Source organism: Vibrio sp. (genome assembly GCF_038138445.1).
In the GTDB taxonomy this organism is placed as follows: domain Bacteria; phylum Pseudomonadota; class Gammaproteobacteria; order Enterobacterales; family Vibrionaceae; genus Vibrio.
This window is the reverse complement of sequence record NZ_JAYQDQ010000033.1, coordinates 1-40,661: the sequence shown is the minus strand read 5'-3', so window position 1 is coordinate 40,661 and position 40,661 is coordinate 1. Positions and strand designations below refer to the sequence as shown.

Sequence of the window (40,661 nt, the reverse complement as noted above, 5' to 3'; positions counted from 1 at the left end):
CCGATACCCCAGAAAAAACAATGCCGCTCACCTTAAGTGAACGGCATTACAGTATGGGCTGTGCTTTTTTGATCGCTCTGGTTTGGCTAAATCATAAATGTTGCCAAGCCTAAAAATACCGATAACCCAATGACATCCGTGACGGTTGTTAGAGCCATTCCGCCTGCGAGTGCAGGGTCAATCTTCATTTTTTTCAGAAGGATAGGAATGGTAACCCCTGCGATGCCTGCAACGAGTAGGTTGGTTAACATGGCTGCTGAGATAATTCCTCCCAACATCCAATTGCCTTTCCAAGCGACCACAATGCCACCTATGATCAGCGCCCACATGATCCCGTTTACTAGGCCTATGGCCGCTTCTTTGGCCAGTAGCTCACGCTTGTTCGCATCACCGATATGACCAAGTGCTAGGCCTCTTATCACAAGTGCTACGGTTTGGTTTCCTGCCACGCCTCCCATCGAAGGTACAATGGTCATAAGAACTGCAATCGCTGCCATTTGCTCTAACGTTGCTTCGAACATATTCGATACGGACGCAGCGGCCAGAGCAGCAAGCACATTTGCACCTAGCCAAATACTGCGTTTACGAGCGGATTTGAATACAGGGGCAAAGGTGTCTTCGTCATCATCCATACCCGCCATACTCATCATTGAGTGTTCTGCATCTTCACGAATAACATCTACTACATCATCAATAGTAATTCGGCCAACAAGATGTTGATGTTCGTTAATAACAGGTGCCGAGACCCAATTTCGCCGCTCAAAAAGGCTGGCAATATCAGAGTCACTCATAGTCACTTCTATCGCTTCGTCAGCATCAGCCATAACTTCACTAACTTTGACATCGGGTTGTGTAGTGATTAGGGTTGTGATCGGTAGTTGACCAATAAGCTGACTGTCTTCATCTATCACGTAAAGCGCGTCTGTTGCTTCAGGTAATTCTCCCTTCATGCGCAGATAGCGTAGAACAACATCCACATCGACATCACCACGAATGGTAATGACGTCCGTGTTCATTAGACCACCGGCAGTATCTTCAGGATAGGATAATGCTGTCTCGACTCTTAAGCGGTCGGAGATGTCCATTTGTGAAAGGACTTCGCGTGAGACATCGTCAGGTAAACTTCGCAGAACGTAGGCAACATCGTCGGTGTCCATGCCTTCGGTAGCTTCAGCAAGCACTTCAGGCTCCATCTTTGAGACCAAAGCATCTTTGACGTCTTCACTAAGTTCATCAAGGATCTCACCGTAATCTTCAGGATCGGTGAGTTGCCAGAGTACATCTCGGCTTTTTCGTGGAGAGGCTTCTAACAGATGGGCAATATCTTCCGGCTCCATGTCCTGAAGTTGTCGCCGGACATGAACAAATCGGCCATTTTCTAGAGCTTCTGAAACTTCTTGGAGGGCTTGGTGAGCTTGATCAAATTCAATTTGCTCTGCCATCTCTTCCCCCTGACTCTATAAGCTTACAATACGTCGAATAGTAACTTAATTTTAGTGTTTATTTAATAAGTTAATACAAAGGGAATGATTTTTCTTTTATCTTGAGTGACAAAGTTACTCAGTCTCTTCGAATTTATCTTCAATCAGGTGGCAAACCGCATCAAGTGCGAGTTGGGCATCATCACCGTCAGCAGTAATCGTCACGTGCTCTCCTTGTGAAGACTCAAGCATGAGCAACCCCATAACACTGTCCGCGGTGACTTCTTTACCTTCGTGATTTTGTATTGTTAGGGTGACATTAAACGATTGAGCGAGCTCAACAAGTTTTACCGCCGCACGAGCGTGTAGCCCCAATCGGTTTTGGATGAGGACGGTTCTGCTCTGGTGTGGCATGGGTTATTCCTTGTGATTTTTTTCTAGACTTTTGTGGCGGATCTGAACTTGATGCCCCATCTGGGCAAAGTATTCACCAATTTGCTGGGCAAGATAAACTGAGCGGTGCTGACCACCTGTGCATCCGATGGCAACAGTTAAATAGCTGCGATTGTTTTTCTCAAGTAAAGGTAACCAGTTTTCTATAAAGGTCTCAATTTGCTTTTTTAAATCGAGGACATCTTGATGACTTTCCAGAAAAGCTTTGATAGGTGCGTCGAGCCCTGTCATTGGCCTCAATGCCGGCTCCCAATGGGGGTTGGGTAAAAAGCGCACGTCAAACACATAATCAGCGTCACTAGGCAAACCATATTTATAGCCAAAAGACTGAAATACCATGACAAGATCTTTACGCTCTCGGCCTTCAATTCGCATTCTGACCATTTCACTTAGTTCATGCAGAGACTGATTGCTGCTATCAATTACTAAGTCTGCATGTTCTTTTAGTGGGGATAGGATGCAGCGCTCTTTCTCTATTGCTTGTTCTAGAGAGGTGTTTTCGTGGCTGAGTGTTAATGGATGAATTCGCCGCGTTTCGCTGTAGCGTTTGAGTAGTGAATCCTTTTTCGCATCCAGAAACAGCACACTGACATCGGAAGATTTTTTTAGCTTGGTAAGCACGTCAGTGAGCAAATTAGGTTCTGTGGGTAAGTTACGAATATCAATGCTAACCGCTACATTCTGTTTGCTTGATTTGACTGATTTAACAAACTTGTCCAGTAGATCTATCGGCAAGTTGTCAACACAGTAATAGCCTAAATCCTCAAGAACACGAAGCGCTACTGTTTTTCCCGCTCCTGATTGCCCGCTAACTATGATGAGTCGCATTAGTGGTTAACCACAATATCGTAGAGCTCTTGGTCGGACTTAGCTTTACGCAACTGTTTTAGGACTTGCTTGTTATTTAGCCTTTCAGCCATGTTTGAAAGGGTTTTAAGGTGCTCTTTACATTGCGCATCTGGCACCAGTAGAGCAAATAACAGGTCTACTGGTCGATTATCTATTGAATCAAACTCAATAGGAGATTCACATTGCAGTAAAACTGCAATGGCTTGGTCTGTCGAGTGCATACGAGCATGAGGTATAGCAATACCATTACCTATACCAGTGCTACCGACTTTTTCTCGGCTAAGCATACATTCAAATAGCTCTGTAGGGTTTTGTCCAGTGCGCATCGCGACGATTTCACTGATCATCTCTAGAGCTCGTTTTTTACTAGTACATTGGACCGCACTTTTGGTGCAGTCCAATGAGAGGATTTCACTTAATCGCATGATATTTAGTGTGTATTCAGCTTTTCTTTGTGTTTGTTTAATTGTCTAACCAATTTGTCCACCAAAGAGTCGATAGCAGCATATATGCTTTCTTCATCCGCAGATGCATGAATCTCGCCTTGGTTGACGTGAAGGGTAGCTTCTGCGATCTGGCGAAGTTTTTCAACTTTTAAAACAACATGTAAGTTATTTATATGGTCAAAAAAGCGCTCAAGCTTTTGAAACTTTTCATTTACATAGTCTTGCATTGAATCGGTAAGCTCAATGTGGTGGCCATTTATATTGATTTGCATAGACTTTCCTTCTTGGTTAAATGCCTTAAAGCAGGCGTTTGCGCTGACTCGAAGGGGCGATGCCTAGAGATTCACGGTATTTTGCTATGGTTCGTCTAGCGACCTGAATCCCTTGGTCAGCAAGTAGAGCTGCAATCTTACTGTCACTGAGTGGTTTGGCACTATTTTCGGCAGCAACCAACTTTTTGATCAAAGCTCTGATTGCAGTGGATGAACACTCTCCGCCGTTATCAGTACTTACATGGCTAGAAAAGAAATATTTTAGCTCAAAAATACCTCTCGGAGTGTGCATGAATTTCTGGGTCGTTACCCTTGAAATTGTCGATTCGTGCATATCAACATCCAGAGCGACATCATTGAGTACCATGGGTTTCATTGCTTCCTCCCCATATTCAAAGAAATCACGCTGATGTTCAACGATACATTTCGCAACTTTTAACAAAGTTTCATTTCTACTTTCTAGACTTTTTATCAACCATTTAGCTTCTTGTAGATTAGAGCGAATATACTGGCTATCAGAGCTGTTCCCTTTTCCTAAAGCTGCATAATGTTGATTGACTTTAAGCCTAGGTATAGAGTCAGGGTTTATGGTTACTCGCCATTTACCGTGTTCTTTAAATACCGACACATCAGGAATGACATATTCAGCATGTTCTGCAGCAATACGGCTGCCAGGTCTTGGGTCCAATTGTTGGATTAAGTTTAAGGCTTCTTTGAGATCAGATTCCTTTAGTCTAGCTTCTTTTATAATCAGCTTATAATCGCGATTACCTAGCTGGTCTATGTGCTCGGTTAGTACTAATTGGGCTTCTTTTAGCCAAGGAGTATCTTCTGGAAAAGCAGCAAGCTGTAGCAGCAGACAGTCTTGCAAATTATTTGATGCAACACCCAATGGGTCGAATTGCTGAATACGTTTACGTACGGCTTCTATTTCTTCGAGCTCGATTTCTTCATGGTTAAAGCTCTCAAGTATGTCTTGAGTTGATACGGTTAAATAGCCGTAATCGTCTATGGCATCAATTATCGCCATAGCTATGGTTCTATCCGTATCGCTAAATGGGGTTAAATCCAATTGCCACGTTAGGTAATCATGTAATGACTGGGTGGTTTCACCTTGGTACACAGGAGTGTCGTCGTCTAAAGCTAGACCTGTACTGCCGGTATTAGCGCTATACACATCTTCCCATGTGGTATCAATTTCAAGCTCATTACTTATTTCCGAAGTCTCGATAAGTTCAGAGCTGTCTTTCACTTCTGGCTCAGTGACTTCGGAATTACTTTCTTTTTCCTCACTGGCTACTTTTTCTTCGTTATTTGTATTATCTTCGGCGCCTTCTTCTACTTCTAGCAGTGGGTTGGAGTCTAAGGCTTCTTGAATCTCTTGTTGAAGATCCAAAGTAGAGAGTTGCAGCAAGCGAATAGCTTGTTGCAACTGTGGAGTCATTGCTAACTGTTGTCCTAGCTTGAGTTGTAATGAGGGTTTCATTCAGTATTATTTGCCTTAGATGCTATAGAATCTTATCGTTCTTCATTTTAATCATAGACGGAATTGCTCACCGAGATAAACTTGTTTTACTTGTTCATTGTTAAGCACTTGATCTGGCGTGCCTTCAGCTATCAAGTGGCCTTGGCTGACAATATATGCTTTTTCACACACATCTAATGTCTCACGTACATTATGGTCTGTGATGAGGACACCTAAGCCACGATCGCGTAGGTGTTCAATAATCTTTTTGATGTCGATGACGGAGATAGGATCAACACCAGCAAAGGGTTCATCTAACAAAATAAATTGAGGGTTGGCAGCTAGAGCTCTGGCGATTTCCACGCGCCGACGCTCCCCACCAGAGAGTGCCATACCTGCGCTGTGTCGAATGTGCTGAATATGAAACTCTTCAAGTAAATCTTCTAGTTTGTCTTGCCTTTGCTCGCGTGTAAGTTCATCACGAGTTTCCAAAACTGCCATGATGTTATCTTCAACTGACAGTTTGCGAAAGATAGAGGCTTCTTGTGGTAAGTAGCCAATTCCCATTCGGGAACGGCTGTGCATAGGAAGAATACTAATATCTTTACCGTCAATAGTAATGGACCCTTCGTCTCGAGCGACAAGACCAACTATCATATAAAACGAAGTGGTTTTACCTGCCCCATTTGGGCCGAGCAGGCCAACGATTTGCCCTGAAGTTACTTCTAGACTTACATCGCTGACAACTTGTCGATTACCATAGGTTTTTGCTAAGTGCTCTGCTTTTAATTTTGCCATAGTTATTCTTGGATCGTTTGTGGCTGAAGGATAGTTTTCACCCGCTCACCGGTCTGATTTCCATCTGCGATAAGCTTTTGCTCAGAAATCTTATAGCGAATTTTTTTGCTGCGTATTTCGCTGTCATCCTGAGATAACATTGCTTTTTCTATCATGATTAGCTCATCTTTGACGACTTTGTAGTACAGCTCTTTTGCTTCCCCATAAAGTGTTTTTCCATCATCAGTAAGCTGCGAAAAAGTGGCAAGCTCGCCATACCCTTCAATCTCCTGAATTGAACCATCCTTTGGATTACGGGTAACAATAACCTTATCTGCGTTGATATTGATACTTCCTTGTTTGAGTGTTACCTCTCCAATAAAAGTCGCTTTATTGCTTTGCATATCAAGCTGCTGAGTTGCAGAGTTGATATAGGCTGGCTGATCTAGATCAGTGGACAAGGCCAAAACTGGTCCTGAAATTAGTAAAAAAGAAATTAGGCTAAGGTGTGACAGTTTCATATCTACTTTGTACGTTATTGTATAGGGTCGCATTGTTCTCGGCAAAGTTACCTTTCATTGCTTGGCCTACGGTTTCAAATTGTGGTCCGACTAGAGTAACTTGGTTGTCAGCCCAAAAATCGCGATTGTCTAGTTGAATGCTCAGTATTTCGGTTGACATAGTATCAAAACCTGATTCAGGCAGTAGGTTTTTTGCAAGTACATTTGTTCGCAGAGTCAGGACATGGTCTTTATCCAAGGTGCCCTGTTTAGCTGTGACCTCCCACTCTTGTGTCGTTCCCTCTCTGTAAACTTTTAAGACTGGGTGATCAAAAATGGTATTACCGCTTGTGGCGTAGTGGTCAAGTCTAACAGAGGTAATGATATAGCTGCGAATACCTTGCTCGTTGAATGAGGTGTTGGTTAGGTTTTCACCGCTAAACATGGGGAGTTCAGTGTTTGGTTCAACCTGTATGTCGTACCCATCGCTTCTCTCGATCAAATAGTATGTTGACCAAGAAATAACGAATGCCAGCAAAAGGTAACCAATACGGGATAAGCTCATATACTCAAACCTTGATGGACTTCAAGTTCATTACGAGACTGTAAGATAAGATCACAGACTTCTCTGACAGCTCCGTGCCCACCAAGCGTTTTAGTGACATAGTTTGCTCGCTGTGCCAATAATGGATGGCCATCAGCGACACAGACTTTTAATGCCACTTTCTCCATCACAGGCCAATCGATGAGATCATCGCCGATATAGCCAATATGTTGAGGAGACACTTTCAACTTATCACATATGTCATGGTATGCTTTTAGTTTGTCTTCTTGTCCTTGATATATCAATGAAATACCAAGGGCATTCATGCGATTTTCCACAATATTAGACTTTCTGCCAGTGATAATCGCGACCTCGATCCCCGCATTCATCAGTGATTTCACACCGTAACCATCTCTTGTGTGGAAAGTTTTTAATTCTTCCCCGTTATTACCCATGTAAATGCGCCCATCAGAAAACACACCATCTACATCGCAAATCAATAACTTAATATTTTTGGCAATGTTAAATGTATTTTGTTCCACTGATTTGTATAAAGTTTGAATCATAGCCGACATTACATGACTCCTGCTTTCAATAGATCGTGCATGTTTAGTGCGCCGACAACCTTATCTTTGTCACACAAAATCAGACCATTTATCGACTTATCTTGCATTAAGTTGAGCCCTTCAGCAGCAAGAATGTTGGGATTAGCCGTGGTAGGGTGAGTGGTCATAACATCGCTGATTTTTGCGTTATGTATGTCAATACGTTTGTCGAGTATACGGCGCAGATCACCATCAGTGAAAATACCAACCAATTTTTGCTTTTCGTCTACGACAGCCGTCATCCCAAGACCTTTTTGACTAATGACTAACAATGCGTCTCTAACTAGGGTTTCGGGTTTCACTAGAGGAAGCTTATCTCCTGTGTGCATAATATCAGAAAGTCTCAATAATAACTTTCTTCCTAAAGCACCTCCTGGGTGTGATAAAGCAAAATCTTCAGCTGTAAAACCGCGAGCTTGAAGTAAAGCGACCGCCAAGGCATCTCCCATAGCTAAAGTGGCTGTTGTGCTTGCGGTCGGAGCGAGACCTAGAGGGCATGCCTCCTTTGGGACTGTGATTTGCAAATGACAGTCAGACAACTTCGCCATGCTTGAAGAGGGTTTTCCTGTCATGCTGATTATTTTAATGTTAAGTCGTTTAAGAACTGGGAATAAAGCTAGGATCTCAGAAGATTCACCAGAGTTTGATATTGCAAGGAGAATATCTCCAGCTTTTATCATACCAAGGTCGCCATGAGCGGCTTCTCCGGGATGCACAAAAAACGCAGAGGTGCCTGTGCTAGCGAGTGTGGCGGCGATCTTTTTTCCAATATGACCAGATTTACCCATCCCCATAACCACAACTTTCCCATCGTGATTAGCAAGAATTAGTTCGCAGGTATTTATAAAGTCTTCATTTACATATTGGTCGAGCTGCTCAAGAGCCTCGATCTCTGTTTTCAACACTGCGAGGGCAGCGGAGCGAAAGTCAAACATGTCAAACTCCCAGCAATTAATAATTAAGCTGTCATATTGAGGATTAAGTATCCTTGGTACGCAATAAAGCAGAAGAAAAGGACTGCACCCTCAATACGATTGATACTTCGTGATTTACCTAATGCCATAGCAACCAAGAGTAAAGAGACACCCAGCATGATCCAAAAGTCTCTTCCCATGGCATATTCACTAAGAACCGATGGATTTAAAATCCCTGGAATGCCCATAACCGCAAGAATATTAAAGACATTAGAGCCAATAATATTACCCACGGCCATATCGTCTTCACCTTTCATAACACCCGCCAGTGATGCGGCAAGTTCTGGTAAGCTCGTGCCGACCGCTATTATGGTGAGTCCAATTACAAGGTCACTCATGCCAAAATATTGGGCGATATACACAGCACTTTCGACCAACGTATCTGCAGCGATAGGTAAAATAATGAGTCCCAAGACTACCCACATTGTTGCTTTGAGGTTACTAACACCTTCCGGTATTTCTGATTCTTGCTCTTCAAGTAAAGGATCCTGTTGACCACTTTTTTGTTCTTTTCGACTAATACGTAGCATAGCGATTATAAATGCGGCAAAGAGAATAAACAGCAATATGCCTTCATAAAACCCGAGCCGGCTATCCCACAGTAATACCCCAGCAAGAATCGTCACCCCAATCATTAGAGGTAACTCTCTGCGTAGAATAGCTGAACTAATAGACAAAGGTTTGACCATGGCTGTAATGCCGAGAATTAAAGCAATATTAGCAATGTTTGAGCCTAAAACGTTGCCGACTGCGGTATCTGTTTTACCACCTAATGCAGCGGTTGCTGATACCATCATTTCTGGGGCAGAAGAGCCCATTGCCAAGATGGTCATACCTATAACAAGTGGAGATATTCCCATGTTTCGTGCTATTGCAGCAGCACCAAAAACGAGTTTATCAGCACTCCAAACAAGAAAGGCTAATCCAACAACTAGAAACGCAATCGCTTCAAACATGGTGATCCTTAATTCAGTGGCTAAATGGACAAAATTAACAGTCGATTTTGACGGTTTAACTTAAAAAAGGGAAGTAATTAATTGCTCACCAATTAAATTGATGGTCGATATCAGCTATGGTAATGAAGAGAGGTTTATTTAGTAACATGTTAATCATAATTAATTGAACAGTGCTTTAAATTGTTACTTAATGCGCTTATGATTGCTGATTCAAAGCACTAAGTCAGGGTGTACCATGTCTTCTTCTGATCTTGTAACCATTAAAAACTTAACTTTTTCTCGCGGTAAAAGGCGAATATTTGATGATGTTAGCCTAAACGTTCCTAGCGGAAAAATTACCGCAATTATGGGACCTTCCGGCATAGGTAAAACGACTTTATTGCGCCTAATTGGAGGGCAACTTCATCCTGAACAAGGAGAAGTGTGGTTTGATGGCAAGAACATTCCAGCATTGAGTCGTAAGCGCTTGTATCAAGAGCGAAAAAAAATGAGCATGTTGTTCCAATCCGGGGCATTATTTACCGATCTGACTGTTTTTGACAATGTTGCTTTTCCACTGCGAGAACATACGCATTTGAGTGAAGAACTTGTTCGAACTTTAGTATTATTGAAGCTTGAAGCCGTCGGCTTAAGAGGCGCAGCTCAGCTTATGCCGAGTGAACTGTCTGGTGGGATGGCCCGAAGAGCTGCTTTGGCTCGCGCAATCGCACTTGACCCTGAGCTTATCATGTATGATGAACCCTTTGTTGGCCAAGACCCTATTACAACGGGAGTATTGGTCGAACTGATTCGTAACTTAAGCCAAGCTTTGGGTATTACTTCTATTGTGGTGTCGCATGATGTTCCTGAAGTAATGAGTATTGCCGATTGGGTGTACATTTTGGCCAATGGGAAAATTATTGCTAAGGGGACGCCAGAAGAGTTAAAAGCTAACCCTGATCCACAAGTACAACAATTTCTTCAAGGGGAAGCCGATGGACCAGTCCCATTTCGCTTCCCCGCACAGTCTTTAGCGAAGGAGATCTTCGATGGCATTTGACCCGGCAGACTTTATTGTCGCAACAGGCCGAAGAACACTGAATGTATTCGAGTCTTTTGGCCGCGCAAGTTTGATGGTGTTCGGTGCTCTTATATCACGGCCTCAACCAATTAAAAACTTGCCTTTATTGATTAAGCAGTTGTATAGCGTTGGCGTTCAATCTTTGATCATCATTGTATTATCGGGGCTGTTTATTGGGATGGTATTGAGCCTGCAAGGTTACATCATTCTGGTGGATTTTGGTGCAGAGGGTGCGCTTGGACAAATGGTCGCTTTATCGCTGCTACGAGAACTGGGACCTGTTGTCACTGCATTATTATTTGCAGGTAGGGCAGGCTCGGCCTTGACCGCTGAAATCGGCTTAATGAAGGCGACAGAGCAGTTATCCAGTTTGGAAATGATGGCTGTCGACCCTTTAAAGAGAGTTATTGCCCCGCGTTTTTGGGCCGGAGTGATATCAATGCCTATGCTAGCGATGATTTTTATGGCTGTAGGTATTTGGGGTGGTCAATTAGTTGGTGTCGATTGGAAAGGCATTGATCATGGTAGCTTTTGGGCTGCAATGCAAGCTTCGGTTGAACTCGGGCAGGATATCGGCAATAGCTTAATTAAAAGTTTAGTATTTGCTATCACAGTGACTTGGATAGCATTATTCAATGGGTATGACGCTATTCCAACTTCTGAAGGGATAAGTCGAGCAACGACTCGTACCGTTGTACATTCTTCATTGGCAGTACTTGGTTTAGACTTTGTACTGACAGCATTGATGTTTGGGAATTAAGTATGCAACAAACAAGAAAGATTGAATTATGGGTTGGCACTTTCGTTATTGCTGGAATTTGCGCAGTTTTGGTAATGATTTTTCAAGTAGCTGACGTAAAAGGGTTAGGTTCTAACGATACTTACATGCTAAAAGCAGAGTTCGACAATATAGGAAGTTTGAAAGTCCGCTCACCCGTTAAAGTTGGAGGTGTAGTTATTGGGCGTGTTGCAGATATTGGGCTCAATAAAGAAACCCTTCTCCCTGTTGTGACTATGTCAATTAATGCTGAATATAACCAATTTCCTGATACTTCGAGTGTGAAAATACTAACTTCAGGTTTGATAGGTGAACAATATATAGGGTTAACACCAGGCTTTATCTTTGATGATGAACAGATGTTAGTCGACGGTAATTACATCGAAGATACCAAGTCAGCTCTGGTATTAGAAGATCTTATCGGACAAGTCTTGTATAGCGTTGGCGGTGGTGACTCAGACAAGAAGGAAGAGGAATAATCATGTTTAAGCAGTTATTAATGAGCTTAGCTTTGTTCACTATTACGCTGACAGCTAATGCCACTGATATAGACAAAACACAGCCTTATCAAATGATGAAGCAGGTGTCTGTACAAGCTTTTAATCGACTGAAGTCAGAGCAGGATGCTATTCATAAGAATCCTGACCATCTGAAAGTGATTGTCGAAGAGGAGTTAATGCCTTACGTCAACGAAAAATACGCTGCACTAAAATTATTAGGACCAAACTTAAAAGGCGCAAAACGTGAAGATGTTGGTAAATTTATTGTTGCTTTTAGAACTTACTTGGTGAGTTCTTATGCCCAAGTCTTAACTCAGTACACTGATCAGAAGATTGAGTTTGGTCCAGAGCCTAAAATAGATGCAAGTAAGGCAATTACAGGTGTTAAAGTCGACATTATCGACACCCCAAGGCCTAATATCAAGCTTGAGTTTAAATTGCGAAAAAATAAAAAAACGGGCGAATGGAAGGCGTTTGATATTATCGCAGAGGGAATCAGTTTACTTTCCAGCAAGCAGTCAGAGTGGAGCACACAATTACGTCAAGATGGCATCTTGGCAGTTGCTAAGGATCTTGAGGAGCTAGCTGCTCGACCGATTCGTTTTGAGAGTAAAGACAAATGAACTCAGAACAGTGGCGGAAAATATCTGACGACAAATATCAGATACTAGGAGTGTTAGACAGAGAGTCTGTGCCAGAACTATGGACATACTTGTCTCAATGGAATCCTAGTCACTCAAGTATTAATCTAAGTTTAGAAAACGTAGAGCGAGTGGACTCTGCTGGTATGGTGATGCTAATTCATCTTTTAGAGCATGCAAAAATTAAAAACTGTCATATAATGCTCAGTTTCGTGCCAAAACAACTGCTAACTTTGTTTCAGTTGAGCAATGTTGAAGAATGTATCAATGGGCACATAAAGAATTAAACAGGGGTAAGTGGTGGATAGTGCCAAAGTACAGCAAATTTTAGAGCAAGCACTTAATTTAGAAGAACTTCACGTAAAAGGTGAGGGTAGCCATTATGAAGTTGTGGCGGTAGATGCTTGCTTTGAGGGTATGAGTCGAGTAAAAAAACAGCAGTTGGTATATGCGCCTTTGATGGAATATATTCAACGAAATGACATCCATGCCGTTTCTATTAAGGCTTACTCTCCGGAAGAGTGGGCTCGAGATAAGAAGTTGATGTCTCTGTAAGGGTTAATAATGGATAAGTTTCGAGTAATAGGTTCCAAGCAACCACTGAATGGTGAAGTGACGATTTCAGGGGCAAAAAATGCGGCATTGCCTATATTATTTGCTTCTATTTTGGCCCAAGAGCCAGTAGAGGTAGCCAATGTTCCTCATTTGCGTGATATTGACACCACAATGGAGCTGCTTAAACGCTTAGGTGCGAAAGTTGAGCGTAATGGTTCTGTCCATGTCGATCCAAGTGGTATCCATGAATTTTGTGCACCGTATGATTTAGTCAAAACCATGCGCGCATCGATATGGGCTTTGGGACCTTTGGTTGCTCGTTTTGGCCAGGGACAAGTATCACTGCCTGGTGGTTGCGCTATTGGGGCTAGACCCGTTGATCTTCATATACATGGCTTGGAGCAACTGGGCGCAACCATTGTGCTAGAAGATGGTTATGTAAAGGCAAGTGTTGATGGGCGATTACAAGGTGCTCATATTGTCATGGATAAGGTGAGTGTCGGTGCCACGATAACCATAATGAGTGCTGCGACTTTGGCACAAGGAACGACGGTGTTAGATAATGCCGCTCGTGAGCCTGAAATTGTTGATACTGCAGAGTTTCTTAATCAACTTGGTGCCAAGGTATCGGGCGCAGGTACAGATACTATTACCATTGAAGGTGTTGAATATCTTGGTGGTGGAAAACACGCTGTTGTGGCAGATCGCATTGAAACAGGCACCTTCCTAGTGGCCGCTGCGGTATCACGAGGCAAAGTGGTATGCCGTAATACGAAAGCCCATTTACTTGAAGCTGTGTTAGCAAAGCTAGAAGAGGCCGGAGCTAAAGTTGAAACTGGCGAAGACTGGATTTCAGTTGATATGCGTGAGCGCGAGTTAAAAGCTGTGACTGTCCGAACCGCGCCGCACCCAGGTTTTCCGACCGATATGCAAGCACAATTTACTCTGCTGAACATCATGGCTCAAGGTGGTGGAGTGATCACGGAAACCATTTTCGAAAATCGCTTTATGCACGTGCCTGAACTGATGCGCATGGGCGCAAAAGCTGAAATTGAAGGCAACACTGTTATTTGTGGTGATGTAGAAGAATTAAGCGGTGCTCAAGTAATGGCGACTGATTTACGTGCGTCAGCCAGTTTAGTTATAGCAGGTTGCATTGCTCAAGGTGAAACGATCGTCGATAGAATTTATCATATAGATCGCGGTTACGATAAGATTGAAGATAAGTTATCTGCTCTTGGAGCGAATATAGAGCGCTTTAGCGATTCTCACTGATTCTAACTCGCAAAGCTAAGCCGAAACGGGAGTTTCGGCTTTTTTATGAGAGTAAGATCAGTTAGAGTCATGGACATAGACTACTGACTGTTTTGTTGTTGGAGCACAACTAATGATTGCACTATTACGTGTATTCGCTATCGCGATTTTTGCCATTGTGATGTTTATATTTGGCTGTGGTTATTGCTTATTGAGTCCTCGAAACCCCAAACATGTTTTTACCTTTGGTCGCTTGTTTAGCAAGATGTCTCGTGTCTTTGGTGTCACTCTAGAATTACGCATACCGAGTGATGCATACCAACGTGGACAGCATGTCTATATTGCAAACCATCAGAATAATTGGGATTTGTTTACCGTATCTTCAGCAGTGACGCCTAAAGTGGTTACGGTAGGGAAAAAAAGTTTGGCTTGGATGCCTTTGTTTGGCCAATTGTATTGGTTGACGGGTAATATATTGATCGATAGAGCTAATCGCTCAAAAGCCAAAAGCACTATCGATCAAGTTGTTGATAATATGAAAGCTAGCGAAGTGTCAGTATGGATGTTTCCTGAAGGCACACGCTCTCGTGGACGCGGTTTATTACCATTTAAAACAGGCGCATTTCATGCGGCGGTAGGAGCTAAGGTTGCGGTTGTACCAATTGTGTGTAGTACGACATGTGGCCTTAAACTCAACCGCTGGAATAATGGTCATGTGATTGTTGAGATGCTTCCACCTGTCAGTTCAGAAGATTTCGATAAAGGTAATATTCGAGAGTTTGCTAACATTTGCCATCAGCAGATGAAAGACAAGCTCCAAGCATTAGATGAAGAAGTAAAAGCGCTTAATTTAGAGTCTGGTGTTAGAGCTTGAACGGAGCCAGCTTTGGTGGCAAAAGGGGAAAGCAATGCTTTCCCCTTTTCGTTTATTGTTCTTTGCTCTAGATATTGTCTCTCTCTATTGGACAGCTCATACAACGAGCTCCACCTCGCCCACGGCCTAACTCATTGCCAGGGATGGGTAAAACGGTAATACCTGCTTTGTCATATTTTTCATTGGTGTACACGTTGCGCTCATAGCCAATCACGACACCGGGTTTGACGGTCAACACATTATTGGCATCATTCCATTGCTCGCGCTCTGCTTCATAATTATTGCCACCTGTGGTAATAATTTTGAGGTAGTCAACGCCAAGAGCTTGTTCAATTGCATGGGTATAACTTGGAACTTGCTCCACCGTCATCTCATTACTGCCTTTTGGTGTAAGCTTCCATGTGTCGAGGTCTTTTCGCATGATTTCTGGATAAACAGAGAAAGTATCAATATCCATGTGGGTCATTACGGTATCTAGGTGCATACAAGATCTATGTTTGGGTAAATCAACAGCGATGACTTGCTTTGCCTGACCATGACGGAATAGATTAGCTGCTAGATTCTCAACCCCTTGCGGAGTGCTGCGTTCAGACATTCCAACGAGTACAGCACCTTTTCCGATGACGAGAACATCGCCACCTTCAATATTGGCATTATCATAATGTAAATCTTCATCACCAAAATATTTAATGAAATCTTGGCCTGCAAATACAGGGTGCCAGCGGTAAATTGCTCTTAAATGATTGGTTTCTCGCTGTCTTGCAGGTTTCATCATTGGGTTTAGAGAAACGCCGCCATACACCCAGCATGATGTATCACGAGTGAATAAATGATTGGGTAGAGGCTCGATCACAAAATCCAGAGGACGATGCATTTTGGGCAGCATTGAAGACGACTGGATTGGTAATTCTGAGTAGGCCAGCCCGCCAAGCAGCACAGTGGCTAGGTGCTCGTTATCCATATCGGATAGGTAATGGCGTAAATCTCTCGCAAAGGTGGGGCCATAACGAAAATCTGATATTTGGGTATCTAGTAGCCACTCTTTTGCCTCTTTCACAGACAGTGTCTCGACTAATAGATCATGGAGGAGTAAAACCTCTACACCCTGATCTGTTAATGTTTGTGCAAATTGATCATGTTCTTCTCCCGCCGCTTCTACGGCAAGAACATCGTCAAACAGTAGTTCGTGGCAGTTTGAAGGCGTTAGGTGTGTCAGTGCTCGCTCTGGGCGAGCCAAAAGTACACGCCTCAACTGGCCGACTTCTGAACCTACGTATAACTTACTCATTCTGCATCCTTACAATAATTTCCATTGCCTATTTATGACAAGCTTGTTATCAAGATGCAAGTCTATTTACTGGAGTCAATGACTGGATTTTAAGTAATTGTTGGTTTTATATGCTGATAAATGGTTATTATTTAACTGCTTTAACCTATTGTGATGGCTTAGGTGGTAGGTGTTGTAATGCGTCACTATTCGCTGTGCTCATTTGTAATTATTGACAGGCTAGAAATGTTTTAAGCATACCTATTCACTATGTAACAAATATTAGCTTTAAACCCATATTTATATGCAGTTTTGTTGAAAATGAATCTATGCATAAGTAGAAAATAAAAACGCATTAGGGTTTTTTATTACAGGTAGCGGCTAGTGGTAGATAGTTCTGAATATCGCTTATGATAAAAAAATGTTAATTTTCCCCGTTTGTGAGCTTGATCTGCTCTTACCTTTAGTTAAATGACCTATCAAGTGACTACGCTAGCGTTATTGTGGGTAGCAATTTAATGGTATCCATGCGATATTTCTTGGCGTTAATTTATGATCAATATTGCCACTATCTGGAGCCGACTTATGTCTCACGAAGACGAATATCTATCAGTTGAAGAATTAATTGAGATTCAAAAGGAGGAGACTCGCGATATCATCCAAGCACTGCTGGAAGATGGGAGTGAACCAGATGCATTATATGACATTGAGCATCATCTTTTTGCAGAAAACTTTGAAACTTTAGAAAAAGCGGTTGTAGAGGCTTTTAAAATGGGCTTTGAGGTTTTAGAAGCTGAAGAGACTGAAGATGAAGATGGAAATAAACTACTTTGCTGTGATGCGACAATGGAATCGGCGCTGAACGCAGAGGCAATAGATGCTCAAGTAGAAAAGCTAATTCACCTCGCTGAGAAGTACGACATTATTTATGATGGCTGGGGAACCTACTACGAGGGTGAAGATGCCCTGTATCCTGAACAAGATGAGGAAGATTGAACTCTCAGTTATTATGTCGAAACCAGCCTAGAGGCTGGTTTTTCTTTAGCCTGATTATGAGGTGTTAAGTATCTCTTAAGCCCTAAATCCTGTATGATTTTTGGCAACTTTTTGCTAATCAGTTTTAGTGCTTTATGCAATTATCACTTGCCGGTCTTTGGCAGCTCTCACCACTGACAGATCTCTCTATTCCTCTAGAGGATATCTCTTTGCCAGCCCCCCTGAGTGACAAGCTTCCAGATTCACTTTCTGAAAGTAAAATTGCGCAGCAGGAGTGGCATTTGATGCATGATATCGAGGTTGATGAGGCTATGCTTGCTTATCCAACTGTTGATCTGGTACTCGGTGGTATAGACCGTCATGCAGAGGTTCGACTCAATGGTATTGCTTTATTTGATTGTTATGGTTCACAGCCTGAGTATAAAAAAGATATTCGACCTCACCTCCAACTGGGGCGCAACCGATTTGAGATCCTATTGATTGAAGAAGACGATGATTTATTATTCGAAGAAGATAAACTCGACATCTGTCATCTTGGTGAGGATATGAGCCCAAAGTTTGATTCAAGAGTAGGGGTTTGGAAAGAGCCATACTTGCAGTTTATTCGCTATGTGCGCCTTGAACATGTGGCCACAGAGCAAATTTGGCACCATGGTGGGGGATGTGAGTTTATGGTCGACTTACACTACAAAACCTACTCGCCAGGCTTAATTTCTGCTTTGGTTAAATTCAATGGGATGACTTATCAACTGCCAATTGATATGCGAAACAACCATGTTAGTGCTCTTTTTCAAGTCGACGGCCCGATATACTTTGACGTCTGTCATCCAGATCCAAATGATCTTTATTCCCTTGAGGTGGAATTGGATGGCCAGACGCAAAAGTTTTCAATCGGATTAAGTAAAGATCTTTGCGTGACGCATTTCCCTATCTAATTTGAATTACCCTTGCGTGGCTTGCTTGATGCTTACTGGAGTTTGTCTACGCTGCCAAATTCGTTCGTGGAAATAGTAAGCAAGAGTGTTAATACTCGGTTCGATAGCGGCCATCAGTCCACCGACCAACCAACTGCCGGATAGTAAGTATGCAACACCGAATGCAACACTAAAGTGAACAACTGCAAAGCTGGTGGTCTTTACACCGGTGGCATCATTATGTTTTTTCAAATATGTAACGCTTTGCCAAAGACGCTCGTGGAAGTAAAAGGCAACCGTATTGACCATAGGCTCTATCATCGCAATTAGACTGCCGATTAGAATATCACCAGTAAGAATGTAAGCGACGCTGAACGCAATGGCGAAGTGAATTGAGGCAAAAGTTAATGTCTTTTTCATGAGATGATCCAGTCATAGGCTTCGATAGGATCATTATTGATAATTATTATCATTAGTTAAATTTGATTGAAACTATATATTCAATAGTTTTTAACTATTGACTAGGCGTACATGGTACGCCTTTCGATACAAGTCTTTAATGAATTTAACCTTGAGGTTTAATGACTAAAACATTGATGGGTGAGTTTTCTACCACTTTGCTGGCGACAGAGCCCAGCATCACTTTATCTAATTTTGAGCGTTTGTGACTAGGCATCACGATAAGATCGGCATTGATCTTTTTAGCACAATCTAAAATAGACGTATATGGCTTACCTTCAACGACGTATGTTTGGTATGAAATGCTTTGAGGTATATGTTTTTGAGCAAATGACTCAAGTTGTTTTTCAACATCTTGTTTCATTTTTGCAGCGGCATCTTTGGGAAAATAAGTTGCTACCATAGACATATGTATCCCAGGTAGGACATTAAGTAGGTGGAGCTTTGCCTGGGAATGTTCAGCATGCCAAATTGCTGCTTCAAGCGCTTTATCAGAAAAGCCACCGTCGTTTAAATCGACTGGAACAAGAACATGTTTATACATTGGGTACTCTCTCATGTAAACCGAGCCAGCAGTTAGTTTGCTTGGCTCGGTAATAAGTGTAGCTTCACTTATTGCTATTATGTTAAGTACGATTAACTTGTTTGCTGAATAATTTCATCATTCCGTACTCGCCGTTTTTGGTTTAGCCCTAAACCAATAAGGAGTATCAGAGCTGGGACAAACACCCATTCTTTCATTGGTCGATCAGCTGCAGTGATTACAGAGCTTACTTCCCAATCAAAGTCAATTCCTGCCGTTTCTGCTGGACTGCCAAATTCGACCATATCCACAAATACTTTATCATCGACCTGTTTTAAAACCAGCCCCATAGAGCTGATGCGGTCAGCGGCGGATTTCGCGTTTTCATCAAAAGGTAAGCGCACCGTCTTACTAATGAAATCGCCCTCAATATTTTCGCCAGCAACCATAAGTTCGATATCTTGTCCAACGGGTAAACTCTCAGCAATTTGTTGGATGTCAGAGCCAGGATGGAGCTCTTTGGATGGGTATATCTGATCCCACCAATAACCCGGACGGAAGAAAGTAAAAGTGAGTAAGAGTAATAGTAGAGTTTCCCACCATTTATTTTTGGTAAACCACCACCCTTGCGTTGCGGCTGAGAAGATCAACATGGCGGCAATAGATGATAGTACGGTCAGTAGTAAATGCCACCATGTGTCAATACCAATTAAGAGCAATTGGGTATTGAAAATGAACATGAAAGGCAATATTGCGGTACGGATATCATAAGTGAATCCCTGAATACCTGTCCTAATTGGATCTGACTTGGCGATGGCAGCAGCGGCGAATGCAGCCAGTCCAACCGGTGGGGTATCGTCAGCCAATATACCGAAATAAAACACAAATAGGTGTACTGCAATCAGCGGGATGATTAACCCGCTTTGTGCTCCTAATGTGACAATAACAGGAGCCATAAGCGTTGATACTACGATGTAGTTGGCTGTTGTGGGGAGTCCCATTCCAAGGATTAAGCTAATTACTGCAGTAAACAACAGCATCAAAATTATATTGCCACCTGAAATAAATTCGACAAAGTCTGTCATCACCAAGCCAATTCCGGTTAGCGTGACAGCTCCAACGACGGTCCCCGCAGCGGCAGTAGCAACACTGATGCCAATCATATTACGAGCGCCAGACACCAAACTTTCAAGTAGATCAACAAACCCAGCGGTTGCCTCTTCGACAATATTACCTTGTTTGGATATGAAGGAAATCAGAGGGCGCTGAGTAATGATGATGAAAATCATAAATACGGTTGCCCAAAATGCTGATAGACCGGGAGAGAAGCGCTCTACGGTAAGACACCACACCAAAACTACAATAGGCAATAGATAATGCAGTCCAGACTTGATGGTTGGCGAAGGATCAGGAACTTCGGTAAGTTCGGCATTGACATCGAGCGTTCCCTCATTAGCGTTTCTTGCTGAAACACTAATCAGCGTAATATAAGCGATCACTAAAGCCGATACCACAATAGGGGTTGCAGCAGCGCCAAAGACATCCTTAGTCCAGCCCACACCGTAGTATACGGCTGCACTTATTATACATAGACCTAAGATGGTACCAGTGAAAGAGAGTAAGCTTTGCACAATAGTTGGAGTGTGTCGACGCGGTAATCCTTGCATACCTGCTTTGCATGCTTCTAGGTGAACAATATAGATCAAAGCAATATAGGATATTAAAGCTGGTAGGATAGCTGCCTTGATCACCTCAACGTAGGAAATACCAACATACTCCACCATAAGAAAAGCAGCTGCACCCATAATGGGCGGAGTAAGCTGGCCGTTAGTTGAGGCTGCGACTTCAACTGCGCCTGCTTTTGTGCCAGGAAACCCAACTCTTTTCATGAGAGGGATGGTGAATGTGCCTGTTGTCACCACATTGGCAATAGAAGAGCCAGAGACGATACCTGATAAACCCGATGCAACGACGGCGGCTTTAGCAGGCCCCCCGCGCATGTGTCCAAGCAAGGAGAAAGCAACCTTGATGAAATAAGCGCCTGCCCCCGCGCGCTCTAACATGGCGCCGAATAGTACAAATAGAAAGACGAAGGATGAAGAAACCCCCAGAGCTACACCGAACACACCTTCTGTCGTTAACCAAAGGTGTGACATAGCTTTATTAAGGCTTGCTCCTTTGTGTGCGATGACATCGGGCATATAAGGTCCACCAAAGGTGTACAACAAAAACACGGCTGCTACAACCATTAGTGGCGGGCCCAGAGCTCGGCGAGTTGCTTCAAGCAGTAGAATCATTCCGATCACAGCCACAACAACATCCGTTGTGGTTGGAGCGCCTGAACGGCCGGCCAGTTCAGTATAAAAAATGTAAATATATCCAGCAGAAAAACTGCTAGCTAAAGCTAAAATCCAGTCGGTAAGTGGAATTTTATTACGTGGTGAACTCTTTAGTGCTGGGTATGCCGTAAAAGCTAAAAATATAGCGAACATCAAATGTATGGAGCGCGCTTCAGTATCATTTAGTACGCCAAAGTTGAAAATGAAGGGAAGGGGAGATGCATACCAAAGTTGGAATAATGACCAACACAAAGGGGTAAACCACAGGATGCGCGCCGAAATTCCATCAGGAGAACGGGCTCCAGTGTCGGCTTGAGCCACCATTTCTTGCACATCTTGAGTCGGAGAAGTGGTCTTCGACATGTACTAAATCCTTATTATATATGGCCTGTCTTTTTATGATTATTAGAGTTTTAATCGGTATTGTTTAGTAAACGTGTTAAACAACACCACACATGCTCATTGCCATGCAGTGATAGATATGAATAAAGAGGAGCCTCAAAGTTATGAAGCTCCTCTTTAATGAGGTGAGCTATAAGTACGAATGAACTCGTGGTCAAAGCCTCGCTAGCCTCTTAGCTAAGTAAAGTCGTTACTTCAATAAGCCAACTTCTTTGTAGTATTTTTCAGCACCTGGATGAAGAGGGATTGATAGGCCAGCTTTGACCATTTGCTCTTTTTTCAGGTTTGCAAAAGCAGGATGCAAGCGCTTGAATGTATCGAAGTTTTCAAATACCGACTTTGCAACATTGTATGCAACATCATCAGATACATCTGAAGTTGTCACCATAGTCGCAGCAACACCGAAGCTGTTTACATCTTTATCGGTTCCACGATACATGCCTGCAGGAACGGTACTGAATGCGTAGTACGGGTTATCGGCAACGATTTTATCAATCTTTGAACCTGTTACAGAGATGAGTTTAGCATCACAAGATGTTGTTGCTTCTTTGATTGATCCGTTTGGATGACCAACCACGTAGACAAATGCATCGATCTTGTTGTCACAAAGCGCTTGTGAGCGCTCAGAACCTTTTAGTTCAGATGCAAGTTTAAAGCTCTCTTTTGTCCAGCCCATAGCATCCATTACCACACCCATAGTTGCTCTGTCACCAGAACCTGGGTTGCCTATGTTGACGCGCTTACCTTCAAGGTCTGAAATGTTTTCAATTTTGGAGTCTGAACGTGCAATGATGTTAAAAGGTTCTGTGTGTAAAGAGAACACTGCGCGCAGTTTCTTGTAGGGACCCTGTTCAGAGAACTTACTTGTTCCGTTGTATCCATGATACTGCCAGTCAGACTGCACAATACCAAAGTCAAGTTCACCAGCTCTGATGGTGTTTACATTGTAGATTGAACCACCAGTAGACTCGACAGAACAACGAATATTGTGTTCTTTGCGCCCTTTGTTAACCAGTTTACAAATTGCACCGCCTGTTGGATAGTAAACCCCTGTAACAGAGCCTGTCCCGATAGTAATAAACTCTTGAGCGCTAACTGTACCAGTTCCGATTACTGTTGCTGCAATCACACCAACTTTAATCAACTTGCTTAATGCCATGAATTTCCCTTCCTTTATACATTACTTGTCCTACGGCAGTATGACTTACCGCGGAAGTTTTCGAGTCACGAAAACGGCATCTTTTTCAATCCGTATGTTGAAAAAGTGGCTGAATAATACCAAATAATTTGTCCACAATTACACAATTGTTAAAATTTATGATGTGTTTATATTTTTATCACCTTGTGTTTTTGGTTTTGTTTTTTATTTTTTATCCATAAAAATCAAATATTTATTGTGATTATGATGGCGCTGTAGGATTTTTGAAAGATGTGATTCGAGTCACGTCAGTGATATGGCTTTGTGACTCATAACATTGAGCTATACCTAGCTTCATCCCGTGTATTCAAATAACTCGCAGACTGACCGAAATAGTTGCTCTGTCGTGATATTAAGTGTTGGAGTGATAAAAATTGTGTCATCTCCAGCGACGACACCCAAGATACCTTCAGATTTACCTAGAGAATCAAGAAGGCGAGCAATTAATTGAGCAGCACCTGGTCCGGTATGAATAACCACCAATGCTGCATTGTGATCTATATCTAAAACCAGTTCACGTAGAGAGCTAGATACGGTTGGTACTCCGAGCTCCGCTGGCAAGCAATAAACCATTTCCATTTTCGCATTGCGCGTACGTACTGCTCCAAACTTGGTTAACATACGAGAGACTTTGGACTGATTAATATTTTCAAAGCCTTCATTTTTGAGTGCTTCAACTATATCTCCTTGTGAACCAAAACGTTCTTCCTTTAGTAGGGCTTTAAAGGCTCGAACGAGATTATCTTGTTTTTCTGAGTGGCGCATGTTTTTTCCAGTCATAGTTATTATTAAGATTGAATGCATATTCTCGCATAGATATTCACTTTGTGCCAATGATGAGACTCAATTCTGCTTGAGCTGTCACTGTAAACTTGAATAGTTTACAGTCAGTATGACTCGATATAATGGAGCAGGATTTTAACTTGATTAATTAGGTGCAAACGCTTGTGCTATCGGGGTACTGGTGTGTTGCGCAAGGTCGCAAAGCTGGCGTTAATTGATTGTAATCAGTATGTGATTGCTATAGTTTTGGACGGCGTTGATTTAAAGCATCTCAAGAAATAAAAAGAGATACCATCTCAAGGAGAACTACGATGAAAGTAGCCGTAATTGGTGCCGCTGGTGGCATCGGTCAAGCCTTAGCCCTTTTACTGAAAAATCACCTACCTGCTGGTTCCGACCTTGCTCTGTATGATATTGCTCCTGTGACGCCAGGCGTTGCAGCGGATTTAAGCCATATCCCAACACCTGTATCCATTAAAGGGTATGCAGGTGAAGACCCAACTCCAGCACTTGAAAGTGCGGATATTGTGTTGATTTCTGCTGGTGTGGCTCGTAAACCAGGAATGGATCGCGCTGACCTGTTTAATGTCAATGCAGGCATTGTTAAATCACTTGCTGAAAAAATTGCCAAAGTTTGTCCTAAAGCTATGGTTGGTATTATTACTAACCCGGTTAACACTACTGTGCCAATTGCTGCGGAAGTTTTGAAAAAAGCTGGCGTTTATGACAAGCGTCGTTTGTTTGGGGTGACAACACTTGATGTTATTCGCTCTGAAACATTTGTTGCTGAGCTTAAAGGTAAATCTCCGGCAGATATCCAAGTTCCTGTCATTGGTGGACATTCAGGTGTTACTATTTTACCTCTCCTTTCACAGGTGAAAGGCGTTGAATTTAGCTCTGATGAAGTCGCAGCATTAACAAAACGTATTCAGAATGCGGGTACAGAAGTTGTTGAAGCTAAGGCCGGTGGCGGCTCAGCGACTCTTTCTATGGGGCAGGCAGCATGTCGATTTGGTCTTTCTCTTGTTAAAGCCCTTCAGGGTGAAGAAGTGATTGATTATGCTTACGTTGAAGGTAATGGTGAGCATGCTCCATTCTTTGCTCAACCTGTAAAACTAGGTAAAAACGGTGTAGAAGAAGTATTGAGCTATGGTGAGCTTAGTGCATTCGAAAAAGACGCGCTTGATGGAATGCTTGATACACTAAACGGCGATATTAAAATTGGCGTTGATTTTGCCCAGTAAGAAAAACCAGTTCCAGTCTAAAAGTCGACAATTTGTCGGCTTTTTTTGATCCTTTTTACTGATTGAAATGTATAAGTCTCAGTCAATAAGGAGTGAAAAAATGGACATAAGCGAAATTGAAAAAGGCATGCTGGTAGGGTTTGAGCAAGGTGTCGGTAAGATCCTAGCGATTGATGTGCAAAACAATACGGTACTTTTAGAAGAAAGGGCGTCGCGTCACCAATTCTCCGCAGAGATCAGCGAGTTAATGGATGATCCACAGCTTCATATAGGCTGTGATAAGTATTATTAAAAAAGCGAGCTAGTCAGCTCGCTTTCCACCGATCTAACTATTTGCGCACGGCAATAGCTTCAATTTCGATACCTACATCTTTTGGTAAGCGAGCCACTTCCACACATGAACGTGCTGGGTAGTTAGCTACACCATGGTCGTCGAAGAACTTCCCATACACCTCGTTTACCGTCCCAAAATCATTAAGATCTTTAACAAATACCGTCATTTTTACAATGTCTGAAACGGCCAATCCAGATGCTTGTACTACCGCTTTTACATTGTTTAATGATTGCAGCGCTTGCTCAGCGATATTTGATGAGACGTCGCCAGTCTCAGGGTTTACTGGGATTTGGCCAGAAGTAAGAACCATGTTACCTAAATCAACACCTTGGACATATGGGCCTATTGCAGCAGGAGCTGAATCTGTATGCAGTACTTTAGTCATTATTGTATTCCACCTGTGAGGAGTGCTTTGTTATCAGAAAAACTTAGTCTGCCGCGAAACTGAAATGGGGTAAAGAAAAATCCCCGCAAAAACAAGCAGGGATGTGAGATGATGACAAAGCCATCCAATTATCGTTCAGTGACTATCTCTCGAGAAAAGACCTTCTCGCAATACTTACATTTAAGACGAATGTCTTGTTTCTTTTCAAAAACCTTAAAGCTGCTTTCTACAGGTTCATTATGAGTAATGCAGTTACTGTTTGGGCATTCGAAGACATTGTTTATTTGCTCAGGCAAATCGAGCGCTAATTTCTTAACGACCTCATAGTTTTCAATTTGGTTCACTGTCGCGTGCGGAGCATACAATGCCAGTTTACTGGCTTGTTCTTCGCTGATAAAAACGTTTTCTATCTTAAGTAGGTCTTTGTGACCAAGCGCTGATGAAGGTAAGTTAAGCCCTATGGTGACGCGTTGCTCTGACTTATGCATAGAGAAGAGCTTGAGCACCTTAATTCCTATTTGAGCTGGAATATGGTCAATTACCGTACCATTTTTAATTGCTTCAACCTGCAATTGAGTTTCTTTGGCCATGATAGTTCTCCCTATTACAGTTGTTGGTTAAGGACAAGAGCGAGCAATGCTTCACGAGCATAAACGCCATTTTCCGCTTGTTCGAAATAGTAAGCGTGAGGCGTCTTATCGACATCCACTGTAATTTCATCAACCCGTGGCAGTGGATGTAGGACTTTAAGGTTGCTCCGCGCTCCTTCAAGTAATGCAGCCGTAAGAATATATGCAGATTTGATATGCGCGTATTCTGATTCATCAAAACGCTCTTTTTGCACTCGAGTCATATATAAAATATCCAGCTCAGGGATCACGCTTTCCATATCAGTATGCATGCTGTACTGAATCCCAGCTTCGTCTAGTTCTTCGCAGATATAATCTGGCATTGCTAAAGCTTCAGGCGCAATGAAGTAGAATCGAATATGGTTGAATTTTGCTAAAGCTTGAGTGAGAGAGTGAACAGTGCGACCGTATTTAAGATCACCCACAAAGGCTACATTAAGGTTGTCTAGCTTGCCTTGGGTTTCTGCTATCGAGAATAAATCCAGTAAGGTTTGAGTTGGGTGCTGGTTTGCGCCGTCGCCTGCGTTAATTACGGGCACGCGATTGGAAAACTCTGAAGCCAAACGAGCCGCCCCCTCTTGTGGATGGCGCATGACAAAGGCATCCACATAAGACGAAATGACTTGCACCGAGTCCGATAGTGTTTCGCCCTTTTTGGCTAAGGAGGTATTCCCGCCATTATCGAAGCCTATTACACTGCCGCCTATACGTTGAATTGCCGTTTCAAAAGAGAGGCGAGTTCGTGTTGATGGCTCAAAAAAACAGCTTGCGACCACCTTATCTTTAATCAGTGTTGGATTTGGCTCTGCTTTGAGTTGACCTGCGGTTTTGACAATCAGTTCCAGCTCGTCTCGAGACAGTTCTGGAATTGAGATAATGTGCTTGTTGTAAAGCGTATTGGTCATAATCATCGTCCCATCTGTATGTTAGGCAATAAAAAAGCCCCCTATAAAGGAGGCTTTAAAAATCGGCGGAAATAGTAAAAAAACCAAGCCAGTAAGCATTGGGGCTTACCCTGTGCAAATCTCTTTGTTGAGCACCTTTACGTGGCATTTGGTCACTACCTCCAGACAAATTGCCCAGCATTATACGCTGAAGATTGACCAAGGCAAGCGTTTACGTCGAATCTTGATGGTGTAAACTTTGTAGAAACTAAGCGCCTAGTGTGGCGACCATCACAGCCTTGATGGTGTGCATGCGATTTTCAGCCTCATCAAAGACGATTGAATACTGAGACTCAAACACGTCTTCAGTGACTTCGAGCCCACTCATGCCATATTTGTCTGCCACCTCTTTACCTATCTTGGTTTCGTCGTTATGAAAAGCCGGTAAGCAATGCATAAATTTCACATCGGGATTGCCTGTTTTCTCTATTGTTGCCATATTGACTTGATAAGGTTTCATTTGTGCAACTCTGGTATCCCAAGCGTCAGGGGCTTCTCCCATAGACACCCAAACATCGGTATAGAGAAAATCACAACCTTTGACGCCTTCATCAACACTTTCTGTCAGCGTGATAATTGCACCCGTTTGCTTAGCGATATGCTGGCAGGTTTCCACCAGTGCATGCTCTGGCCAATAAGCTTTAGGCGCAACGAGTCTAATATTCATGCCCATTTTTGCTGCGCCGACAAGTAAAGAATTGCCCATGTTATTACGTGCATCACCCAGATACGCAAAGGTAATTTCATGCAGCTGTTTTCCGTTGCTATGTTCTATCATGGTCAACAAGTCGGCGAGAATTTGGGTTGGATGGAATTCATTAGTCAAACCATTCCATACAGGGACGCCAGCGTATTGTCCTAATTCTTCAACAATGCTTTGTTCAAATCCACGATACTCAATGCCATCATACATTCGTCCTAGTACTCTTGCGGTATCTTTCATCGACTCTTTGTGACCAATTTGAGAACCTGATGGGCCAATGTAAGACACTTGTGCGCCTTGATCAAAAGCGGCGACTTCAAATGCGCAGCGGGTTCGAGTTGATGCTTTTTCAAAGATCAAAGCGATATTTTTTCCGCACAGCTTTTTCTGTTCAGTACCTGAATACTTAGCTTTTTTTAGGTCCGCAGCCAAGTCGATTAAGAATTGAATCTCTTTAGGTGAGAAGTCGAGTAGTTTAAGAAAATTCCTGTTGCGTAAGTTGAAAGCCATGATAACCCCAGAGTCTTGTGTTGTTAGGGTTATTTATAACTAAATATGTTTTATTTGTGAATAATTATTTGCGGGATATGGTAAATATCCCGCGATAAGGGTTATAAATTTTCTTCTGCAAACTCGGCCAAGCGACTTCGAACCACACCATTTAGGTGAACATTGGCGCTGCCTTCAAAGTTCTTAAAGCGCTCAACCATATAGGTCAGTCCTGAAGTGACAGGGGTTAAGTAGTGAGAATCGATTTGCGCTAAGTTACCCGAACAGACAATTTTCGTACCTTCCCCGCAACGGGTAATGATGGTTTTTATTTGCGAGGCCGTTAGGTTCTGACACTCATCAAGCAGCACGAAAGCGTTTTGGATGGATCGCCCGCGCATAAAGTTGATCGATTTAAACTGAATGTTAGCTTTATCACAGATGTATTTTAAAGAGCCTTCAGTACAGTGATCATGTTTATGCAAGGCTTCGAGAGTATCGGTCACGGCGGCGAGCCAAGGCAACATTTTCTCTTCTTCTGTGCCAGGTAGGAAACCAATCGACTCGCCAATATCTGGTGTATTTCGAGTGACAATGATTTTATCAAACATACCTTTTTCTATAGTTTGCTCGAGAGCGGAAGCCATTGCGAGCAAGGTTTTACCACTACCAGCAGCTCCAGTCATAATGACAAGATCAATTTCAGGATCTAAAAGGGCATCTAGCGCCATACCTTGATAAACATTTTTCGGTGTGATGTCCCAAGCACGGCGATTCATCATTCGCTCTCGACTAAGATCTTTTAAGGTGATCTTGTCGGGTTTGATATCTTCGACTCGCCCTGCAAAGTCGCTGCCTTCGTCGATGACATATTGATTGATATAAGTAGGCTCAAAAGGTTCACGATCAAGGGTGTGATAAGTATTGCCTGCGTAGGTTTTGCTTTCGACTTGGTCAACATTACTCCAGAATTCACCTTCGATTTGTTGGAACCCCTTGGTGAGGTATTGAACATCATCAATCAGTTGATCGGTTCGATAATCCTCAACAAAACGTACACCAGCGCCTTTGGCACGCAAGCGCATGTTGATGTCTTTCGTGATGAGAATCACTTCGCGCGGCGCACGTTTGTTCTGTAGGTACAAAACAGCATTGAGAATGCGGTTGTCGCCTGCCTTGTCAGCAAAGGCTTTTACCGTTTCTTGTAACTCGAAATCGGCAAGAATTGAGATATGTCCTGTATGTTCTTTATCTCGATTGATTGGAATACCCTCTGAAATTTCATCAGGGGTTGCGTCTTTGAACATGGCTTCCATAGCTCGAATCGCTACCCGAGCATCGCGAGCAACGTCGCGCTTGCTGTCTTTGATTCGATCTAGTTCTTCGAGGACTGTCATAGGTATGACTACATCGTGCTCTTGAAAGGAATAAATAGCTAAAGGTTCGTGAAGAAGGATGTTGGTGTCTAGGACAAAAAGTTTCCGATCCGTGTCACCCATAAGCGTCTCCTTGCCGAGATACGGCTGATTTGCCAATCACAATCGCTTGTGTATTGGCTTACTTGCGTTGGCTTGTAGCATGACGCTAAGTCGCTTGTGGATCGCTGTCGGTTAGCTGTTATGCTACAAACCCGTGTTGATCGTCATGTCAGTAATGCATCTCTTGTGCCAGTCGGAAAATTGACGCCAAAATTTGCACTCCCAACTATGAGTATAAGTGAGATCTGCGGCTCTCCCTTCCAGAACTGCCACTCTTTTCTTACAGTTTGATGTCATGCAAAAGATGGAGAAAAAATTGTTGTTTTTTGAGGTGTTTGTACGTGACCAACATCACAGCTTGCAGTAATATTAGCGACCGTTTTTGCGTACTTTCTGATTATATGATTCTCCTGCCATCAGGCTGTCATGTTGCGCAAGAATAACTAAGATAATTAGACCCATTTTTGAATTCAACAGGTGAGGTAGTCGATTCATGACATTTGCTTTGGGCCAGCGCTGGATAAGCGATACGGAAAGCGATTTAGGTTTAGGAACTGTAGTTGCATTGGACAATCGTACTGTGACACTTATGTTTGCAGCGTCCGAAGAAAACCGAGTTTACTCTCGTAACGATGCGCCTGTTACTCGTGTCACTTTTAACACGGGTGATCTTGTAGATAGTCAGGAAGGATGGTCACTTAAAGTTGAGCAGGTTGTGGAAGAGCAGGGCCTCTTTACCTACATAGGAACCCGTGAAGATACTGACGAGCATGACGTCACTTTACGTGAAATTATGCTTAGCAACCAAATTCGATTTAATAAACCGCAAGATAAATTGTTCGCGGGCCAAATCGATCGTATGGACAATTTTGTACTGCGCTATCGAGCGCTAGTGAATCAGTACCAGCAACATAAGAGTCCGATGCGTGGTTTGTGTGGTATGCGAGCAGGTTTGATTCCGCATCAACTTTACATTGCTCATGAAGTTGGCCGCCGACACGCCCCGCGTGTACTCCTCGCTGATGAAGTCGGTCTAGGTAAAACCATTGAAGCTGGTATGATCATTCACCAGCAAGTGTTGGCCGGTCGTGCTGAGCGCATTCTGATTGTGGTTCCAGAAACCTTGCAGCATCAATGGTTAGTGGAAATGATGCGCCGCTTTAATCTGCACTTTTCTATTTTTGATGAAGAGCGCTGTATAGAAGCGTTTGCCGATGCCGACAATCCGTTTGATACCCAGCAATACGTCTTGTGTTCTTTGGATTTTCTGCGTAAAAGCCGCAAACGTTTTGAGCAGGCTTTGGAAGGGGAATGGGATTTATTGGTGGTGGATGAAGCGCACCACCTTGAGTGGAGTCCGGAAAAACCGAGTCGGGAATACCAAATCATTGAAGGCTTGGCTGAAAACACCCCAGGCGTGTTGCTGCTAACCGCAACACCAGAACAACTTGGCCGAGAAAGCCATTTTGCTCGTCTGCGTTTGCTCGATTCTGATCGCTTTTATGACTACCAAGCCTTTGTTGAAGAAGAAGAGCAATATGCGCCGGTTGCAGATTCAGTCAGCGCCTTGTTTTCTGGTGAGTCTTTATCTAACGGTGCCAAAAACCAAATCACTGAGCTACTGACAGAGCAAGATGTTGAACCCTTATTTCGCATTATAGAAAATGATTCTCAGGAAGCGGAAAAAGCCAAAGCTCGTCAGGAATTGATTGATAATCTGATGGACCGTCACGGTACGGGGCGTATTTTATTTCGTAATACTCGCGCGGCGATTAAAGGCTTTCCGGTTCGTAATCTTCATATGTTACCTATGCCGATCCCTTCTCAGTACGCCACGTCGATGCGTGTTTCTGGTTTAATCGGTGGCAAGATTAGCCAAGAAGCTCGCGCGTTAAAAAACCTCTACCCAGAGGAAATTTTTCAAGAATTTGAGGGTGATGAAGCCAGCTGGTGGCAGTTTGACTCACGTGTGAATTGGCTGATCGAAAAAATTAAGCAAAAGCGCAGTGAAAAAATCTTGGTCATAGCGTCGCGCTCTACAACCGCATTGCAATTAGAGCAAGCACTGCGCGAGCGTGAAGGTATTCGGGCCACGGTTTTTCATGAGGGTATGTCTATTCTAGAGCGAGATAAAGCGGCGGCTTATTTTGCACAGGAAGAAGGTGGCGCTCAGGTGCTGATTTGCAGTGAAATTGGCTCTGAGGGGCGTAACTTCCAGTTTGCAAATCAACTGGTAATGTTCGATTTGCCATTCAACCCTGATCTTTTAGAGCAGCGCATTGGCCGCCTTGACCGTATTGGTCAAAATCGAGACATTGATATCCATGTTCCCTATTTAGAGCAAACCTCACAGGCTATTTTAGCTCGTTGGTTTAACGAAGGTTTGAATGCGTTTGCTGATACCTGCCCAACAGGGCGAGCTGTATATGATGAGTTCTCTGGCCGTTTAATTGAAATGTTGGCTACAGGCGATACCACAGAGCTCGATGACGTGATTGCCCAATCGGCAGCCATGAATCAAACTCTGAAGGCACAGCTTGAACAAGGCCGAGATCGCTTGCTTGAAATGCACTCAAATGGCGGTGAGAAGGCGCAGGAAATCGTTGAAAGTATCGCGGCCACTGATGGCGATACCAATTTGGTCACCTTTGCTTTAAGCCTGTTTGATACTATCGGTCTGAATCAGGATGATAAAGGCGAGAACGCCATAGTGGTCACGCCATCTGAGCATATGATGGTGCCAAGTTATCTAGGGCTGCCTTATGAAGGCGCGACCATCACTTTTGATCGTAATACGGCTTTGTCTCGCGAAGATATGAACTTTATCAGTTGGGAACACCCAATGATTCAAGGAGGGATTGATCTTCTGATGAGCGAAGGGGTAGGCACAGCTGCGGTATCTTTGCTTAAGAACAAGGCATTGCCGGTTGGTACCATGCTGCTTGAGCTGGTTTACAAAGTGGATGCACAAGCGCCAAAGCGCAGCGGTATTAGCCGATTTTTGCCTGCCACCCCAATTCGCCTTATGTTAGACGGTAAAGGCAGCGATTTGTCTGAGCAGGTTGAGTTTGAAAGCTTTAACCGCCAGCTTAGCCCTGTGGGGCGCCATATGGCGACCAAATTAGTTTCATCGGTTCAGCCACAAGTGCATCAAATGATCACAGCGGGCGAAGAGCTTATCATGGATAAAGTCGCTGCTGTGCGCGAGCAGGCGCAGCGTGATATGAAAGCCAGTCTAAATACAGAGCTGGAGCGCTTACAGGCACTCAAAGCGGTCAACCCAAATATCCGTGATGAGGAATTAAGTGCAATTGAGCAGCAGATAAGCCAATTAGATAGCTACATTGCTAAAGCTCAATATCAGCTTGATTCATTGCGCTTAATTGTCGTCTCTCACAACTAAGCGTTCTTTGTGTAAAAAAGACAAGTAAAATAAGAAAAGGCCTGATGTCGATGCTTAATCGCAGTCAGGCCTTTTTTATTTGATCCGCTTATATCAACCAGTTCCACCAGAAGAAGACCGCCAAAAAGCCAAACAAATAGATAAGCCCTAAGATAGAAAGCCATTTCATTGGTTTAGTAAGTGCAAGTGGTTTGGGTAATTTGGTGTTGGAGACAAGAATAAAGTTCAGTAGGGCAAAGAAGGGGGTGGTAATAAAGGCTAGAGTTAAGCTGACATAAAGAGCCGATAAAACCGAAGAAAGCCAGAATAAAATTAGAGCCAGCGCCGCAAATGCAATCAAGATCATCCATATCACTGACGCCTTGTGGCTGATTTCTTCGCGCTCTTGCAATAAACGCTGAGCTTCAGCAATCGCGCGCGCATGGCCATCTATAGCTGTAATTGTGCTACCAAAGATGCAACAAAAGGCCACCGCTGCGATAAGATAGTAGGTCGATTGCCCAACTTTGGATGTATAACCATCAATTAATTGATTAGAAAACTCAACGCCGGATTGGGAAAACTCCAATCCGCTGCCATAAAACACCAGAACGCCAAGCGCCAGAAAAGCCAGCGCTAACAGCACAGTAGCTATATAGTGTGCATTAAAATCAAACAATACTGACTTAGCACTTACCTTATATTTAGATTGTTGTTCTTTTAGCCATATTGACGTCATGCTGGATACTTCTATTGGGGCAGGCATCCATACCATGGCGGCGATAATAAAACCTATCGCTGCGGTAGACCAAGGTGTTGTTTCTTGTATAGGAACAGGGCTCTCTAAAGTTTGAGATGCGGCTAAAGCGAGCGCGGCGATTAGCGTCATTATTAGAACTAGCATAATGGCTTTTGAAATACTATTAAGCACACCATAGCGCCGAGAAAACAGCGCAAGTAAGCACATGGCCACTATGAGCATGGATAAGCTTTTCAATGATAAGTCAAAAGGTAAAAGATGGCCGAGTAGATTGGCACTAAATAGCAAGAAGGCAGACACATTTACTATACCAGAGATAGTGCATACGCTTAAAAATAACCAAAGAAATGCTTGTCCAAGCTTGGCGTAGCCTTCGACTAAACTTTCACCAGTTGCAGCGGTATATTGGATGCTGGCGCGAAAAAAGGGGTATTTTAGAAGATTTATTAGAAGGATGACTATCGCGATTTGCCAGCCATAGGTGGCGCCAGCTTGGGTAGATGCGACCAGATGAGAGCCACCCACCGCGGCGGTTGCCATCATAATACCTGGACCTGTTGAGCGCGCCAGTTGCAGCAAAGATAATTTGCTTTGACTGTCTGATGTGGAAATAGTATCCATATAAAACCTAGGGTAAAACCTTGTGTTACTTCAATAAATTGCCGTACGAATATCATATTCCACTGGTGTGTTAAAACTCATTTACATGGAAAAAACCAAATAAGATTTTAATATGTAAGTTTTATCACACATGCAGCTGAAATATGCTGTTGTTATTATTACTAATATGACGTTTTTCTGAGAACGTACAACAGGTGTTTTAAACAAAAAGCCATCTTGAACTGGGTTTAAGATGGCTAAGTGCGGCATAATTGTATTTAGATGCTGCGCTGCTAGCGCCTACTCATTACTTGCCTTATGTTCTTACTAATCTACAGTAACCATTTCCACCAGAAGAAGGCAGCTAAAAAGCTAAATAAATAGACAAGCCCTATTATCGATAGCCACTTCATCGGTTTACTTAAAGCCAAAGATTTGGGTAAATCCGATTTTGATACAAGAATAAAGTTAAGCAGGGCAAAAAATGGTGTGGTTATAAATGCGATAACCATAGCAAAGTCTAACATGGTCATTAGACTTGACGCCCAAAAAATAATAATTGAGAGTGCCGCTAATGAAATAGAGATCATCCATATGTGCGTCACTTTATCATTTATTTTGTTTTGGTCTTGCAATAGGCGCTGCGACTCAGAAATTGCGCGACTGTAGCCATCAATCACAGTAATTGTGCTGCCAAAGATGCAAAGAAAAGCAATGGTTGCGATAAGATAGCGCGACCACTCACCAATGGTTGCAGTATATAAGCTGACTAATTGATGAGAAAAACCTAATCCTGATTTTGAAAACTCTATATCACTTCCATGCAGAACTAAAGCTCCAAGGGCGAGAAAGACAATCGCCAGCATCGCGGTACCTATATAGCCGATATTAAAATCAAATAGAGCCGATTGAGCTGTGACTTTGCTCTGATCCTGTTGGCTTTTTAACCACATAGAGGTCATGCTTGATATTTCCATTGGTGCTGGCATCCACCCCATCATAACTATGATAAAGCCAATTCCTGCGATTGACCATGGAGAGGGTGATTCAAATGATGGGGGAGCTTCTATTGGATTGTTTGCCGCAATGATTACTGCCGTTACAGTTGAGACAATAAGTACTGCCATTATGGCTTTAGAAACAGTGTTTAGGGCCTTGTAGTGACCCGCGATTAAAATACATAAACAGAAAGCCACTATAGCAGAGGATAATGTAGAAGCAGGTAGCTCGATGGGCATGAAATAGCCTAATAGACTGGTGCTAAACAAAAGTAATGCTGCTGTTGTGACCACGCCACAGATGGTATTCAAAATGGCAAATAGCCATAGATAGGCATGGCCTAATTTTGCATAACCTTCAACTAAGCTTTCACCTGTTCCAGCGGTATACTGAACACTGGCACGAAAAAAAGGGTATTTTAACAGGTTTACCAGCAAAACTAAACCAACAAGTTGCCAGCCATAGATGGCGCCAGCTTTCGTTGATGCGACTAGGTGAGAGCCACCGACTGCTGCAGTCGCCATCATAATACCAGGTCCCAGTGAGCGGGTCAGTTGCGACATTGAGAATTTGCTGTGATTCTCAGATGTGGAGATAGTATCCATAAAATTCCTAGGGTAAAAAACTTGTATTGCCTATATATTGGGGCGTACGAATATCACATTTTGTAGGTGGGTTAAAACTTGTTTACATTGAAAAAATAAAATAACACTTTAATATGTTCAATTCATCACATAGATGCTTTGTTATGGTGTTTTATTTGTTATTTAAATGAGGGTATTTATGGCGATGCAACACTATTGTCCGCCGACCAAGCCTTGGATACATAGTGTATTTGAAGACCAAGATATCATCATAGTGCATAAGCCTTCTGGGCTATTGTCTGTGCCTGGGCGTGACAAAGCGCATTCTGATAGCATGTGGAGCCGCTTAATAGAGAGTCATCCTGATTGTCAGCCAGTTCATCGGTTGGATATGTGTACATCTGGTATTATGCTGTTTGCTAAGAATAAAGCAGCGGAATCGGCACTTAAAAAGCAATTCCAATTTCGCCTTACTCACAAGGTGTATTACGCACGAGTCTGGGGAGAGTTAGAACAGCAACAAGGCTTGATAGACTTACCTCTTATCTGTGACTGGCCAAATAGACCAAGACAAAAAGTGTGTTTTGAGCAGGGTAAAGCCTCACAAACTGAGTTTGAAGTGGTTAAGCGTGAAAAAGGCACCACGATTGTGCGTTTGTTGCCTATTACTGGGCGCTCACATCAATTACGTGTTCACATGCAAGCATTAGGTTATCCTATTGTGGGCGATGAATTTTACGCTCAAGGCGAAGCCTTTGAAAACTTTGAACGTTTGGGATTACATGCAGCAGAGTTAAGTTTTTATCATCCTAAGGATAATAAACTGCGCTGTATTTTCACCGCTTGTGATTTTTACCCGCAGGCCAGCCCTGTTATTAAAAGCATTTTTGAGCCTGTCGATACCTTGCCTGATTATAAAACCTTGCCACGCCCTTAGCGTGTTTTATGTCTGAAAATTTTTGAAGAGTGATCTTATGATAGAGTCTGTTGGCCCTGCACCCAAGATTGTATTTTTGGATCGTGCGACACTTCCAACGAACATGACGTTTCCAGCGCTTTCATTTAATCACCAGTGGACGGATTACCCAAAGACGACCAAAGACCAAGTGGTTGAGCGTCTTCAAGGCGCCACGATTGCGATCACCAATAAGGTTGTGCTAGATAGAGAGAGTTTAAGCCAACTGCCTGACTTAAAACTGATTGTGGTCGCCGCCACTGGCTTTAATAATATTGATGTGAGCTTTTGTAAGGAGCAAGGCATCGCGGTAACCAATGTTCAAGGATATTCAACCCCTTCCGTACCAGAACATGTGATTGCCATGATGTTTGCACTAAAGCGCAATTTAAAAGGCTACCATAATGATATTGTGGCGGGAGAGTGGCAGCGTACGGATAATTTTTGTTTTTTCACTCACCCCATTAGTGATGTTGTCGGCAGCACACTTGGGGTGATTGGCGCCGGAGAAATTGGCCAAGCAACCGCTAAGATCGCCAAGGCGCTGGGCATGAATATTGTGTTTGCCGAGCGTAAAGGCCAAAAGGAGTGTCGAGCTGGTTATTTACCCTTTGAGCAGGTAATTGAAATATCGGATGTTTTGACTCTACATTGTCCGTTAAATGAGCAGACTCGCAACATTATTGGCCGTGAAGAACTGATGGCAATGAAGTGCAGCGCCATATTGATCAATACTGGAAGGGGAGGCTTGGTTGATGAGTTTGCTTTAGTCGATGCGCTCAAACAAGGTGACATCGCTGGCGCAGGCGTGGATGTGTTTACCAAAGAGCCGCCTGATACTTCAAACCCTTTGATTGCCAATATGACTTTGCCAAACTTACTTCTCACGCCCCATGTGGCTTGGGGCAGCGAATCTTCTTTCCCTAAAATTGCCAAGATATTGATTGGTAACATCACCGCTTTTGCACAGGGCAGGCAGCAGAACCGAATCGTGTAGTGGCTGTTAGTAAAAGTCATTTGTGATGCATATCAAGAGCTTGATCTTGTATGTTATTAATCAATGGACTCAATAGTAAAAATGTAAGAAATTGTGCGGATAATCTTTTCGTCAACAGTTTTTGGACATTGAAACTATGGATCAGCACATCACTAACCCTGTCGAGTTTAAGGGCAAGGGTGGGGAGTTTTTCGGTATTTGGATTGTAAATATCTTGCTCTCAATCATTACATTGGGCGTTTATTCTGCTTGGGCTAAAGTGAGAACCAAACGTTATTTTTATGGTAATACTCATCTAGCTGGGGACAGCTTTGAGTATCACGCTCAACCCATGCAAATTTTAAAAGGCCGTCTTGTTGCTTTAGTGGCATTATTTGTTTGGGGTATCGCCAACTCCTTTTCACCTGATGCCAGCATAGTGCTGCTCATACTGTTTTATCTCGCCCTTCCGTGGCTGTTATGGAGTAACGCCCGTTTTGACGCCGCTATGACAAGCTACCGCAATGTTCACTTTTCTTTCAATTCGTCACTTAAAGAGGCGTATAAAGTAATATTAGGTCGTGGCTTTGGTGCATTTGTGGCGGCTAGCCTTTATTTCGCGGCTGTGATTTTTGTTGCCCAAACTTCGGTTTTCTTTGCTGCATTACTCGGCTTTGGCTCATTGGTCTTGCTTGCTGTCATCTACGCTTGGGTTGTGTCTGGTTTGCATAAGTATTTCTCAAATGGTTTCCAGTTTGGTGAATGGAAGTTTAGCGCCGAGATAGAAACCCGTTTCTTTATCAAAACCTATTTAAAAGCCTTAGCATTTGCTATTGGTGTGACCATAGTGTTGACGATTGGTGTGTTTTCAACCTTATTGTCAGGTGTAGACTTTGAGGCGATTCAAGCGGGTGATTTTTCCTCTTTAATGAGCGATTCATCCTATGGCGTGTTTTTTATTAGTTACTTTGGATTTATCGTCCTAACGATTGCGTTAACCGCTTATACAACCACGCGGGTTCGTAATTATATTTTCTCCAAGCTAGCGGCTAAAGCACAGCAAAGCGAAGGTGAGCATTATCAGTTCAATTCTAGTATGACTGCGCGAGGCTATACTTGGCTGGTTATTTCTAACTTCTTACTGCAGGTCTTCACTCTAGGTATCGCAAGGCCATGGGTTATGGTAAGAACTACGCGCTATATTGCAGATAATACCGCAGTGTTTGGCGACATGAGCTTGTTGAAAGCCAGCGATCAATCAGCCAATGTAAAATCGGCTATTTCTGATGAAATGGCTCAAGCATTTGATGTCGGGATGGGCATTGGCTAATGCTATTTGAGGGGACGGCATTTGCGCCGCGTAGCTCACAGCGCTATATCGCTCAGCTCGATGTCTCTCAAGCAAACCAGTTAAGTTTGCGAGTCGATGGGGATATTATTAGCTGCGATCTACAATACGCAGATATTAGCGCGCCACTTGGTAAGCTTCCGGTAAAATTTACCTTTCCCAACGGTTGGGTGTTTATTGTTGAGAGAACGGTGAGTGTTAACCAATGGTTAGCATCCAACAAACGCAGCAGTTTGGTCGATAAGATAGAAGCCAACTGGTTGGCTTGGTTATTATCCGCTTTTGTTTGTGTTGGGGTTGTATTAAGCCTTTACTTCTATATTTTGCCATGGACAAGCGATAAAGTTGCCAAGGCCGTCCCTTCGCATATTGCCGTGTTGCTGGGGGATAAAATTTTACAAAGCCTAGATAACAGCTGGCAAGAGAGCAAATTAAGCGCTGAAGAGCAACAACAGATTCAAAAGCGAGTCTCTCAGCATCTTACCCAGCTAGAACCGCTGCCATATCCGATTAAATTGGAATTTCGAGCATCAGACATAGGCGCAAATGCGTTTGCTCTGCCGGGCGGGAAAATAGTCTTACTTGATGATATGGTGGAACTTGCTGGGGACCAGCAGCAGCTCGACAGTATTATTTTGCATGAGATTGGTCACATCTATCATCGCCATATGCTAAAGAAACTCGTTCATTCAAGTCTTTTATCGGTCGGCGTGGCTTTGTTAACTGGTGAAAGTTCAGGAGTGGTTGATAACTTGGCAGGTTTAGGAGTGTTTTTCCTATCTAATGGTCACTCTAGAGAAGCTGAACTTGAAGCTGATGCTTTCTCAAAACAAGCGATGCTGAGCTTGTACGGCACTAGCCAACCTTTGGCTGAGATGTTTGAACGGCTTCAAGAGCAATATAACCATGATGTGCCAGAGTGGCTGAGCACTCACCCTGACTTTGAGCAGCGGATCCAAGCTGCAAGCGAGTGATAAAAAAGGCAGCCTAGAGGCTAATGCCGTTCACTTAAGGTGAGCGGCATTGTTTTTTCTGGGGTATCGGCT

At 43.1% G+C, this 40,661-nt stretch carries 42 protein-coding genes; 17 read left to right on the top strand and 25 right to left on the bottom strand.

Features of this window, described 5'->3' with window-relative positions:
• Positions 1–86: 86 nt before the first annotated feature.
• The 12 genes from mgtE to AAFM34_RS10690 form a co-directional block, all read right to left on the bottom strand.
• Complete coding sequence (gene mgtE, locus AAFM34_RS10745; protein ID WP_341662673.1) at positions 87–1,442, bottom strand: magnesium transporter; 1,356 nt, start codon at positions 1,440–1,442, stop codon at positions 87–89.
• A gap of 114 nt (positions 1,443–1,556) precedes the next feature.
• Positions 1,557–1,835, bottom strand: coding sequence for an HPr family phosphocarrier protein (locus tag AAFM34_RS10740; protein WP_341662672.1), 279 nt, complete (start codon positions 1,833–1,835; stop codon positions 1,557–1,559).
• A 3-nt stretch (positions 1,836–1,838) separates the two neighbouring features.
• Complete coding sequence (gene rapZ / locus AAFM34_RS10735) at positions 1,839–2,702, bottom strand: RNase adapter RapZ (protein WP_341662670.1); 864 nt, start codon at positions 2,700–2,702, stop codon at positions 1,839–1,841.
• Entirely contained in the window at positions 2,702–3,148 is a 447-nt protein-coding gene (gene ptsN, locus AAFM34_RS10730) for a PTS IIA-like nitrogen regulatory protein PtsN (protein WP_341662668.1), read from the bottom strand. The genes rapZ and ptsN overlap by 1 nt, the downstream gene beginning before the upstream one ends.
• Before the next feature lie 5 nt (positions 3,149–3,153).
• The gene (gene hpf, locus AAFM34_RS10725; protein ID WP_341662666.1) at positions 3,154–3,441 is read right to left on the bottom strand and encodes a ribosome hibernation promoting factor; all 288 of its coding nucleotides are present in this window, start codon (positions 3,439–3,441) and stop codon (positions 3,154–3,156) included.
• A gap of 25 nt (positions 3,442–3,466) precedes the next feature.
• The gene (locus AAFM34_RS10720; RefSeq protein ID WP_341662664.1) at positions 3,467–4,927 is read right to left on the bottom strand and encodes an RNA polymerase factor sigma-54; all 1,461 of its coding nucleotides are present in this window, start codon (positions 4,925–4,927) and stop codon (positions 3,467–3,469) included.
• 51 nt (positions 4,928–4,978) lie between these two features.
• Positions 4,979–5,704, bottom strand: coding sequence for an LPS export ABC transporter ATP-binding protein (lptB, locus tag AAFM34_RS10715; protein WP_160933272.1), 726 nt, complete (start codon positions 5,702–5,704; stop codon positions 4,979–4,981).
• A gap of 2 nt (positions 5,705–5,706) precedes the next feature.
• Positions 5,707–6,204 (bottom strand): lipopolysaccharide transport periplasmic protein LptA, encoded by a 498-nt coding sequence (gene lptA, locus AAFM34_RS10710; RefSeq protein ID WP_341662660.1) that lies wholly within the window; start codon positions 6,202–6,204, stop codon positions 5,707–5,709.
• Positions 6,185–6,748 (bottom strand): LPS export ABC transporter periplasmic protein LptC, encoded by a 564-nt coding sequence (gene lptC, locus AAFM34_RS10705; RefSeq protein ID WP_341662658.1) that lies wholly within the window; start codon positions 6,746–6,748, stop codon positions 6,185–6,187. The genes lptA and lptC overlap by 20 nt, the downstream gene beginning before the upstream one ends.
• Entirely contained in the window at positions 6,745–7,302 is a 558-nt protein-coding gene (kdsC, locus tag AAFM34_RS10700; RefSeq protein ID WP_341662656.1) for a 3-deoxy-manno-octulosonate-8-phosphatase KdsC, read from the bottom strand. The genes lptC and kdsC overlap by 4 nt, the downstream gene beginning before the upstream one ends.
• On the bottom strand, positions 7,302–8,267 hold the full coding sequence (locus tag AAFM34_RS10695) for a KpsF/GutQ family sugar-phosphate isomerase (RefSeq protein WP_341662654.1): 966 nt from the start codon (positions 8,265–8,267) through the stop codon (positions 7,302–7,304). Before AAFM34_RS10695 ends, kdsC begins: the two co-directional genes overlap by 1 nt.
• A 23-nt stretch (positions 8,268–8,290) precedes the next feature.
• Positions 8,291–9,262 carry a calcium/sodium antiporter gene (locus AAFM34_RS10690; protein WP_341662652.1) on the bottom strand — a complete coding sequence of 324 codons (972 nt, stop codon included), beginning with the start codon at positions 9,260–9,262 and terminating at the stop codon, positions 8,291–8,293.
• A gap of 235 nt (positions 9,263–9,497) precedes the next feature.
• Between AAFM34_RS10690 and mlaF the strand changes: the two genes are divergently transcribed.
• From mlaF to AAFM34_RS10650, 8 genes are all read left to right on the top strand, one after another.
• Positions 9,498–10,301, top strand: a complete 804-nt coding sequence (gene mlaF, locus AAFM34_RS10685; protein ID WP_341662650.1) for a phospholipid ABC transporter ATP-binding protein MlaF — start codon at positions 9,498–9,500, stop codon at positions 10,299–10,301.
• The gene (gene mlaE, locus AAFM34_RS10680; RefSeq protein WP_341662648.1) at positions 10,291–11,082 is read left to right on the top strand and encodes a lipid asymmetry maintenance ABC transporter permease subunit MlaE; all 792 of its coding nucleotides are present in this window, start codon (positions 10,291–10,293) and stop codon (positions 11,080–11,082) included. Before mlaF ends, mlaE begins: the two co-directional genes overlap by 11 nt.
• Before the next feature lie 2 nt (positions 11,083–11,084).
• Positions 11,085–11,579 carry an outer membrane lipid asymmetry maintenance protein MlaD gene (gene mlaD, locus AAFM34_RS10675; protein WP_341662646.1) on the top strand — a complete coding sequence of 165 codons (495 nt, stop codon included), beginning with the start codon at positions 11,085–11,087 and terminating at the stop codon, positions 11,577–11,579.
• A 2-nt stretch (positions 11,580–11,581) separates the two neighbouring features.
• A complete protein-coding gene (gene mlaC, locus AAFM34_RS10670) occupies positions 11,582–12,223 on the top strand; it encodes a phospholipid-binding protein MlaC (protein ID WP_341662644.1) in 642 nt (213 codons plus the stop codon).
• On the top strand, positions 12,220–12,528 hold the full coding sequence (locus AAFM34_RS10665) for an STAS domain-containing protein (protein ID WP_341662642.1): 309 nt from the start codon (positions 12,220–12,222) through the stop codon (positions 12,526–12,528). The genes mlaC and AAFM34_RS10665 overlap by 4 nt, the downstream gene beginning before the upstream one ends.
• Positions 12,529–12,541: 13 nt before the next feature.
• The gene (gene ibaG / locus AAFM34_RS10660; RefSeq protein ID WP_341662640.1) at positions 12,542–12,796 is read left to right on the top strand and encodes a BolA family iron metabolism protein IbaG; all 255 of its coding nucleotides are present in this window, start codon (positions 12,542–12,544) and stop codon (positions 12,794–12,796) included.
• A 9-nt stretch (positions 12,797–12,805) separates the two neighbouring features.
• Complete coding sequence (gene murA, locus AAFM34_RS10655) at positions 12,806–14,071, top strand: UDP-N-acetylglucosamine 1-carboxyvinyltransferase (RefSeq protein WP_341662638.1); 1,266 nt, start codon at positions 12,806–12,808, stop codon at positions 14,069–14,071.
• A gap of 112 nt (positions 14,072–14,183) precedes the next feature.
• Positions 14,184–14,924: a 1-acylglycerol-3-phosphate O-acyltransferase gene (locus AAFM34_RS10650; RefSeq protein ID WP_341662636.1), complete on the top strand. Its 741-nt coding sequence runs from the start codon at positions 14,184–14,186 to the stop codon at positions 14,922–14,924.
• Between the two features lie 67 nt (positions 14,925–14,991).
• On the opposite strand, the gene arcA is transcribed toward AAFM34_RS10650, so the two are convergent.
• Entirely contained in the window at positions 14,992–16,212 is a 1,221-nt protein-coding gene (gene arcA, locus AAFM34_RS10645) for an arginine deiminase (RefSeq protein WP_341662634.1), read from the bottom strand.
• A 564-nt stretch (positions 16,213–16,776) separates the two neighbouring features.
• Between arcA and rraB the strand changes: the two genes are divergently transcribed.
• Together rraB and AAFM34_RS10635 are read left to right on the top strand one after the other, a co-directional pair.
• On the top strand, positions 16,777–17,187 hold the full coding sequence (rraB, locus tag AAFM34_RS10640) for a ribonuclease E inhibitor RraB (RefSeq protein ID WP_239174060.1): 411 nt from the start codon (positions 16,777–16,779) through the stop codon (positions 17,185–17,187).
• Between the two features lie 134 nt (positions 17,188–17,321).
• The gene (locus tag AAFM34_RS10635) at positions 17,322–18,122 is read left to right on the top strand and encodes a hypothetical protein (RefSeq protein ID WP_341662632.1); all 801 of its coding nucleotides are present in this window, start codon (positions 17,322–17,324) and stop codon (positions 18,120–18,122) included.
• Between the two features lie 6 nt (positions 18,123–18,128).
• Here the strand turns inward: AAFM34_RS10635 and AAFM34_RS10630 are convergent, their stop codons facing one another.
• From AAFM34_RS10630 to argR, 5 genes are all read right to left on the bottom strand, one after another.
• Complete coding sequence (locus AAFM34_RS10630; protein ID WP_341662631.1) at positions 18,129–18,521, bottom strand: DUF2061 domain-containing protein; 393 nt, start codon at positions 18,519–18,521, stop codon at positions 18,129–18,131.
• Positions 18,522–18,666: 145 nt separating this feature from the next.
• Positions 18,667–19,104 carry a universal stress protein gene (locus tag AAFM34_RS10625; protein ID WP_341662629.1) on the bottom strand — a complete coding sequence of 146 codons (438 nt, stop codon included), beginning with the start codon at positions 19,102–19,104 and terminating at the stop codon, positions 18,667–18,669.
• A gap of 92 nt (positions 19,105–19,196) precedes the next feature.
• Positions 19,197–21,785, bottom strand: coding sequence for a TRAP transporter permease (locus tag AAFM34_RS10620; RefSeq protein WP_341662627.1), 2,589 nt, complete (start codon positions 21,783–21,785; stop codon positions 19,197–19,199).
• Positions 21,786–22,014: 229 nt separating this feature from the next.
• On the bottom strand, positions 22,015–22,983 hold the full coding sequence (locus AAFM34_RS10615) for a TAXI family TRAP transporter solute-binding subunit (RefSeq protein WP_341662625.1): 969 nt from the start codon (positions 22,981–22,983) through the stop codon (positions 22,015–22,017).
• Between the two features lie 333 nt (positions 22,984–23,316).
• The gene (argR, locus tag AAFM34_RS10610) at positions 23,317–23,787 is read right to left on the bottom strand and encodes a transcriptional regulator ArgR (protein ID WP_341662623.1); all 471 of its coding nucleotides are present in this window, start codon (positions 23,785–23,787) and stop codon (positions 23,317–23,319) included.
• A gap of 329 nt (positions 23,788–24,116) precedes the next feature.
• On the opposite strand from argR, the gene mdh reads away from it, so the two are divergent.
• Positions 24,117–25,049 carry a malate dehydrogenase gene (gene mdh / locus AAFM34_RS10605; protein ID WP_152431308.1) on the top strand — a complete coding sequence of 311 codons (933 nt, stop codon included), beginning with the start codon at positions 24,117–24,119 and terminating at the stop codon, positions 25,047–25,049.
• A gap of 100 nt (positions 25,050–25,149) precedes the next feature.
• Complete coding sequence (locus AAFM34_RS10600) at positions 25,150–25,341, top strand: hypothetical protein (RefSeq protein WP_341662620.1); 192 nt, start codon at positions 25,150–25,152, stop codon at positions 25,339–25,341.
• A 37-nt stretch (positions 25,342–25,378) separates the two neighbouring features.
• Here AAFM34_RS10600 and AAFM34_RS10595 read toward each other — a convergent pair whose 3' ends face one another.
• From AAFM34_RS10595 to AAFM34_RS10575, 5 genes are all read right to left on the bottom strand, one after another.
• Positions 25,379–25,768, bottom strand: a complete 390-nt coding sequence (locus AAFM34_RS10595) for a RidA family protein (protein WP_341662618.1) — start codon at positions 25,766–25,768, stop codon at positions 25,379–25,381.
• Positions 25,769–25,896: 128 nt separating this feature from the next.
• Complete coding sequence (pyrI, locus tag AAFM34_RS10590; protein ID WP_341662616.1) at positions 25,897–26,358, bottom strand: aspartate carbamoyltransferase regulatory subunit; 462 nt, start codon at positions 26,356–26,358, stop codon at positions 25,897–25,899.
• A 14-nt stretch (positions 26,359–26,372) separates the two neighbouring features.
• Positions 26,373–27,302 (bottom strand): aspartate carbamoyltransferase, encoded by a 930-nt coding sequence (gene pyrB, locus AAFM34_RS10585; RefSeq protein WP_341662614.1) that lies wholly within the window; start codon positions 27,300–27,302, stop codon positions 26,373–26,375.
• Between the two features lie 247 nt (positions 27,303–27,549).
• Positions 27,550–28,554 (bottom strand): ornithine carbamoyltransferase, encoded by a 1,005-nt coding sequence (gene argF, locus AAFM34_RS10580; protein WP_341662612.1) that lies wholly within the window; start codon positions 28,552–28,554, stop codon positions 27,550–27,552.
• 101 nt (positions 28,555–28,655) lie between these two features.
• Complete coding sequence (locus tag AAFM34_RS10575; protein ID WP_341662610.1) at positions 28,656–30,032, bottom strand: PhoH family protein; 1,377 nt, start codon at positions 30,030–30,032, stop codon at positions 28,656–28,658.
• A gap of 472 nt (positions 30,033–30,504) precedes the next feature.
• On the opposite strand from AAFM34_RS10575, the gene rapA reads away from it, so the two are divergent.
• The gene (gene rapA / locus AAFM34_RS10570; protein WP_341662608.1) at positions 30,505–33,414 is read left to right on the top strand and encodes an RNA polymerase-associated protein RapA; all 2,910 of its coding nucleotides are present in this window, start codon (positions 30,505–30,507) and stop codon (positions 33,412–33,414) included.
• A gap of 88 nt (positions 33,415–33,502) precedes the next feature.
• Here rapA and AAFM34_RS10565 read toward each other — a convergent pair whose 3' ends face one another.
• Positions 33,503–34,774 carry a divalent metal cation transporter gene (locus tag AAFM34_RS10565; RefSeq protein ID WP_341662606.1) on the bottom strand — a complete coding sequence of 424 codons (1,272 nt, stop codon included), beginning with the start codon at positions 34,772–34,774 and terminating at the stop codon, positions 33,503–33,505.
• Between the two features lie 311 nt (positions 34,775–35,085).
• The gene (locus tag AAFM34_RS10560; RefSeq protein WP_341662604.1) at positions 35,086–36,357 is read right to left on the bottom strand and encodes a divalent metal cation transporter; all 1,272 of its coding nucleotides are present in this window, start codon (positions 36,355–36,357) and stop codon (positions 35,086–35,088) included.
• 178 nt (positions 36,358–36,535) lie between these two features.
• On the opposite strand from AAFM34_RS10560, the gene AAFM34_RS10555 reads away from it, so the two are divergent.
• The 4 genes from AAFM34_RS10555 to AAFM34_RS10540 all read left to right on the top strand — a co-directional run bounded on the left by AAFM34_RS10555 (position 36,536) and on the right by AAFM34_RS10540 (position 40,589).
• Positions 36,536–37,273 (top strand): pseudouridine synthase, encoded by a 738-nt coding sequence (locus AAFM34_RS10555; RefSeq protein ID WP_341662602.1) that lies wholly within the window; start codon positions 36,536–36,538, stop codon positions 37,271–37,273.
• A 37-nt stretch (positions 37,274–37,310) separates the two neighbouring features.
• On the top strand, positions 37,311–38,288 hold the full coding sequence (locus tag AAFM34_RS10550) for a D-2-hydroxyacid dehydrogenase (protein WP_341662600.1): 978 nt from the start codon (positions 37,311–37,313) through the stop codon (positions 38,286–38,288).
• A gap of 136 nt (positions 38,289–38,424) precedes the next feature.
• Complete coding sequence (locus AAFM34_RS10545; RefSeq protein WP_341662598.1) at positions 38,425–39,597, top strand: YjgN family protein; 1,173 nt, start codon at positions 38,425–38,427, stop codon at positions 39,595–39,597.
• The gene (locus tag AAFM34_RS10540) at positions 39,597–40,589 is read left to right on the top strand and encodes a M48 family metallopeptidase (protein WP_341662596.1); all 993 of its coding nucleotides are present in this window, start codon (positions 39,597–39,599) and stop codon (positions 40,587–40,589) included. Before AAFM34_RS10545 ends, AAFM34_RS10540 begins: the two co-directional genes overlap by 1 nt.
• Positions 40,590–40,661: the final 72 nt, after the last annotated feature.

What these genes read in the sequence shown, in the direction of transcription:
- mgtE (WP_341662673.1), bottom strand. Translation starts at nt 1,442, where the DNA reads ATGGCAGAGCAAATTGAATTTGATCAAGCTCACCAAGCCCTCCAAGAA.
- AAFM34_RS10740 (WP_341662672.1), bottom strand. Translation starts at nt 1,835, where the DNA reads ATGCCACACCAGAGCAGAACCGTCCTCATCCAAAACCGATTGGGGCTA.
- rapZ (WP_341662670.1), bottom strand. Translation starts at nt 2,702, where the DNA reads ATGCGACTCATCATAGTTAGCGGGCAATCAGGAGCGGGAAAAACAGTA.
- ptsN (WP_341662668.1), bottom strand. Translation starts at nt 3,148, where the DNA reads ATGCGATTAAGTGAAATCCTCTCATTGGACTGCACCAAAAGTGCGGTC.
- hpf (WP_341662666.1), bottom strand. Translation starts at nt 3,441, where the DNA reads ATGCAAATCAATATAAATGGCCACCACATTGAGCTTACCGATTCAATG.
- AAFM34_RS10720 (WP_341662664.1), bottom strand. Translation starts at nt 4,927, where the DNA reads ATGAAACCCTCATTACAACTCAAGCTAGGACAACAGTTAGCAATGACT.
- lptB (WP_160933272.1), bottom strand. Translation starts at nt 5,704, where the DNA reads ATGGCAAAATTAAAAGCAGAGCACTTAGCAAAAACCTATGGTAATCGA.
- lptA (WP_341662660.1), bottom strand. Translation starts at nt 6,204, where the DNA reads ATGAAACTGTCACACCTTAGCCTAATTTCTTTTTTACTAATTTCAGGA.
- lptC (WP_341662658.1), bottom strand. Translation starts at nt 6,748, where the DNA reads ATGAGCTTATCCCGTATTGGTTACCTTTTGCTGGCATTCGTTATTTCT.
- kdsC (WP_341662656.1), bottom strand. Translation starts at nt 7,302, where the DNA reads ATGTCGGCTATGATTCAAACTTTATACAAATCAGTGGAACAAAATACA.
- AAFM34_RS10695 (WP_341662654.1), bottom strand. Translation starts at nt 8,267, where the DNA reads ATGTTTGACTTTCGCTCCGCTGCCCTCGCAGTGTTGAAAACAGAGATC.
- AAFM34_RS10690 (WP_341662652.1), bottom strand. Translation starts at nt 9,262, where the DNA reads ATGTTTGAAGCGATTGCGTTTCTAGTTGTTGGATTAGCCTTTCTTGTT.
- mlaF (WP_341662650.1), top strand. Translation starts at nt 9,498, where the DNA reads ATGTCTTCTTCTGATCTTGTAACCATTAAAAACTTAACTTTTTCTCGC.
- mlaE (WP_341662648.1), top strand. Translation starts at nt 10,291, where the DNA reads ATGGCATTTGACCCGGCAGACTTTATTGTCGCAACAGGCCGAAGAACA.
- mlaD (WP_341662646.1), top strand. Translation starts at nt 11,085, where the DNA reads ATGCAACAAACAAGAAAGATTGAATTATGGGTTGGCACTTTCGTTATT.
- mlaC (WP_341662644.1), top strand. Translation starts at nt 11,582, where the DNA reads ATGTTTAAGCAGTTATTAATGAGCTTAGCTTTGTTCACTATTACGCTG.
- AAFM34_RS10665 (WP_341662642.1), top strand. Translation starts at nt 12,220, where the DNA reads ATGAACTCAGAACAGTGGCGGAAAATATCTGACGACAAATATCAGATA.
- murA (WP_341662638.1), top strand. Translation starts at nt 12,806, where the DNA reads ATGGATAAGTTTCGAGTAATAGGTTCCAAGCAACCACTGAATGGTGAA.
- AAFM34_RS10650 (WP_341662636.1), top strand. Translation starts at nt 14,184, where the DNA reads ATGATTGCACTATTACGTGTATTCGCTATCGCGATTTTTGCCATTGTG.
- arcA (WP_341662634.1), bottom strand. Translation starts at nt 16,212, where the DNA reads ATGAGTAAGTTATACGTAGGTTCAGAAGTCGGCCAGTTGAGGCGTGTA.
- rraB (WP_239174060.1), top strand. Translation starts at nt 16,777, where the DNA reads ATGTCTCACGAAGACGAATATCTATCAGTTGAAGAATTAATTGAGATT.
- AAFM34_RS10635 (WP_341662632.1), top strand. Translation starts at nt 17,322, where the DNA reads ATGCAATTATCACTTGCCGGTCTTTGGCAGCTCTCACCACTGACAGAT.
- AAFM34_RS10630 (WP_341662631.1), bottom strand. Translation starts at nt 18,521, where the DNA reads ATGAAAAAGACATTAACTTTTGCCTCAATTCACTTCGCCATTGCGTTC.
- AAFM34_RS10625 (WP_341662629.1), bottom strand. Translation starts at nt 19,104, where the DNA reads ATGTATAAACATGTTCTTGTTCCAGTCGATTTAAACGACGGTGGCTTT.
- AAFM34_RS10620 (WP_341662627.1), bottom strand. Translation starts at nt 21,785, where the DNA reads ATGTCGAAGACCACTTCTCCGACTCAAGATGTGCAAGAAATGGTGGCT.
- AAFM34_RS10615 (WP_341662625.1), bottom strand. Translation starts at nt 22,983, where the DNA reads ATGGCATTAAGCAAGTTGATTAAAGTTGGTGTGATTGCAGCAACAGTA.
- argR (WP_341662623.1), bottom strand. Translation starts at nt 23,787, where the DNA reads ATGCGCCACTCAGAAAAACAAGATAATCTCGTTCGAGCCTTTAAAGCC.
- mdh (WP_152431308.1), top strand. Translation starts at nt 24,117, where the DNA reads ATGAAAGTAGCCGTAATTGGTGCCGCTGGTGGCATCGGTCAAGCCTTA.
- AAFM34_RS10600 (WP_341662620.1), top strand. Translation starts at nt 25,150, where the DNA reads ATGGACATAAGCGAAATTGAAAAAGGCATGCTGGTAGGGTTTGAGCAA.
- AAFM34_RS10595 (WP_341662618.1), bottom strand. Translation starts at nt 25,768, where the DNA reads ATGACTAAAGTACTGCATACAGATTCAGCTCCTGCTGCAATAGGCCCA.
- pyrI (WP_341662616.1), bottom strand. Translation starts at nt 26,358, where the DNA reads ATGGCCAAAGAAACTCAATTGCAGGTTGAAGCAATTAAAAATGGTACG.
- pyrB (WP_341662614.1), bottom strand. Translation starts at nt 27,302, where the DNA reads ATGACCAATACGCTTTACAACAAGCACATTATCTCAATTCCAGAACTG.
- argF (WP_341662612.1), bottom strand. Translation starts at nt 28,554, where the DNA reads ATGGCTTTCAACTTACGCAACAGGAATTTTCTTAAACTACTCGACTTC.
- AAFM34_RS10575 (WP_341662610.1), bottom strand. Translation starts at nt 30,032, where the DNA reads ATGGGTGACACGGATCGGAAACTTTTTGTCCTAGACACCAACATCCTT.
- rapA (WP_341662608.1), top strand. Translation starts at nt 30,505, where the DNA reads ATGACATTTGCTTTGGGCCAGCGCTGGATAAGCGATACGGAAAGCGAT.
- AAFM34_RS10565 (WP_341662606.1), bottom strand. Translation starts at nt 34,774, where the DNA reads ATGGATACTATTTCCACATCAGACAGTCAAAGCAAATTATCTTTGCTG.
- AAFM34_RS10560 (WP_341662604.1), bottom strand. Translation starts at nt 36,357, where the DNA reads ATGGATACTATCTCCACATCTGAGAATCACAGCAAATTCTCAATGTCG.
- AAFM34_RS10555 (WP_341662602.1), top strand. Translation starts at nt 36,536, where the DNA reads ATGGCGATGCAACACTATTGTCCGCCGACCAAGCCTTGGATACATAGT.
- AAFM34_RS10550 (WP_341662600.1), top strand. Translation starts at nt 37,311, where the DNA reads ATGATAGAGTCTGTTGGCCCTGCACCCAAGATTGTATTTTTGGATCGT.
- AAFM34_RS10545 (WP_341662598.1), top strand. Translation starts at nt 38,425, where the DNA reads ATGGATCAGCACATCACTAACCCTGTCGAGTTTAAGGGCAAGGGTGGG.
- AAFM34_RS10540 (WP_341662596.1), top strand. Translation starts at nt 39,597, where the DNA reads ATGCTATTTGAGGGGACGGCATTTGCGCCGCGTAGCTCACAGCGCTAT.